The sequence below is a fragment of the Serratia sp. NCCP-200 genome (assembly GCF_059697885.1).
On sequence record NZ_BAAKUJ010000001.1, the window covers coordinates 1,100,222 to 1,141,728 of the forward strand.

Here is a 41,507-nt window from a genome sequence, read left to right on the forward strand (position 1 = left end):
AGCAGCAAGGTGACGCTACCGGCGGGGGAAAGCGAAGTCGTCTTTACCAATATTGCCAGCGGGCTGAACGAACAGAGCCTGATGCTTGATGCCGATAACGGCGTGGTCGTGCAATCTTTCAGCATCAAACGCGATTTTCTTACCGAACATGTATCGCCTGAAGTGGAGCAATTAACCAAGCAGATTGATGATGAGGTGCGCGAGCAAAGCAAACTGAACGTGCAGCGGGAAGTGATCCAGGCGCAGCTGGCGGTGCTGGAAAGTAACCGGGCGCTGGGTTCGGAGAAAGAGGGCGCTTCCGTTGAGCAGGTTAATCAAATGCTTGAACTGGTCAGCCGCCGCATGAGTGAAGTGCTGTTGGCGGATATCGAGCTCAAAGAGAAGATCGCCGCGATTGACAAGAATATCGAAAAGCTGAAGAGCCAGTTGGACGAGGCCCAGCAGAAGACTGGCCAAACGGTGAATCAGGTGGTGGTGAAGTTTTACACTGCGAAACCCGTGACCAGCAACGTCAAGCTGTCTTATGTGATCCCGGATGCCGGCTGGGTGCCGACTTACGATGTGCGGGTCGACAGCATTACCCAGCCGGTCAAGCTGAGCTACAAGGCCAATGTGTTTCAGAACAGCGGCATCAACTGGGATAAGGTCAACCTGACGCTTTCCAGCGGCAACCCAAGCGAAGGGGCGCAGGCGCCGAAGTTGCAACCTTGGTATCTCGATTTTTATCAGGACTACTCAAGTTCGAAGATGGCAATGTCGATACCCAGACCGGCACCGGCTCCCGTTGCTGAGATGGCCGCTGGCGCGGATGCTCAAGAGCTTGATGGCGCAATGGCCAGCAGAGCTAAACGTTCTCTCTCAGACTATGTGGTCACCGATGCTGGCGGAGTGAATACCCGCTTTAGCATTTCCTTGCCTTATAACATTGCCTCCGATGGCAAAGGGCATTCGGTCACCATCAAGGATGTGGACGTTCAGGGCGACTATCGCTACGTGGTGGTGCCGAAAATCGAGCCGGATGCCTTCTTGCAGGTACAGTTAAAAGACTGGGAACCGCTTAATTTGTTGCCGGGCAAGTCCAGTATTTTCTTCGAGGGTTCATTTGTCGGCCAGGGGTATATCAATATCGCCGAGGCCAAAGAGACGCTGGATCTGTCATTGGGCCGGGACAAAAAGATTATCGTTAACCGTGAAAATGGCAAGCAGCTGACCTCGAAGGCGGAGTTTTTTGGCAATTCGGTAAGCCAACAGTACTCCTTTGTCACCAGCGTGAAAAATACCCGTAAAGAGCCGATTAAGCTGGTGGTGATGGAACAGATGCCGCTGAGTCGTGACTCGGCGATTACTATCGACGGGCTGAAGTACGACGGTGCCAGCTACGATAAAGACACCGGTAACGTGCAGTGGGCACTGGATTTACCAGCGAATCAGTCCGAGAAATTCACCCTGTCTTATACGGTGAAGTATCCAAAGGATAAGCGCGTTAGCAATTTATAACTTTACCCCTCACCCTAGCCCTCTCCCACAGGGAGAGGGGACCGAACGTGCCACATCTTTGCTACTGCATTGGACCTCAACACTAGCCTGGTTAAAGACCGTCTTTTGCACCTGAAAACGCCTCCGTACTGGCTCCCGCATTGGTACTCAACATCAGCCTGGTTAAAGACTGACTTTTGTACCTGAAAGCGGCTCCGGACCAGCCCCCTCTCCCTGTGGGAGAGGGTTGGGGTGAGGGGCCAATTCAGCCTCTTTGGTAAATAGTTGCCACAGCGCCTCAACGGATTTGGCCATCTTGGTCACGGGTCGGTAGAGGCGTATTTCAATGGGCAGGCAAAGATCGTCGGGGTGATCGGTGGCGACCACGATCTTGCCGCTATCAACGTCGGCCTCTGCCAGCGACTGCGGCAGCCAGGCGACACCTTCTCCAGCCACCACCATGGCGAGCAACGTGGCGGCCAGATCCGAAGTAAAAGCGACTTCCATCCCCCGTTTGGCCCGGCTGATTGCTGCACTGTTAGCAATAATTCGGCCCAGCCCTGAGTCATTGCTAAACGACAGATAAGGGAATTTTTGCTCCCCGACTTTCCACATCGGCGTTACGGAACCCGGCACAGCCAAGCTGTAGGGCAGCAATCGATCCTCCCCCAGGCGCAGGCTAACAAACATTTCCGCATCGAGAGTCATCTGCATAAGCGGATGATAATGGCAGAGCAAAAATTGCGCCTCCCCACGTGCCAACAGGTTCTCACAGGCTTTTAACGTATCGGACAGCAGACGAAAAGAGCCTAATCTGGCCATCTTTTCATTACGCCTGAGCAACGCCGGAAAGAAAGAGAATGAGAGGGCGTGAGTGGCTGAAAATACTACGTCCGGCTGATATTGCCCGGTGGCATCCAGGGTGTCGCTCCTCAGCGCGTAGAGCGTTCTGATTAACTCGGGGGCCTGTTTGCAAAAAACTTCACCGGCCTTGGTGAGGTGAACTCCCCGCCGATTACGTTCGAAAAGTGGGGTGCCGACCCACTCTTCCAGCGACTGGATACGGCGGCTAAACGCCGGTTGGGTGACATAGCGTGCCACGGCGGCCTTGGAGAAATTGAGGGTATCGGCCAGCGCCACGCAATCCTCAAGCCAGGTCAGTTCCAAGTGATGCCGATTCTGCATGACAGCTATCCTTTTTTCGCATTGGCCGGTGATGTTCTAGCCACTTACTATGGCAAGAAACCGCCAGGGTGCCAATGCCTGACAACCTAGGATGCAAAAAACGCATCAATAATGTCCCTGCGAATCACGACCGTTGGAGAGAAAAATGCGTATCACAGACGTGGTGGAAATCACCAAACCGATTGCCTCGCCGATCAGAAATGCCTATATCGATTTCAGCAAGATGACCACCAGCCTGGTTGCGGTAGTGACCGATGTGGTGGTTGATGGCCGCCGGGTGGTGGGCTACGGTTTCAACTCCAATGGACGCTATGGGCAAGGGGGGCTGATCCGCGAGCGTTTCCGCGATCGCATCTTGCAGGCTGAGCCTGACAGTTTACTCAATCAGCATGGCGACAACCTCGATCCGCACCGGGTCTGGCAGGCGATGATGGTCAATGAAAAGCCTGGCGGCCATGGCGAACGTTCGGTGGCTGTGGGGACGCTGGATATGGCGATCTGGGATGCCACCGCCAAAATTGCCGGTCAGCCGTTATTCCGTATGCTGGCGGACATGAAAGGCACGGTGGCCAATCCACGGGTGTTTGTCTATGCCGCTGGTGGTTATTACTATCCAGGCAAAGATCTTACCGCGCTGCGTCAGGAGATGCGTAGCTATCTGGATCGTGGTTACACCGTGGTGAAAATGAAGATCGGTGGTGCGCCGCTGGAGGAAGATCGCCGTCGTATCGAGGCCGTATTGCAAGAGATTGGGCACGAGGCACGGCTTGCGGTGGATGCCAACGGTCGCTTTGATTTAGAAACCGGGATTGCCTACGCCAAGATGCTGCGGGAATATCCTCTGTTCTGGTATGAAGAGGTGGGCGATCCGTTGGATTACGCCTTACAGGCCGCGCTGTCCGAGTTCTATCCGGGGCCAATGGCGACCGGGGAGAACCTGTTTTCACACCAGGATGCCCGTAATCTGTTGCGCTACGGCGGTATGCGGCCTGACCGTGATTATCTGCAGTTTGATTGCGCGCTCTCCTATGGGCTGGTGGAATATCTCCGCACCCTGGAAGTGCTTGAGCAGTTTGGCTGGTCTCCCTCCCGCTGTATTCCGCATGGCGGCCACCAGATGTCATTGAATATCGCTGCGGGCCTGGGGCTAGGGGGCAATGAAAGCTACCCGGATCTGTTCCAACCATATGGCGGATTTCCAGACTCGGTGAAGGTGGAAGACGGCCATATAGTGATGCCTGAACTGCCGGGGATTGGCTTCGAAGGTAAATCGGAACTCATCAAGGTGATGCGTGCGTTGGCGGAGTGATTGCGGCGCTGATGGGGCAGCGCCGCGTGGGGATTAAGCAGGTTTAAGACCGGGTTCAATCAGGCTATAGACCTGTTGATTGAGTGCGGGGGCATTTGCCAGTTGCTGGACATGTGCAGCAACGTCCGCACGCATCACAAAGCCATGAACTTCCTGCCCCTGAAACCGTTGCGCCTTGCCGGTAGCATTGCCGTTTAGCAGCCCGCCGGGGCGCAAGATGGCGTGATCTAGCGTGCTGGTCTGTAACCAGCTTTCCGCCAGCGATTTTTCACGTACCGCCTGGCCAAACCCCGCTTTGGCGCGTGGTGACAGAAACGGCCAACCGTCGCCACAGCCCAACGAGGTGACGAGGATCATGCGCGATATCCGACACTTTTCCGCCGTATCTATCACTGTCCGGTGGGCCAGATAATCCTGTGCGCCTCCCATTGAAGAGATGATTGTTGCGTTGGCACCAGCAGCTTCGCAAGCGCGAGTGACCGCAATGGCATCACAAGCGTCACCGAGATAAACCTGTACGCCTTTCTCCCGCAGGCGAGCGGCGGCATCAGGATTACGCACCACCGCAACCACCGGACGCTGTTCCGCAAGCGCAAGTTCCAGGGTCAGCGCGCCGACCCCTTTGCCGCCAGCGCCAAAAATCAGCCATGGTTTCATTGTTCACTCCTGTTAGAGGGGGGCTACCGCAATACGCGGCAGATCCAGTTGTTGGAGCAGCTCATCAAGAGACTGCAGAATATTGCTTGCCCAGAAGCGCCCTTCGTTGGTCAGGCGCAGGCAGGTTGAGGCGTCGCGGGTTAAACCCGCCTGATGCCACTGTGCGAGTAGCGGCTTCAACTGCTCTGCATGAGGCGTCAGTTCATCCAGCGGGATGCGCGCGTTTTCCACGCCAGCCTGTAGCGGCTGACGCCACTGGCTTCGGTTACCTGAGGTACGCATCATCATCATCAGCGGTTTGCGACCCTCAGCGATAGCGTCGTGCCAGCTAGTGAGGTTGCGCTCAATCATCCAGGAATAGCCGTTGACCGAGCCTCCCGCGCCGGAGCCAAAGGCCAGGCAGTCTGCGCCTTGCTTAATCAGCAGGTTGTACAAATTGCGCTCTCGCGTGGTGCGCGCCCAGTGGCTATTGCTGATACAGCGCCAGCCTGCCTGGTCCATGAAGTCGCAGCCCTGCAAATAGAGATCTCGCCGCTCGGCAGGTGAGGGAACCGAGGTACGGCCAGTTTCCACTGCCTTACCCAGAGGCGTATTGGGCAGCAGATTGAGGGCGTAGAGATCGACACCGTCCAGCCCGATATCGCGGGCAATCGCCAGATCTTCGCCCCAAACTTTCGCATCCTGACCAGGTAAGCCGAATAGCAAATCGCAGACCACGGCAGCGCGATCGCGACGAACGAGTCCTTCCATAAACGCAATGGCGCTTGCGCCGTCGGAGGTACGAGCCATTTTTTTACGGATTTTGCTATTAAACGACTGAATACCAATCGAAAAGCGATTGGCTCCGGCATCCAGACAGGCGTCTATCCGCTCATCGTCAAAGTTTAGCACCCGGCCCTCGATGGTGATTTCACAGTCTGGGGCCAACGGCAGGCGTTCGCGTAGTGTGGTGATAATACGTGCCAGATCCCGTGCGGCAAGCGCCGAAGGCGTTCCACCGCCAAAATAGACGGCATGGATTGGCGCAGACTGATGCAGAGGGCTGTCTGCCTCCATTTCGATCTCGCGTAGCAGCGCATTGGTGTAGCGGGCGCAGCTGTCCTCCTCGAAACGGTTTTGATAAAAGCCGCAGAAGGTGCAGTGGGTGGCACAAAACGGAATGTGTAGATACACCAGACGCTTGCGGCAGGGCGCGGTCTGGCCGATGACGTTTTGCCAGGTTGGTACCAGCAGCGGTTTTTCCACAGGGATCGCGCCGCGCAGCGGCATCATGGCTCGACGATCTTTAAACGGCTGATTCCCTGCCAGCGCAAAGTGCGGGGTTAAATCCAGCTCAGTGTCATGTTTCAACTCAAGTTCCTTCAATGGGGCAGAACTGATGGCGGCAGGGCCGCATGGAAGTTCAGGCACCAAGACCGCCATAGTTTAACTGAAAATGATTACCATTTGCATTTATATACTGGCATTTGTCAGCAGAGTCTATCCAGCCAGCGGCCAATTAAATGCAACGTTGACTTGAGTCAAACTTTTCGGCTCCCCGAATTAAATTTTGGTGGCCGACGCGAACAACCATTGCTAACGCTGGAGTTTATATGTACTATCGCCGCGTTTTCCCATTCATTCACTTTGCAAAGGAGGTACATCATGAATTATCAAGCACTGTTTACCCTTTGCGGGTCGTATCCTCAGGCATAATTTCCTGTTCTCCAGGTATTGCTAGGGCTACCGCCCGCCAAATCCAAAAAATTAGATAAAATATTAATCAGGATTGGTTATGAGCAATACTATTGGCTCCGTTACGCCGCGAGTTTCATTGATCGCGTCGGAACACACCTGGATTGAAGGAAATGCAATCCAACAATTAGAAATTACCGCCAAGCTGCCGGATATGGTGCGCGTGGTCGGGATGCCAGATTTGCATCCTGGCCGTGGTTACCCGGTCGGTGCCGCTTTCTTTTCACAACATCGCTTCTACCCGGCGTTAATCGGTAATGATATCGGTTGTGGTATGTCGCTATGGCAAACAGATTTGCTGGCGATGAAACAGTCGCTGGATAAATTGGAAAAAAAGCTGGGCAATATTGACGGCCCGTTAGAGCAAGAAGGGGTGGGGGATATTCCTCCCGCGCTTGGCGATTATTCTCGGGCATTGGGCACCATTGGCGGCGGTAATCATTTTGCTGAACTGTTACGCATCGACGAAATATATCAACCGCAGGCCGGTCTCGATAAAAAACGTCTGATGCTGTTGGTGCACAGCGGTTCGCGTGGTTTGGGCCAGCTAATACTGGAACAGCATGTGCGCACCTATGGGCATCATGGCCTGCTGGAAAATACCGATGCGGCCAACGATTATCTGCAACAGCATCAACAGGCACTGGATTTTGCAGGCTTAAACCGGCAACTGATTGCCCAGCGGATATTGCAGCGGTTACGCGCTGCTGGCGATTGCCTGCTGGATATCCATCATAACTTGCTGGAGGCGGCCACTATCGAGGGCGTGTCTGGTTGGCTGCATCGTAAAGGGGCTACGCCGTCGGATGAAGGGCTGGTGGTGATCCCCGGCTCGCGCGGCGATTACAGCTATATCGTCCAACCGCTACCTGCCGCCAGCAGTTTATATTCGCTGGCGCACGGCGCGGGGCGTAAATGGATGCGTTCCGAGTGTAAAGACCGCTTATCAGCGCGTTTCAGCACCGAGCAGTTGGCCAGAACCCGCTTCGGCAGCCGGGTGATTTGCCGCGACCGCCAGCTGATTTATCAGGAAGCGCCAGAAGCCTACAAGCCGATTGATAGCGTAGTGGGAGCCTTGCAGCAGGCCGGATTGGTCACGTTGGTGGCGCGTATGCAGCCGGTGTTGACCTACAAAACCAGCGGGGGGCAGTGATGATCTTATTACAGATTTCTGCCGCCCAGGGGCCGGATGAATGTTGCCTGGCGGTGAGCCTGGCACTACGCCAGTTTCACAAAGAGGCTCAGGCCATGCAGGTGGAACTGCATGAGGTTGAGCGGGAAGAGGGCCGCCTGCCGGGCACGTTGCGTTCGGTGTTATTGACGCTTAACGGCGAAGCGGCGGAGCCATTGGCCGCCAAGTGGTGCGGGACATTGCAGTGGATTTGCGAAAGCCCGTGGCGCTCTGGACGCTCCAGAAAGAACTGGTTTATTGGTGCAGCGCGGTTCTCTCCGGCAGCGGTGCCAAAAGAGAGCGAGATCCGCTTTGAGACGTTGAAGTCCTCCGGGCCAGGTGGGCAGCACGTGAATAAAACGGAATCGGCTATTCGCGCCACCCATATCGCTAGCGGCATTAGCGTCAAAGTGCAGACCGAGCGCAGCCAACATGCCAATAAACGTTTGGCGTATTTGCTGATCGCTCACCGTTTGCAACAGCTTGAGCAACAGCAACTGGACGAACAGCGTGCTGAACGACGGATGTTTCACCATCAAATAGTGCGTGGTTCACCGGTTCGGGTGTTTAAAGGCGAAAGCTTTACGCCGCTCGCTTAATAAATATCGGCCTGATGGGGCAGGCCGATAACCCAATAAGAAGAAAAGAAATGGAAACACATAAATATGGTCGGACGTACCATTATCCGTTCTCACCGGGAACCACCAGTGACGATCGGATCAATAGGCACTATTGGCAAGACATACGGTTAATCCCCTCACTGATCCATACGGAAAAGCTCGATGGTGAGAATAACTGCCTGAATCGGTATGGCGTATTTGCGCGCTCCCATGCGGCACCGACGGTTTCTGCCTGGACGCGCCAGATCCGCCAGCGTTGGCAACTGATTAAAAATGACCTGGACGATATCGAACTGTTTGGGGAGAACCTGTATGCCACGCATTCGATCGAATATCGTGGCCTGCAACAGGACTTTTATCTATTCGCCGTGCGCTGTAAAGACATGTGGCTGAGTTGGCAAGAAGTGCAGTTTTACGCGGCATTATTTGATTTTGCCTGTGTGCCAGAAGTGGTGAAGGAAGTGCCGCGCCAGACGGAACAAGAATACCGCTCGGCAATACTGGAGCTGGTGGGGGGAGTGGGGAGTTTTGCACCGCACGACGTGCATACCGGCTTGCCATGCACCATGGAAGGGATTGTCACCCGCAATGCGGCTGAATTCCCAGTGGCTCAGTTTTCCCATAACGTGTTTAAGTATGTGCGTAAAAACCATGTAAAAACCGATCGCCATTGGAGAGTGAATTGGCAACGAGCGCGTATGGCGTATGAGTATCAGCAGGAGGATAAACCATGTGGTGCTTAAGTGAAGACAAGCAGTGGGGCAGCCTGGCGGATCAATTCCGCTGGGTGGCCGACATGCATCAGGTGCCACAAGATCCTCGCCATCATGCGGAAGGCGATGTGGCAATCCATACCCAGCTCGTACTGGCGGCACTGACCGAGTCTGCGCAGTTTTTGGCATTGCCAGAGCAACAGCAGGAGCTGGTTTGGGCTGCCGCATTGCTGCACGATGTAGAAAAGCGCAGCACCACGCGGGTTGCAGACGATGGTTCGGTGACCTCACCCAACCACGCTAAACGCGGTGAGCTGACCACGCGCTCGATCCTCTATCGGGATATCGTTACGCCGTTTCAACTGCGTGAACAGGTTGCGGCCTTGGTGCGCTTTCATGGTTTGCCGTTATGGATCATGGGGCGACCATCGCCGGAGCGGGCGCTGTTATTAGCGGCCCTACGGTTAGATACCCGGTTGCTGGCAATGTTGGCACGGGCTGATGTGTTGGGGCGTGAGTGTGAAGACCAAAACGGCCTGCTGGATAATATCGAGCTGTTCGAACTGTTCTGTCAGGAACAGCAATGCTGGGGGCAAGCGCGTCCTTTTACGAACGATAACCAGCGTTACCATTATTTGACGCATCCGCAGGCTAGCGTGGATTTTGTTCCCTACGAACAATTTCAGAGCGAAGTGACGTTACTTTGTGCGCTGCCGGGAATGGGTAAAGATCGCTATATCGCACAGCATTGCGCTGGGCTTGAGGTCATCAGCCTAGACAACATTCGCCGCCAGCATCGGCTTTCACCAACCGACAAAAACGCGACTGGCTGGGTCGTGCAGCAGGCCAAGTTGCAGGCTAAGGCGTTGCTACGGCGGGGCGAACCTTTTGTCTGGAATGCCACCAATATTACCCGGCAGTTGCGTAGCCAACTGGTTGAGTTGTTTATCGCCTATGGCGCAAGGGTGAAGATTGTTTACCTGGAAGTACCGTATGCCCAGTGGCTGCGGCAGAATGCCGAGCGGGAATACAGCGTACCTGCTGAGGCGATGGCGCGGATGCTGAGCAAATTGGAGATCCCGCAAGCGGACGAGGCGCATGAGGTGGAGTTGCGGGTGCAGGACGCAAGCTAGCCTGGAGCTGTTGTCAGATGCGGAGCTACTATGTAGCACATACAGTCCCCTATCCATGTGGATAGGGGACGTCACCGTAAATTAATTCGCGATCACCGTGACCAACAGCGGTGATTCAAACATCGCCTTCGGCGAAATAACCGACCCCTCCCACGGGATTTGCGTTCCGTAGCGCTCCTTGAGTTTCTGCTGTACGGCAGGAGAGCCAAAGTTAAATTCACGTACTTTTTGCAGCTTGCCGATTTGTATCCCTAGTGCGCGATCGTAAATCTTCCACACCAATTCCGAACAATATAGCTTCTCATCCGACCAGGAAAACTGCATGTCGTAGGGCTTCCCGGCAAAGCTTTTAACCTGCTGGCGTATTTTTAACTGTGCGGACGGCGTCATCATTTGCTTGGCGTTCTTCAGGCGTTTAACGACAAAATGCTTTTTCTCTCCCCGTTCGATCCAGGCGGCCAGCGGGGTATATTTCACCGTCGATACCGCTTCGAATACGTAAGGCTTGCCATCACGCAGCACAATAATGCCCATATGGCTGTAACGAGAGCCGGTGGCCTGCTGTATCGCCAGGCTTTGTGCCGAGCGGGAAGTGTGAAAAATGATGTCACCATCCTGCACCGCAGGTAGCTCGCGAGCTTGGCTGACCAGCACGGTCATCAGGCCGATGGTGAGAAACAGAATAGCCAACAGACGTTTGGTAAAAATCACGTTCAATCCCTAGAAGTTAGAATCTGGCGAGTTTATCGGGGCTGTGTGAAGTGAGGATGAAGTGGTAGAGCAAAGCAGGGAGATCGCATTGGCAGTCCTCGTGATTCAATAAAAATAATGATATTTATCAATGCAATAATAACAATTCTATTATTGTGGTTAAAGGGTGCTTAAAGCAGGCCGATAGCTGTTCTATTGATGTTGTCAGCTAAATAGGACGAAACCGGATGTTAGGGATCTACCGTATATCGATGAGAATGAAGCTTTTCATTGCTCTGTTTCCACTGCTACTGGCTTTATGCTGGTTTGCCGGTTCGGGTATGAAAACCCGTATCAATACCGAACGTCAGATGGATGTCATCGTTCAGTTAACGGCAATTGCGCGTGGTGCAGGGGATGTCGTGCATGAGCTGCAAAAAGAGCGTGGCATGAGCGCAGGTTACCTGGGTTCTGGCGGTGGGCAGTTTCGCGCTGAACTAGCGGCTCAACGTAAACTGACCGATGCGGCTATGACGAAATTTAGCCAACTGTTATCTAAAACCGATCGCAGCGCATTGGAAGGGATTGATACATCCGCGATTCAGTTATTTAACGACCAAACCCAATTGCTGGGCGAGGTGCGCACTAACGTCAGCAATTTACACACCGCAGCACCACAAGCCATTGGTTTCTATACTAAGACCATCGCCCAGGTGCTAGATTTTGTCGGTGGTATTGGGCATTTGACGACATCGGGCAAAATCGGCCAGGAATTGTCAGCGTATTACAGCCTGCTTAACCTGAAAGAACAGTCGGGAATAGAGCGAGCATTACTCTCCAGCGTTTTCTCTAGCGATCGTTTTGGTGATGGGCAATTCCGCCAGTTGAGCGATGTGGTGGGAAAACAAGAGGCCTGGCTTTCTGCGACTCGTCGTTTCAGCACCGCGGAGCAGGCGGCGGCGCTCGATGGCGCATTACGTTCTACATCGGCAACTGATGCCCTTAAGTTTCGTGAGATTGCGCTCGATAAAGTCGCAACCGGTGGATTCAAGGTTAATCCTACTGATTGGTTCAAGGCTCAGACTTTGCGCATTGAAGTGCTGCGTCAAATAGAGAATCAAACCGCTGACACGTTACAAAAATATGCTGCAGAGTTGTCACGCACGGCACGTAGCGAATGGATGACTTTCCTGTGCATCAGCCTTCTTTCCCTGGCAGTTGCCTTGGCGATAGCCATCGTCGTTGCGTGGAGTATCCATCTGCAACTGCAAGGAACGTTGAAAACGATTGGTGAAATGGAGGGTGATTTGACCCAACGCCTTAGCGTGCCGGGTAGTGATGAGCTGTCAGCGCTGAATCATGCCTATAATCAATCCATTGAAAATATTCAGCATATTGTTAAAGAGATTAAATCCGGCTCGGAGATCCTTCACCATGCTAGCAGTGATATCGCCGCTGGCAATCAGGATTTGGCGCAACGTACTGATGAACAAGCCGCATCTATCGTTGAAACTGCGGCAAGTATGGAACAAATGTCCACGGCGATCTCCCAGACTGCAGATAACGCCCGCGAAGCTGAACAACTCACGCGGGCGATGGAGCGCGATGTCATGCAGGCGAATCGCGTGGCGAATGAAGCCAGCCAGAGCATGTCAGAGATCCGTAATTCTAGCGAGCAGATTGCACGTATCGTGGCCTCTATTGACGATATTTCTTTTCAGACCAATTTGTTGGCGCTTAATGCTGCGGTAGAAGCCGCTCGAGCTGGCGAGTCAGGAAGGGGATTTGCGGTGGTAGCGAGTGAGGTGCGTAACCTCTCTCAACGTTGTGCTAAAGAGGCAAGCCAGATCCGGGAGCTGATTAATCAAAATATGGAAAAAATTGCGCAAGGCGTCGCGCGGGTTTCGGCTTCGGGGATCGCGCTAAAAGCGGCAGCAGATAACTCTGGGCTGATGAAACAATATGTTAGCGATATCGCTCAGGCCGCTAACGAACAATCATTGGGGGTGGGGCAGGTTCATCTGGCTTTGAATCAACTTGAACAAGTCACCCAGCAAAATGCGGCTTTGGTTTCCCAAGCGGCCAGTGCCAGCCAGGTACTGGACAACCAAGCGGCAGCGATGACCCAATTAGTGAATCGGTTTATCGTATAATGTTGTTGCAAGGACGGTGGGAGTAATCCCGCCTCCTACTTGATCGTTTGCTCCGTAGCGTATTTTTATTATTCTTGAGACGTCTCCACTTTCCTGCATGCCGTTTACCGTATATTCCCAGATGTCTTTTTGCGTAAGCGGTATGTCGTTTTGTGCTGCCTGGGTGCATACTATTGCCCTCCCAAAGGCGGTGGGCAAGGCTTTGGCGCTATCTGATAATAAAAAAAGGAACGGTGATGGAAAGGCGTAAATTTCTCAAGGGTGCGGCGGCATTATCTTCTTTTGGGCTGATAAGCCCGGTCTGGTCTGAGTCGCGTAAAACGGACATCCCGGCGTCAACCTGCGTGGACAACAGAAGACGTTTTGTGATGACACAAACGTATCAACTGAAAGCGCCAGCAGGCTCAGAAGGTAAGGCCAATCTGTGGATCCCGGTCCCCGTGGACACCGCCTTCCAGCAACTGAAGCACATTTCTTTTTCTGGCAACTATCAGCAGGCCTACCTCACGGCAAATAATAGCTACGCAGCCAAAACGTTGTTTGCTTCCTGGCCGGATTCCAAAGGCCCGATGGAACTGAAAGTGGAAATGCTGATTGAAACCTTGGACTGGGAACCGCTGAAGAGCAACCAACTGGCCGAATGGCACCTCCCGCAAACCGATCTGGTGTTTCCTGCAGAGATACAACCCTATCTTAACGCGACCCCACATATCCCGGTGGATGGGCTAGTGAAAGAAACGGCGTTGAAGATTATTGGCAGTGAGAAATCCCCTCTGCAGCAGGCGAGGCTAATTCATGAATGGGTAAGAACCCATATGCATCGCGACGATGCGGTGATTGGCTGCGGGACCGGTGATGTGGGGCAAATCCTTAAAGCTGGCAAGCTGGGCGGGAAATGTACCGATATCAACTCCGTGTTCGTCGCGTTGTGCCGTGCCAGCGGGATCCCCGCGCGCGAGATGTTTGGTATTCGTCTGGGTGCATCCCGCAAGCTGGGGAGCTATTCGAAGAAGGCATTTGGCAGCGCTGATGAGCAAGGCGTGGCAAAAGTCAGCGGCGGGCAGCATTGCCGGGCGATGTTCTGGCTGGCAGGTTTCGGCTGGTTGCCGGCCGATCCGGCCGACGTCACTAAGATGCGTCTGGCCGAGAAAAAAGAAAATGGTGATGCCGCCGTTGAAGCCGTCAACGATTACCTGTTCGGCAACTGGGAAATGAACTGGGTTGGTTTTAACTACGCTCGTGACTTCGCGCTTTCGCCAGAGGCGGAGCAGGGTGACCTCAATAACTTTGGTTACCCCTATGCTGAAGTGGATGGCGACCCGTTAAACTTCTACGATCCGGCCGAATTTAGCTATGACTATGTCTCTGTCGAACAGCGTTAAGGGGAGCGTAGTGACGCTGCTGGCGGCTCTGCTTGCCGCCGCAGCATCGACGCTCTGCTGTCTCGGGCCATTGTTGTATCTGGTGTTTGGTATCTCTGCCGCCGGGCTCACTGGGATCCCGGCGCTATCCTGGCTGCAGTGGCCCATGATTATTGTGGCTATCGGATTGATGCTGCGAGGATTTTGGCGGCTTTATCTGTCGCCACGCCCGGTGTGCGTGAACGTCGTCAGCCGTCGGGTACTGATTTGGCTTTACTGGTTGTCGGTACCGTTGATGTTGGCGTTGATGACCTACCCCTACGTATTACCTTGGATTTGGGAAATGACGGAATGAAAAAGCGCATTTTTCTGCTGTTGGCTCTGGTGCTGATTGCGCCGCGGCTATGGGCTGAAAACCAGAAAGTCACTATTGATATCAAAGCCATGACCTGTTCGCTTTGCGTTATCTCCATCAATAAAGCGTTGCGCTCTACTGATGGTGTGATTAAGGCCAAGGCCTCACTGAAAACGCACCAGGCAGAGGTGATTGTGCCCGAGGGGTTTGATAATCAGGTATTGCTGACGGCAATTTCCCGCACCGGGTATAGCGGCGAAATCCAGGGCGTGGTGCCAGCTCCGTAGTTCACTCTGTGCTGATTTTTGTACTGCATTGCTGCGAGGAAACCTGAGGCGTCAAGAAATAAAAAAATCCACGCGGTTGCGTGGATTTCAGATGTTTACTGGGCTTCATTCGCTGTTCAGATACTGTTGTGAAGCCCAAGAAACCATTTAGACGTTGAACAAGAAGTTCATCACATCGCCATCTTTAACGACGTAGTCTTTCCCTTCTGAACGCATCTTACCGGCCTCTTTGGCACCTTGCTCACCCTTGTAGGTGATAAAGTCTTCAAAGGCGATGGTCTGCGCACGGATAAAGCCTTTTTCAAAGTCGGTGTGGATTTTACCGGCCGCTTGCGGGGCAGTAGCACCTACCGGGATGGTCCAGGCACGCACTTCCTTCACGCCAGCGGTGAAGTAGGTTTGCAGATTGAGCAATTCATAACCTGCACGGATCACGCGGTTCAGACCTGGTTCTTCCAGACCCAACTCAGCCATAAATTCAGCGCGGTCTTCATCTTCCAGCTCTGCAATGTCGGATTCAACAGCGGCGCAAACCGCAACCACCACGGAACCTTCTTCGGCAGCAATCTTACGCACAACATCCAGATACGGGTTGTTCTCAAAACCGTCTTCGTTGACGTTGGCAATGTACATGGTTGGCTTCAGGGTCAGGAAGCTCAGGTAGCGGATCGCGGCTTTATCTTCAGCAGTCAGATCCAGAGCACGCAGCATACCGGCGTTCTCCAACTGTGGCAGGCATTTTTCCAGCGCAGCCAATTCAGCTTTTGCGTCTTTATCGCCGCCTTTGGCTTTCTTCTGTACACGGTGAATGGCGCGTTCGCAGGTATCAAGGTCGGACAGTGCCAACTCTGTGTTGATGACGTCGATATCGTCAGCTGGATCCACTTTGTTATTCACGTGAATGATGTTGTCATTCTCAAAGCAACGTACCACGTGGCCGATAGCTTCGGTTTCGCGGATGTTGGTCAGGAACTGGTTACCCAGGCCTTCACCTTTGGAAGCCCCTTTTACCAGCCCTGCGATATCCACGAATTCCATGGTGGTGGGCAGAATGCGTTGTGGTTTGACGATCTCGGCCAGTTGATCCAGACGTGCATCGGGCATCGGTACCACGCCGGTATTGGGTTCAATGGTGCAGAACGGGAAGTTGGCCGCTTCAATACCCGCTTTGGTCAACGCATTGAACAGGGTGGATTTGCCAACGTTAGGCAGACCGACGATACCGCATTTGAATCCCATGTTTATATCACCTTAAATATCTTGACTATCAACAGGTTAACATTAGCCTGCTGCATAAAGGACGAAATTATTCCGCCATTATACACGTAATGGGCAGTTATCTCGATCTGCCCGTTGCAGGCTGTACTACCCGAGGCCTTCCTTACGCTGCTTACGCCTGTGTCGGCTCAATTTAACGCCGGTAGAGGTGTTTAGCAGGCAAGGTACAGATCCAAGGTGAACACATCTGGCAATAGGCCATAGAACGCTAATAGCGGAGATTATTCCGGGTATTTGTTATCAGATATTTAGCAATATAGGTGAGAAAATGTTTCTTTTTAAATGCATGTTTAATTATAAAGGCACTTTTTGTCTAAGGTTATTCTGGGCTTTTCTGTTCCTCATCCAATGTACGACCTGGCAACATATCATAATAAAAGCTGGCGGATTACAGCGGGTAAAGAGTTACAGAGCGTTAAACCTCAAGACGTAACTTGTCTTATGGGGGCTATCTATATAGGCTGGAAAATTCATTAATTTTAAGCTGAATTCTGTTTTAAATATGATTGTTATTTGATCTGTCCATCGTTCTATAGCCGGTTTTTTTCAATAGGTAATTTATTTATCGTTATGTTTTTGTTGATGTTTCTTATTTGCTAGGATTTTTCTTTGTATTAAGCCTAAATAGTTAATTTATTTAATACATGGTTGTGATTGATTTTGATTGTGTGAGACTTATCTTATTTATTTAAAAGAATTATCCTATAAATAAGCTAGGATATTACCAGTAATACCTAAGTAATATCTTAATTATATTGAGGTATGTCGAGATAGGTAACGATAAATTTAGCTACAAGTATTGTTGAGTGTATTTTTTTAAGATATTATCCGCGTAATATTCGCTGTGCTATTTGAATTCAAGGAGGGATTTATTCCATGAATGGAATTGATGTGCTTTCTGCACCTGTTTTATTATTACTCTCGGTTATTTCTTTTATTATTCATTTCCGCAACGAGCGGAAGAAGAGCCTGATTGAGCGGCCTTTTTTCGCTGGGAGTGCGGATTTGAAAAAGAAAACCATGCCGGATGCTGTTGATGTTGCTATGCAAAATAGCGTGCAGCCGTGCTGTACCCGTAAGCTGTGCCGCTATTGCCCGATAAGTAGCAGGCCAAGCAAGTGATAGTCACATTACTTGGCCTTACCGCTTAGCTAGTCGCTTTAAATGCATGCAAACGATTCATGGCTTTAGTCATACCTTCCTTCAGCAAGATCTCTGTGCAACGTAGCGACTCATCGATGGCATCATCAATCAGCGTTTGCTCTGCTGCTGGCGGCTTACCCAGCACAAAGCCTACCACCTTGTTTTTATCACCTGGGTGGCCGATGCCAATACGCAAGCGATAAAAGTTTGGGTTATTGCCCAGCTTGCTCTGGATATCCTTCAGGCCATTGTGGCCACCGTTGCTGCCACCTAATTTGAGTTTTGCCACCCCTGGTGGCAGATCCAACTCATCGTGGGCTACCAGGATCTCTTCCGGCAGAATGCGGTAGAAGGTAGCCAAGGCGCCAACGGCTTTGCCACTCAGGTTCATAAAGGTGGTAGGAACCAGCAGCCGAACGTCATTACCGGCCAAATTCAGGCGTGCGGTGTAACCGAAGAACTTACTCTCTTCCTTCAACGGCTGGTTGTGGCGTTGCGCCAGTAGGTCAACATACCATGCGCCGGCATTGTGCCGTGTCTGGGCATACTCTGCGCCCGGGTTGGCCAGGCCAACAATCAGTTTGATACTGCTCACAAGAGATTCACTATGCTAGAAAAATGGAAAGGGCGTGCCCGTTGCCTTCCAGGTTGCAATCGCCTGGGTTTTCACAGCGGCACAGCTCGAAATTTATAGGCCGTTAGTGTACCTGCCTGCGTGCAGAATGACAAAAATCTGGCGTCCCCCCCCCCCCGTGAATAGCTGAAAAGTGAATAATACATTAGTAAAATAATTCAGTTATCTCGCTAACTTTTAACATAAAGTAAAGAATTGTCAGCCTTTAGTTGCCATTTGTGATCGGTCACGCAATACCCATGCTGAAATAATGACTATACTTAACTAATCAAAGCTGGAGAAAGAGTTAGGTTTTTCCCGCTATTGGCACATGGCACTCTGGAGGTGGCATATGAAACGGAAAAATGCTGAGGTCATCGGCAACGTTTTAATGGGAATGGGTATGGTGGTAATGGTTGGCGGGGTGGGATACTCCATCCTGGCTGAAGTATCACAGTTCAATTTGCCGCAGTTCTTTGCCCACGGCGCCATCATGAGTATCTTTATCGGCGCCTTGTTGTGGCTGGCCGGTGCACGTATTGGTGGGCGCGAGCGGGTAGCAGATCGTTATTGGTGGGTAAAACACTTTGACAAACGCTGCCAAAACAACCCACGCCGCCCGTCACATTGATTAACCACAACCAAGGATCTGGCGCACAAAGGCAAGGGAGACTGGCCGTGTAAGGTTTAAGGTTATGTCCCGCATCCCGTAAAAAACCCGTTGTTGCTCACGCTTCAACGGGTTTTTCGTTTTCTGAGATGTTCACCCGAACAACCTGGCGCAGTGGAGGTAAACTGCGCCAGAGAAGGGATTAATGTTCGAACATCGCGGAAATTGACTCTTCATTGCTGATACGGCGGATAGCTTCAGCCAACATACCGGACAAGGTCAGAGTACGGACGTTTTTCAACGCCTTGATTTCTGCTGACAGCGGAATAGTGTCACAGACGATCACTTCATCAATCACCGAGTTCCTGATGTTATCCACGGCGTTACCGGAGAAGATCGGGTGCGTGGCGTAGGCAAATACGCGCTTGGCACCGCGTTCTTTCAACGCTTCGGCTGCTTTACACAAGGTACCACCGGTATCGATCATGTCATCGACCAGCACGCAGTCACGGCCTGCCACGTCCCCGATAATATGCATCACCTGAGAAACGTTTGCGCGAGGGCGACGTTTATCAATGATGGCCATGTCGGTATCGTTAAGCAGTTTGGCGATCGCGCGGGCGCGCACGACACCACCGATATCTGGGGAAACCACGATCGGGTTTTCCAGGTTCTGTTGCAACATGTCTTCCAGCAGGATCGGGCTTCCGAATACGTTATCTACCGGGACATCGAAGAAACCTTGGATCTGCTCGGCATGCAGATCGACTGTCAATACGCGGTCAACCCCTACGCTGGAGAGGAAGTCGGCAACAACTTTGGCAGTGATTGGCACACGCGCAGAACGCACGCGGCGATCCTGGCGGGCATAGCCGAAGTAAGGAATTACAGCAGTAATACGACCTGCGGAGGCGCGACGCAGGGCATCAACCATAACAACCAGTTCCATCAGGTTGTCGTTGGTGGGGGCACAGGTGGACTGGATGATGAAAATATCACCGCCGCGTACATTTTCGTTGATTTGCACGCTCACTTCGCCGTCGCTAAAACGACCTACAGCGGCGTCACCAAGGCTGGTGTACAAACGGTTGGCAATACGTTGTGCTAGTTCCGGGGTGGCGTTACCAGCAAAAAGCTTCATATCAGGCACGAGAAGAACCTCAGCATGCGTCCAGAGAAGATATTGTCATACGGCCTTCGCCAAGGGGCAGTTGGCGACGCCGACGCAATATACATACGGGTGTGTAAAACTAACTTGAACTGCAGAGCAGCGCAGAGATGACAGGGCCAGGTAGACGACCCTGCGCAACGACACGTTGAGCTACGGCTCAAACTGCCCGGAACGGATGCGATGTAGTGGTGAGACGTTAACGCCACGCGCTACAAATCCACGCAACCAGGCCGGGGCTTGATTTAACACCTGAAGAGCGGCGGGCTCGGAGTCGAATTCTGCAAACACACAAGCACCTGTGCCAGTCAGGCGTGACGGCGCGTATTGTAACAGCCATGAAAGAAGCTGTTCAACCTCGCGAAAACGTTTTCTTGCGATCGGTTCGCAATCATTTGCGTAAGGTGCCTGTAATAGGGCGTTCAGCGGGCGAACCGGGGTGTCTCTTTTTAATTCGGTATCGGCAAAAATCACCGGTGTGGGGATGCTGACACCGGGATGAGCGACCAAATACCACTTTTCTACCGGATTTGCCGGCTGTAGTTGCTCACCAATCCCTTCGGCAAATGCCGCATGGCCGCGCACAAAAACCGGGACATCGGCACCTAGGGTTAGCCCCATATCGGCCAACTGGTCGTCGCTCAGGCCACATTGCCAAAGTTCATTCAGCGCGACCAGTACCGTCGCCGCGTTGGAAGAGCCACCGCCAAGGCCGCCACCCATCGGCAAGCGCTTGTCGATGCTGATGTCAGCCCCACGGGGAAGGGTGGCAATGGAATGGGTAGTGCAATGTTGCTGTAACAGACGAGCGGCCCGGACAATCAGGTTCTGCTCATCTGGCACCCCTTCTACGGGCGTTAGCAGCTGGATCTGGTTGTCCTGGCGGGGAACGATGGTGAGCGTATCGCCGTAATCCAGGAACTGGAACAGCGTTTGCAACTGATGGTAGCCGTCTGCTCGACGGCCGGTGATATAGAGAAACAGGTTCAGCTTTGCCGGGGAGGGCCATTGGTGGATCATCACTTGAGCGTCCAGTTATCCATTTTCAGCTTGATGCGTTGATCGCCCTGTTGCAGTTCAAGGCGGCTCGGTAACGGGATTTTCAGATCGGTGTTGTAGTCCTGATAGGTGACAACCCAGGTCAGATCGCCCTGTTTGTAGGTCAGCTTGTTCAGGCGGTACTGGGAGTCCAGGGTGAAGTCGGTAGCTTGCCCTGGCAGGCCAAGCATCCACTGGCGCAGGTTATCCAGTGGGATCTGCATGCCGGTCAGCTTGCGGATCATCTCTTCCGGGTTGTCGCTGACATAGCGTTTGCCCTGGTTATCCGTCAGTTGTACTACGCTTTTTTGCACGTTCAGTTCAAGCTCGGTGCTGCCAAGCGGGTTGGTCAGCAGCAGGCGGTAGCGGTCGGGCGTGTATTGTTGCCAGAAGAAGCGGGCATAGACTTTCTTCTGATCGGTCAGGTAAGCGAAAGCGCCCCGGGTCTGATACTGCTCAAGCTGTTGCACCGCTTGCTCATGAGCGAGCCACTGCGGAGACGTCGGGCTGGTGGCTGGGCCTGGCTTGGTGAGGGTACAGGCCGTCAGCACCAGGCTGGCTAATGGGATCAGGCGAAGCAAACTAACTTTGCGGATAGGCATAACGTTTTGTTGTCCTTTTGTCCTTGCGGGGCAGTGCGGGTTAGCATTTCTGCCACCACGCTAACGGGCGAGTGGCGTAACGTCAATAATACAATGGCGCAAAAAGCCTTGCAGCAAGGGTGGCGTCTGGCGTGGGGAGGATTGTAAACGATGGCGGAACTTTTTGGGTTGGAAATCTGTGGGCGCAGCATGTCATGCCCTTTCAGAGCGAGTCTATCCTCTAAGCGCGCCGTATAATGGCGCGCTTTGGTGGTTCAGAAATCGTAACGCAAACGAACTACCGTCATATCGCCCAGATTATCGGTGCTGGACGTCAGCACGTGTTCGACGTCGGCGCGGAAACCGTAGTCAAACTGGAAGGAGATACCCAAGCCATTATCAATACGCTGGTAATCGCGGCCAGTGGTGTACTGCAGGCGGTCGCCCATAAAGTAAGGCATGATGGATTTCACCGAGTATTCGCCTACCGGGAAGCTATAACCGGCGAAATATTCAATCCCCCAGGCATCCCCTGCGAAGTAGTTGTTAACATCCTTCTTCTTGGTAGTCAGGTAGTTGTCATACCAGCCGCCGCCGAAGCTGAGTGTCCAGTTATCCGGTTTCCAGCTCAATGCGGTACCGATGATGTTCTGATTGTAGTCTTTGTTGTCGTTATTATTGGGGTTACGCATCTCGGCACTGGTGTAGTTCCAGGCGGTGCCCCAGGTGAGGTCTTTGGTCAGGTGATAATCCACACCGAGTGAACCGCCGCCCTTGCGCTTGTAGCGCAGGCCGTTACCAGGCAGGTATTCGTCGTCGTTGAACAGGTAAGCGGCATAAAGGTCAGCGTCGCCAAAGGTATTTTTATATTTCAGCATGCTGCGTGAACGATAGGAACCGTCATAATCGCCGTTAATGCCGTTGCCCGGCGCCTGGGCAAGCATGTCGTAATCCCAGATGTCGGTTTTGGCCCCGACCACGTCGTAATAAACGCTGTTTTGCTTACCGTAAGTCAATTGGCCCCAGGTTTTGCTTTTCAAACCGGTATACAGCATGCGCCTTGAGGTGTTGTTGGCACCCTCTGCGTAGTGATTGTCCCAACTGAACAACGCCGGGATGTTGACGCCTAACTCGTAATAGTTGATCCAACTGATGTCGTCGAACAGATAGTAATCGGTGGCGAAGCGAAAACGTGTGCCGCCGTCAAAACCGTTGCGTTTATAAGAGCCTTTATCGCCATCGCCAGTCATCATATTGAACTGTGGACGAATACTACCGCCAACGGTGAAAGTAAGGCGGCTAAGGGGATCGCCCGCTTGCGGATCCTGCTTTAATAAGGTGATTTCACCTTGTGCGGCAAATGCGCTGCAACCCGCTATCAGCCCTGCGGTAACCGCCTGGCTTAATCTACGTAATTTCATTGAACGTCCCTTCTTACGTGCTGCTCAAGATACGAAAACCCATCCATCGGCCAACACAGCCTGGGGCTTTCTGGTTTGCTCACTTTCCGGTAACAGAAAGTGAAATTCTGAAACGATTTCCATGAAAATAGTTTGTCAGCTAACCATTTTGCGGGATTATGGGAACATGCCGAAAAAATTGCAATTAAAACAACGGAAACCGTAACTTATTGCGATTATCAGTAATGTGTAATGTTAAGCCGTGGGAATACGAAGGATGTCGCCAGGCAGGCTGAAAGGGGCGTTTGCAAGGGTTAGCGCTGCATTTCAGCGTTTTTCCTCTTCGGTTTCTGATGGGTTTGAAACATACCGAGTTTTGTCGTGCTGACTGATTTGTCCCGGCAATACCAGCGATTGGCCGGAAGATGCGGTTGTCACTTTAATTGATGTCGCGCATCAAGTAGAATGCCGGACAACGAGAACCCGTACCAAGAGAAGTATTACTCGAAGCAATGACCCTTCTGGCGTTAGGTATTAATCATAAAACCGCTCCGGTTTCTCTGCGAGAACGGGTGACCTTCTCCCCAGAGTCGATCGACAAGGCGCTGAATAGCTTGCTGCAACAGCCATTGGTGCAGGGCGGCGTTGTGCTGTCTACCTGTAACCGCACCGAGCTGTACCTCAGCGTAGAGCAGCAGGATCATCTGCATGAACAGCTGGTAGCTTGGTTATGTGATTATCACCATCTACGTGCGGAAGACGTGCGCAAGAGCCTGTATTGGCATCACGGCGACGAGGCCGTCAGCCACCTGATGCGCGTTGCCAGCGGGTTAGACTCTTTGGTACTGGGTGAACCCCAGATCCTCGGGCAGGTAAAGAAAGCCTTTGCCGAATCCCAGCGTGGCCAGTCACTTTCCGGTGAGCTGGAGCGCCTGTTCCAGAAATCCTTCTCCGTTGCCAAGCGTGTACGCACTGAAACCGAAATCGGTGCCAGCGCGGTATCCGTTGCCTTCGCCGCCTGTGCGCTGGCGCGTCAAATCTTCGAATCTCTTGCCGAACTGAATGTGCTGTTGGTCGGCGCGGGGGAAACGATCGAGCTGGTTGCCCGCCATCTGCGTGAGCATAAAGTGCAGCATATGATCATCGCTAACCGCACCCGTGAACGCGCCCAGGTATTGGCGCAAGAGGTGGGGGCAGAGGTGATCTCATTGCCGGAGATTGACGCACGCCTGGCAGATGCCGATATCATTATCAGCTCCACCGCCAGCCCGTTGCCCATCATCGGCAAGGGCATGGTCGAGCGGGCCCTGAAGGCTCGCCGCAACCAGCCGATGTTGCTGGTGGATATTGCCGTTCCGCGCGATATCGAGCCGGAAGTAGGTAAACTGGCGAACGCCTATCTCTACACCGTGGACGACCTGCAGGCCATTATTCAGAGCAATATGGCGCAACGGCAGGCGGCGGCCGTACAGGCCGAGACCATCGTGCAGCAGGAAAGCAGCAATTTCATGACCTGGCTGCGCTCACAGGGCGCGACAGATACCATCAGAGACTACCGTTCCCAGGCCGATCAAATCCGTGCGGAAATGGAGTCAAAAGCGCTGGCAGCGATTGCTCAAGGCGCTAACGTGGAGCAGGTGATCCATGAGCTGGCCCACAGATTAACCAATCGTCTTATTCATGCCCCTACCAAATCCCTCCAGCAGGCCGCCGGTGACGGCGACATGGAGCGGTTGCATATTTTACGCGACAGCCTCGGGCTGGATCAGCATTAGTTCTCTTTTATTAACAGGGTTTAAAACCACGCATGAAGCCTTCTATTGTTGCCAAACTGGAAGCGTTACAAGAGCGCCATGAAGAAGTTCAGGCGCTGCTCGGCGATGCCAGTGTCATTGCCGATCAGGATCGGTTCCGTGGCCTGTCGCGCGAATATGCGCAGTTGACCGACGTCAGCCGTTGTTTTCTGGAATGGCGTCAGGTGCAGGACGATCTCGCCACGGCAGAAATGATGCTGGACGATCCAGAAATGCGTGAAATGGCGCAGGAAGAGCTGAAACAGGCCAAAGCGGCGACGGAAGAGCTGGAACAACAGCTGCAGGTATTACTGCTGCCGAAGGATCCGGACGATGAGCGCGACTGCTTCCTCGAAGTGCGCGCCGGAACCGGTGGCGACGAAGCGGCTATCTTTGCTGGCGATCTGTTCCGTATGTATAGCCGTTACGCTGAAACTCGCCGCTGGCGGGTCGAGATCATGAGCGAAAACGTGGGGGAGCACGGCGGTTACAAAGAGGTGATTGCCAAAGTGTCTGGTGACGGCGTTTACGGTCAACTGAAGTTTGAATCTGGCGGTCACCGCGTTCAGCGCGTGCCGGAAACCGAATCTCAGGGTCGTATCCATACCTCTGCTTGCACGGTGGCGGTGATGCCAGCGGTGCCAGAGGCGGAGCTGCCAGAAATCAATGCGGGCGATCTGAAAATCGATACCTTCCGTTCTTCCGGGGCCGGTGGTCAGCACGTTAACACCACCGATTCGGCGATCCGTATTACCCACTTGCCGACCGGCATTGTGGTTGAATGCCAGGACGAACGTTCACAGCACAAGAACAAAGCCAAGGCGATGTCGGTGCTTGGGGCACGTATCCGCGCGGCAGAGATGGCGAAACGCCAGTTGGCAGAGGCTTCCACCCGCCGCAACCTGCTGGGCACCGGCGACCGTTCCGATCGTAACCGTACCTATAACTTCCCGCAGGGGCGTGTGACCGACCACCGTATCAACCTGACGCTGTATCGTCTGGATGAGGTGATGGAAGGCAAGCTGGATATGCTAATCCAGCCGATCGTGCAGGAATACCAGGCCGATCAGTTGGCCGCACTCTCTGCCGAGCCTGAGTAATGGATTATCAAACCTGGCTGAAAACCGCGACCTTACGCCTGATGCACAGTGATAGCGCCAAACGTGATGCGGAGATCCTGTTGGGTTTCGTGACCGGTCGGGCCAGAACATACCTGTTGGCATTTGGCGAAACTCCGCTGACGGCGGAGCAGGCTGAGCAGTTAACGGTGCTGCTGGCTCGCCGTGAACGCGGGGAACCGGTGGCGTATCTGGTTGGCGAGCGTGAGTTCTGGTCGCTTCCGCTCTCGGTTTCGCCCGCTACGCTAATCCCGCGTCCGGATACCGAATGTTTGGTGGAGTTGGCCCTGGAGCGTCTGCCCGCAACGCCGTGTGCCATTCTGGATCTTGGCACTGGCACCGGCGCGATGGCTCTCGCGTTAGCCAGCGAACGGCCAGACTGCCAGCTTACCGGCATCGATCTGCAACCTGAAGCCGTGGCGCTGGCGCAGCATAACGCGCAAAAACTGGCGATTAACAATGCGCGCTTTTTGCAAGGGAGCTGGTTTACGCCGGTCGCCGGGCAAAAGTTTGCGCTGATCGCCAGCAATCCTCCCTATATTGATGAAGCCGATCCTCACCTTGCGCAGGGCGATGTCCGTTTTGAACCTGGCAGTGCCTTGGTGGCTGCCGACCAGGGTCTGGCCGATCTGGCGGCGATCGTGCAGCAGGCCGCAGATTATTTAGAGCCACAGGGGTGGCTGTTGCTTGAGCACGGTTGGCAACAGGGTGAAAATGTACGTACGCTGTTGAATGCTGAGGGATTTATCGCGGTGGCAACGCATCGCGACTATGGCGGCAACGATCGCGTGACTCTGGGCCAAAAACCACTATAAGAAACCAAGGAAACCACTATGGCCGCTTACATGGCGCTAAAACATCTGCATTTATTAACGGTAGCCATCAGCATTACGTTGTTTGTATTGCGTTTCTTCTGGAAGTGGCGTGCATCGCCGATGAGCAACAAGCGCTGGGTAAAGATCACGCCGCATATCAATGATTCGGTGCTGTTTGCCACCGGTATTGCCTTGGTGGTGATGTTCAAACTTTATCCACTGCTTGGCATGGACTCGTGGCTGACCGAGAAGTTGTTTGGCGTTATTATCTATATCCTGTTGGGTTATGTCGCATTGGGCAAGAAGACGCAAAGCTGGAATATCCGCACCTTGGCATTCGTTCTGGCACTGGGTTGTCTGTATCTGATCGTTAAACTTGCCACGACCAAAATACCGTTCTTGATGGGATACCTATGAGCAGCATTGCCGATTTTGAATTTAACACTTCCTCACTGAGTGAGGGGGTGATCCTGGTATCAAAGATCATCCGGCGGGACTTTCCGGTAGTGGAAGTTGAGCGCAAGTTACAGCAGTTGAGTGAGGAAGCGCGCGCAATCATCCCGGACGATCTCGACCAGGATCAGCAGTTGGAAGCGCTTATCGAACTATTCTTTAAAACCTGGGGATTCGGCGGTGCCAGCGGTGTTTATCGGCTTTCTGACGCCATCTGGCTGGATAAGGTGTTGGAAGCCCGCCAAGGTACGCCAGTCTCTCTGGGAACCATTTTCCTGCATATTGCCCACCAGTTGGATCTGCCGCTGATGCCGGTGATTTTCCCCACTCAGTTGATCATGCGTGCTGACTGGCTGGATGAGGAGATGTGGCTGGTCAACCCCCTGAACGGGGAAACGCTTAACGAACATCAGTTGCAGGTTTGGCTCAAGGGCAATCTGGGCCTGGGTGCTGAACTGGAAGATGACGATCTGGACGAATCGGAAAACATTCTGGTGGTGCGTAAGATGCTCGATACGCTGAAAGCCGCGCTGATGGATGAAAAGCAGATGGAAATTGCGTTGCGAGCCAGCGAGGCGGTGCTGAGTTTTGACCCGGACGACCCTTACGAGATCCGCGACCGTGGTTTGATTTATGCCCAACTGGAATGCAACCATATCGCCATTTCCGATCTCAACTATTTTGTCGAGCAGTGTCCTGAAGACCCGGTGAGTGAAGTGATAAAAATTCAAATCCACTCCATCGAGCTCAAGCAGGTCACGCTGCATTAATTCACTGATTCCGATCTATTAATCAATAAGGTGCAAGCATGGAACAGAAAGTAGTCAGCATTGGCGACATCAAGGTAGCGAACGATCTGCCGTTTGTACTGTTCGGCGGTATGAACGTACTGGAATCACGCGATTTGGCGATGCGCATCTGCGAACACTACGTCACCGTGACGCAAAAACTGGGCATCCCTTACGTTTTCAAAGCCTCTTTTGATAAAGCCAACCGTTCATCTATCCATTCTTACCGTGGCCCAGGCCTGGAAGAAGGGATGAAGATTTTCCAGGAAATCAAAAGCACCTTCGGCGTGAAAATTATCACCGATGTGCACGAAGCCGCACAGGCGCAGCCAGTTTCTGAAGTGGTTGATGTGATCCAGTTGCCCGCCTTCCTGGCACGCCAGACCGACCTGGTTGAAGCCATGGCGAAAACCGGCGCGGTGATCAACGTCAAGAAACCGCAGTTCGTCAGCCCGGGCCAGATGGGTAATATCGTCGATAAATTCAAAGAAGGCGGCAACGATCAGGTTATTCTGTGCGATCGCGGCAGCAACTTTGGTTATGACAACCTGGTGGTCGACATGTTGGGTATCAACGTGATGAAGAACGTGACCGGTGGCCATCCGGTGATCTTCGACGTGACCCACGCCCTGCAAACCCGCGATCCGTTTGGTGCGGCCTCAGGCGGCCGCCGTGCGCAGGTTGCCGAGCTGGCTCGTGCCGGTATGGCGGTAGGTTTGGCTGGCCTGTTTATCGAGGCGCACCCAGATCCAAGCAATGCCAAATGCGATGGTCCTTCGGCGTTGCCGTTGGATAAGCTGGAACCGTTCCTGGTACAGATGAAAGCCATCGACGATCTGGTGAAAAGCTTTGCTGAGCTGGATACCAGCAACTAACGACTGCTGACAAATCCCTCAGTGGGGGCGCGCATGCTGCGCCCGCCAATCTGAAGGCCCGACATTAAGCTGTCGGGCCTTTTGCTTTATTGGGCGTTCAGCGCGGTGAGCGCTTCTGGCAGGGTGGGGTAGAAATGCAGCTTGCCATCGATTGGCTTCATGCGAGCACGAGCCAGGGTTTTTAGCGGCTGGAATGGAATATCGGTGATCACCAGCTGTTTTTCGGCGGCCAGGGCGTCGATATAACGTTGCAACGCGTTGAGCCCCCCGGCATCCAGCACCGGCACGGCATCCCATTGCAGTACGATGGTGTGATAGTTTTCACCGCGTACCAGCAGATCGTTGAACACGCGTTCGGCAGCGGCGAAGAACAGCGGACCGTTGACGCGCAGTACCAGCCGGCCATCTTCGGCGCTCAACTCGCTTAGGCGGGTCATGCGTGCGATTCGGCGCATAAACAGCAGTGAGGCCAGTACGATGCCAACGGTAATGGCAATCACCATATCAAACAGTACCGTTAGCGACATACACAGCAGCATCACCAAAATGTCGTCTTTCGGTGCCCGGCGCAGCAGATAAACCACTTTATGCGCCTCGCTCATGTTCCAGGCGACCAATAGCAACAGCGAAGCCATCGCCGCCAGCGGTAAGTAGGACAGCCACGGTGCCAGCATCAGCAAGGACAACAGCACCATTAACGAGTGGATGATTGCCGAAACCGGTGAGGTTGCCCCTGCTCGCACGTTGGCTGCCGAGCGGGCAATGGCGGCCGTCGCGGTGATCCCCCCGAAGAACGGGGCGATGATGTTACCCGCGCCCTGGCCAATCAGTTCGGCGTTGGAGTGGTGCTTTTTGCCCGTCATGCCATCCAACACTACCGCGCACAGCAGCGATTCGATCGCCCCAAGCATCGCCATGGAAAAGGCTGCCGGTAATAGAGCGGAAAGCAGCTGCCAGCTTAGTTCCGTCGGTTTACCATCGCCAGCAGGCAGATGCCAGGGCAATAACCACTGCGGCAGGATCGGCGGGATACCTTGGCCTTGGCTGCCGTCGGCCAATTCGAAACTGAAACGAGAGCCAATGGTCGCAACCTGATGATCGAACTGAGCCAGGATAGCCATCACCGCGGTGCCAGCCAACAAGGCGGGCAGGTGGCCGGGAATACGCAGCCCCAGCTTTGGCCAGAGCAGCAGGACTACCAGAGTGACCACGCCAATCAGCGTATCGCCATAGTCCAAGGTGGGTAAAGCATGCAACAGCGCATTCACCTTACCTATGTAGTTTTCCGGTACTTCCGCCAGCTGTAAGCCAAAGAAATCCTTCACCTGCATGGTGGCGATGGTAATGGCAATCCCGGAGGTAAACCCAAGCGTGACCGAAAGCGGAATGTACTCGATCAGGCGGCCAAGCCGCGCTAACCCCATAATCAGCAGGAATACGCCGGACAGCATGGTGGCAATCAATAAGCCAGAGAGCCCAAACTGCTGTGAAACGGGGAACAGGATCACCACAAACGCCGCGGTGGGGCCGGAAACGCTGTAGCGCGAACCGCCGCTGACGGCGATCACGATGCCAGCAATGGCGGCGGTATACAGCCCATATTGTGGGGGAACACCGCTGGCAATGGCTAGCGCCATCGCCAGCGGTATGGCAATAATGCCGACGGTAACCCCGGCAATGGCATCTTTCAGCAGACGTTGAAGGGAATAGGGCTCGCGCCAGCAGGCATCTATCAGGGCGCTGAAAGGGCGAATACCGTTGATTTCGTGCGTTTTCATCAAAGTTGCAAACCAAGTCTATAAAAGAGAACGGAATGGCGGGCCATGGAGGTCCGTCTCGGAATAGCTGGTAGATACCATACCCCTTTCTGCCCGCCGATACCTAGATTTGTATCAAAGCATCTGGATTGTGATTAATTTATATTTGTTCAGCGGACTATGTGCGCCAAGCGCCAGCCTGTGCAGATCGTCCGCTGCGGATGGGGGGAAAAGCGCAGCTTTTATCGCTTAGTGTACTGCGGGTAAGGATAAGCCGAGAAACAGAGCAAGAGTGCTGACCAGCAGATGATGGTCTTCGAGCTGCGGAGAGCCAGAAAGCGAGATGGAACCGACGCAACCCACATTGAGCAGGTTGATGGGGTATGCGCCGCCGTGGGCAGCATAGTCACGTACGCTGAGGCCATATCTTTCCTCCAGCGTAACTTGCCGCTGTTGCAGGCGTAAGCCCACGGCATAAGAGCTTTTATGGAAATGGTTGACCACGTTGCGCTTGCGCCTCACCCAGTCGGCAATGTCTGGCGTTGTCCCTGGCATGGCGTAATAAAACAGCGTTTGTCCGCTTAGCTGAATTTCGATAGCGATGGGTAATTGGCGCTGTTCTGCGGCATTTTTTAGCGCTACACCCAGCTCCCACGCGGTGGCATGGTCGAAATGGTGGAAGGTAAGGTCCGTTTCTTGTGTCGCCAGCGCTTGCAATTCATCATCGATATTCATCAGATTTTCCCCGTGGTGTATTGGATAACAGACTATCCTGAACTGAGGATAGGACATAGATTGCCTGGCACTAACATATACCCGCCTAGCCATTATCATTTTGAGTATCGTAGGGGCGCTGCATGCTGCGACCGTCTGGATAATCATTAGTAAGACTAAAACCACATTGCCGCATCCTGGAGTATGCCGAATAGTTATGACATATATTGCGTCGATCTCGTCTTTTTACAGTGACGCGTGCATCACCTATGCCACGCTGTCGGTAGCCTACTTTGCGCTTAGCAAAAACGCTCCTTTTTCCTACCAGTCCGCCGTGTGGAAACGGGTGTTATTTGGTGTACTGGCGGGGTTGGCGGTGCTGTATCTGAATCAGTCTCGGCTGTTGCTCGCAGGTAACATTTATTACAGCTTTGCCATGATCCCGATGATTCTGGTGCTATTTTTCGGTGGCGCAGTCAGTGGGGTAGTGTGCTATCTGGTGAACTTTGGCTTTAACGGCGGCTTTACGCTGGATAATCTGTTTATCGGTTCGATCATCTTGCCGTTGCTGCTATCGGGGGTCTGGCGGAAAAAATCGAACCGGGTGTTTTACCTTACCATCGGTATCATTGCGCTCTACCGCATTGCCGTGGTCGGCTTGTTCGTCAACTTCCGTGAACTGTGGCTGGATATTCTGTTGTATCAGGCAGCATCGGCGCTTTGCCTGGCGATTTGCTACCACGCCCTGAGCTTTAAAGAGCGCCATATTAACGCCTTTTTCTCGATGCGCAACAAGGCGACGACCGACAGCCTGACCCACATCAATAACCGCGCCAGCGTGGACTACAAAATGATGCTGCAGCATGCCCAACGGGAGTCTTGCGGCCTGATGCTGCTGGATATAGATAATTTCAAACAGGTGAATGACACCCATGGTCATTTGGCCGGTGACGGCGTATTGGCCAGCGTGGGGGCCATTTTGCAAGATTGCGTTCGCGATGAAGACTTTGTCGGGCGCTACGGCGGCGAGGAGTTTATGGTCATCACATCCAGCTATGAACCGCAGCATATTGCGGCCGTGGCGGAACGCATTCGCAGCCGGGTGGAAGAATTTGATTTTATTACCGAGAGTGGGGAGGCGATCCGGTTGACCATCTCCATTGGCACCTCGCTCTATCTGGCCGGTATGTCGGTGGAGAAAGCGATAGAGATGACGGATGAAGCGCTGTATGACGCTAAGCACGAGGGTAAAAACCGCGTGGTAAGCAGCCGTTTGATGTCGCTATCACAACTGGGAGAGAGGGTTAGTCCTATGGCGGCTAAGAAGTCTTAGCCTGCCCTGGGAACAAACAATGCTTTCGTTGACGCCGTTACTTTTTCCCCTCCAGCGTTGTTGCGTCGGTTTTGCCTACGACAGCAACATTGTTTTCGGCATAATCTAACTCTTTAGATAAAAAGTAATTAAGAAATGTACGTATCACGGCAATGATTGCCAGTTTAATCAACTCTTCCATGCTAGGGTTGATTGTCGTTGCCAAGATATCAGCCGCTAATTGAAACTCTAACGCCAAAGCAAGCCAGGTTCCAAAGCGCGCCCTGATCAAATAGAGTATGGACTGACTTTTAACTTTGGTTATTGTGGTATAAAGAGCCTTTACCAGCCCGATAAAAACGCAAATAACGGATAGAAACTCTAAAAAAACCTGTAGCATTAGAGAGAAATAGATAATTATTTCTTTGATACTTTCCAATTGGATAGCTCCGTTTCCCATGTTTATCAGCCTCTTACCAACAAACTGTGCTTAGTTAATGGCTTGGAATAGGGCGTTTTAGCTCAGGCCCGTAAAGCATTTTACTTTTCGCTACGCTTGTTGTTTAAGTGGAGTGAAAAACACCTGTTGAAATAAGCTTTGACGTGATCTTCCATCGCGTGAACTTTCTCGTCAATGCGCTGGCAAAGGAACTCATCGCTATTCATTGCCTGGACTCGTTGTAACGCTATTAAGTCAATTTCTTTTTTTTGTTCTTCAGTCAATTCGTTGTTGGTGTGCTGATTAGTCATGATGATACCTGTATCCTGAGTAAAGTAACTAAATTATAGCGCTATCAGTATTGTAGCAAATACTTTCTAACTTTTGTTTAAACGGGGTGTGACGATAAATCGTTGTTACGCTGACAGCTATCTTGAAACCGCGCTCCTCACCCGAAGCGGTGTCCTGTAACTATTTTTTTAGAATTTAGAGATGGTTAGCCGACGTTTGTGATGAATGGCCCGGCAGTCAGTTGCCCTATAATTTACGACTGATAAGCCATGAGGGGGTGACGGGGAAAGACTTTGCTTTCCCAAGCGTTAGTGCCAAATACATTACGCTCTCACAAACGGCAAGCAGTGTAGAGAAAAGAAGCGAGATGTGCTGGACGCCGCATGTGAATTTGTTCAGAACCAACCAGACCAAAGGTGGACTGCATATGGATACGCTGAATTTTATTATTACTCCTCAGACGTAGGAATTTAGGTTATATCCTATCCTTTTACAACCCCACACCTTGGAAGCGCGAAAATATAAAGCACGGGCTTCCGAGGTGGAAAAACCTGAACACTTGCCATCAAAAAACTCACCTTAAGAACCGCGAGAGCAGCAAACTCTAAACGTTGGCCACGGCGGGATAGCATAATACTAGGCTGTGTCCCTTAACTGTCCGTGGTGCCGTTGCAGATCCAAAAGCTCTCTCCCAAAAGTAGGGGGATATAACGAGCTACAACTTGATTACGGCACTTTTCCTATGCATCAACCCTGACACAGATCACCTCTGAACCTGAATACGGCACCGTATCAGCTCCCTGGAACCCTCCTCTCTGTATGGGGTTCATGCAATAAGAAAGCCTGAATGTGAGTCCAGGCTTTCTTATGTAATATGGCGGTGAGAGAGGGCTTGATTCGCAAGCTCACCAGTTCCAGTTGCTATGCCCTCCGTCAACAAGACATAATTCACCAGACTAATAATGTCTTGCCAAGTATCTTCAATGAGGTTTATGACCTATTTCCGGTTTGAAAAAACCAATGCCAATGGTTTTACGAAAACGCCATGACTGCCACCTCGGCCATAACACCTCGGATATCATGGCGATCGCTATCCAGCGGAACCAGGTGGCAAAGGTATTGCTATAACCTTGGGGTTCTTTATAACCCTTAACCCAACCATCATAACTGCGTTCACCGAGAAGTGTGTCAGGAAAACCGCCATCCGGGTTCTGGAAGTCCAGCAATTTTACCAACATGCCACGTAGCCAGAACTCGATCTCATCACGCCGATGCGGGCATCGGGCACTGCCGTGAGCCAGAATATCGATAATATCGACATCAATACAACCACTACGAATGGCCACGGGCTGTTCCAGGCAACGGCTAATCGACTGGTTGAAATAAGGAATGTTTTCATCCAGTGCGTAGAAAACATGAAGATTATGCGTTGCCCCGCAAAGCGCAAACAGGAGTGCCTCCTGGCTGAACTGTTGGCCAGCACCCCAAAAGCCGGAATAAGGCTCGCTCTGCTGATTATGCCAGAAGATCATATCCTGCAGGCGCTGACCGGCTGCGCCGCCAGGGTTTCTCTGCATTTCAAGCAACAGGAAACTGCCCAGGTTAACGATATTATTCCCCTCCAGCCACGGATCGCGCATATCACGCTGGCCTAACCATGCCCAGAAAAATTGTGGATTAAGGAACTGAGTTAAAAAAGGCAGTTCTATGCGATCTAATTGCTCTAAAACGTCTAATGCCCCCATACAATAGTTCGTCGCATGAAAGCGCATATATTCACGAGTTGCTTCAATATCGGGGCGCTTCCAAGTGTCTTCCCAACGTAATCCGGGTAACAGGAAATAACCGTCTTCCTGCTGGTGACTTAAAATCCAGTCTGCCAACTGCTCTTTCTCCTCAATATGGTCGCCCAACAAGGCTCGAGCCTGGGTCCCGTCATAAGTGCCGGAAAGCAACATCTGTGGCCACTGTTTCGGCTGATGGTATTCGCTGACGCGTAATACCCCAGGCATGTCATCAGACAACTGCATACTATTAAGCCAACGCAGGCTCTGGTTTTTAGCCGCTAGAATGCGCTCTTGCAACAGGCTATCGGTAAATTTCATATTATTTCCTTTTATTTGTTAAATTTTCGCCGCAGACATATTGGGTATCAAGATATGCATAATGAGAAAGCCAAGCAGATAGGCAAAGCCGCCCATCAGGAAAATAGACCAATAACTTCCTGTGGCCTGTAATATATGCCCCGTCGCTTGTGCAAAAATAATAGAGCCGATTGAACCAACTAAGCAGCCGATACCGACCACAGCACCTACGGCCTGTTTAGGGAACATATCCGATACGCTGGTATAGAGATTAACCGACCATCCCTGGTGAGCGGCAACCGCAATACCAATCAGCGCCACTGCCAGCCAAAGATTAGAGACGTTAGAAACCAACAGGATAGGTAAAACACATAGGGCGCATAGCAGCAGCGTTAACTTGCGTGCCTTATTGACCGCCACACCGTGATTCACCAGCCAGGCGGGAAGATAACCGCCCCCCAGCCCACCCAACGTTGCCAGAATATTGATTAACACCAACGGCATTGCCATGTGTGCCATGTCAATACCGCGAGCGTCATGCAGCCACTTTGGCAGCCAGAAGAGGAAAAACCAGAAGATCGGATCGGTGAGGAATTTGCACAGCGCAAAAGCCCAGGTCTGGCGATGTTTTAACAATCCTAACCAACTGACTTTTTGCGGCGTTTGCGCAGCCACTTCAGGGGTATCATCCTGATTTATCCAGGCTAACTCCGCTGGATTAACTTTGTTTGACTTACCCGGTTTACCGTATAAGAATAGCCAGAAAGCAATCCAGATAAAACCAACGGCACCCGTCACAACAAAGGCTTCACGCCATCCCCATTGCAGAGCGATCCAAGGGATAATAATCGGTGCGAAAATGTTGCCGACGTTAGAGCCTGAGTTAAAAATACCGGTAGCGAAAGCACGTTCACGTTTTGGGAACCATTCTGCAGCCACCTTCACCGCAGAAGGAAAGTTGGCGCTTTCCCCCAAACCTAGAAAGATGCGGGCGTAAATAAATCCCACTACCGTACTGGCAGCTCCATGGGCCATTGCTGCCAGACTCCAGATCGCCAGGGCAATCGGTAATACTAGGCGAGCCCCATACAGATCGACGATCCGGCCACAAATGAATAAGCCTACGGCATAGGCGGCCTGAAATGCGGTGACGATATTGCCGTATTCTATTTCGCTCCAGCCGATATCTTTTTGTAACATCGGGGCCAGCAGCCCCAAAATAGAACGATCAAGATTATTAATGGTGACTGAAAAGAACAGTAATGCGCACACGGTCCATCGGTAGCGGCTCATAGCCACCCCCGATTTTATCGCTTTTTCACTGAGTTCGCTTTGTAATTCACTCATCGTATTCCCCTCCGGTGTCCGATAGAAACAGCCTAAAATCACACCATTCCAGTGTATGGAGGTGGTTCAAAAACGTTGACTGGCACGAAATAGAATTGAGAGATCAAAAGGTATTCGATGGTTTTTTGTGAGCCACCACGCGGTTATTAGACGTTATTGTGACGCAGATCGCTTGAATAGAGATGATTGTGTGATGTGAGTCACTATTTTACTGCGTTGAACTTAGAGGTTTATCATAATTCTATTTTTTATAATGTTTTATTCGCTCGTTGACTCCCTGGACTCCGCAACCCTAAAGCCATAGCGATTATTCTGCAGCAATACTTTACTGCTGAAGGAAAGCACCATGCTGGAAAAATCCGATTTGGCTGAAAATGCCGTTGAATGCTTGCATAACGAACAATACGATCGCCCCTATAACCTGCAGAATCTAAATCATCACAACCTGCTGTTCTCTGGTGGCCGAGAACGGGAGTGTCTTGGAGGTGAGTGGCACTTTACCTTGGATTTGCACGATACCGGGTTGAGACAAAAATGGTTTTTGCTACAACAAAGCGATGTGGAAGCACGCCGAGATCCTTATGACTATGACCCATACGCCGGGGAAACCATTCCCGTCCCCAGTTGCTGGCAGATGATAAAAGACAAGTGGTTTTATTTTGAAGGTAGTGCCTGGTATACCCGTGAGATTGATTATGTGGTACGCGACGAGGATGAACGTGTTTTCTTGCGTATTGGTGCCGCCAACTACGACTGTAAGGTATTTCTCAATCATCGTTTTATTGGTAATCATTATGGCGGTTCAACACCTTTCTGCGCAGAATTAACCCCGGAACTGCAGCCGGATAATAATATTCTGATGTTATGTGTGAATAATAACCGCACAACTGACAGACTGCCGCTACGCAACAATGACTGGTTTAATTATGGCGGAGTTTATCGCGAAATCGATCTAATCCGCACTCCAGCATGTTATATCCGCGATTTTTTCGTCTATCTGGTACCTGATGGCAGTTACAACCGTATTACCGTCAAGATCGCTGTTGAAGGGCTGGCTACAGAAGTCAATTTCACCTTGGCAGAATTGGGTATCAACCAGACCCTGCCAGTAGTTGAGGGGGTTGCCGAAGCCACGTTCTCCGTGCACCCAACACTTTGGTCACCCGAACACCCCAAGCTCTATCAGGTTATGGCGTCACTGGGACGAGATTGGGTGAGCGATCGGGTTGGTTTTCGGCAGATAGAGGTGGTTGGCACCGATATTCGCCTGAACGGCCGCTCGCTTTACCTGCGTGGGGTTAACTGCCATGAAGACGACTTACAGATGGGGAAAATGACCAGTGAAGCAGATATTCGCCGCCGTTTTCGCGATGCCAAGGCGTTAAACTGTAACTACCTCCGCCTGGCTCATTATCCGCACCATGAAATGGCTGCACGTATTGCCGATGAGGTGGGGCTGTTGTTATGGGAAGAGATCCCGAACTATTGGGCTGTCGATTTTAGCAACCCAGCTACGCAGCGCGATGCGCATAACCAACTGATGGAGCTGATCATACGTGACCGCAATCGCGCCAGCGTGATTATCTGGTCGGTTGGTAATGAAAACGCTGATACGGATGAGCGGCTGCATTTTATGACAACACTGGTTAAGGCGGCGCGGCAAGCTGACCCCAGCCGTTTGATTTCAGCCGCCTGCCTGGTTAATCACGCCAAAATGAAGATTGAAGATCGCCTGGCGGACCATCTTGATATCATCGGATTGAATGAATACTACGGTTGGTATGAAGAGAACTTTGAGGATCTGATCGCCTTGGGGGAAAACTCATCGCCAAGTAAACCGGTGGTGATCACCGAAACCGGGGCAGAGGGGGTTCAGGGCGATCACGCGCCACAATCTGGTCCTTTCTCTGAACATTACATGGCGGAAGTCTACCGCAAACAAACTGCCTATCTGCCAAAGCTTGACTACGTGCGTGGTTTCACACCATGGCTACTGTATGACTACCGCTCGGAAAGACGGAAGAACCCTTACCAGCAGGGGCTTAATTGCAAAGGGTTGATCGCGGCCGATAAGCATACCCGCAAAGCTGCTTTTTACATCCTGCGGGATTTCTATCAACAGCTGAAGCAGACCGAATCGTTATCTGATTAGTCCTGAGACAGGCTATCCGCCAGGCTTCTTAGCCTGGCGGGATCGAACAGCATTGCCAGATAGTGGGGCTGCTGTTGCTCCTCTTTTTCCAGCCACTCATCAATGCGTAGCGCCAACTGCCGTAGCTGCGTGATCTGTTGCGCAAGATCGAATGAGGATATGTCACTACGGCTGCCATAACGTTCAAGCATCAACTTTAATGAAACCCCTTTCGCCACGACGTCAAACATGTTGGTATAGTAGGCGACTCGTTCCCAGACACGCTTGAAGAGGTCACTCTTCTCCTTTGAAATATCAATGCATTGTAACAACTGATGTAACTGGCTGCGGGAGCTTTGCGCCAGAAAACCTGCCCGCTGTTTCTCCAGCAGTAATTGCTGGTACTGTTCGCGACCAGCGTCAGGGCTGTCGGTGGGGAAAAGTGACGATGCACCAAGGTAGCCGTCCGAATGGCGGGCATGCAGTTGCAGCAGTTTAACGGCCTGTGCATAGGTTTCCGGTACTTGGCTGTAGTGATGCAGAACGTGGCCCAATATATAAGGGGTTTTCTTCATCCATTCATGGCTGCAGATATATAACTGATGGAACGCATTCAGTTCAGCCGCGTTCACTTTATGGTTCAGCATGTCGGTTAGCCAGCAGTGAAACGCCTGTTTTTCTGACAGGCACATTTCGCGGCCAAACATCGCCAACCCATGCAGGTTGACAGAATTGACCGAGTTAATCAGTGAGCTGTTAGAAATCCATTCCCAACTGAGCCTGCCGGTGATGGCTTCCAGGCGATCGCCTGCCGCATTCTCACTCCAACTGAGCCGCCCTTGAATTTCCTCTAACAGATAACAAGGCAGTAATGTCCAGCCATACTCCAAGCCCCACATGTCAAACTCGATCCACTTGATGCGGCCTGCCAACTGCGTGAGCAATGGGTTGTTGGCAAATCCAGGGCGATAACCGTTGGGTACCGCTTTTAATGATACCCGCACATCCTGCGGCAACACCTGCAAAGCATTAATCAATTGCCAGGGCGCGGCATCATCATCCATATAATCGCGCAGCACCATTTTCTTCCCCAGGCTGCGAAGTGTTTGATACAGGTAGGGCAACGTCGATGACCAGTTGGCACGATAAGCCTGATGTCGGGGTAGGTTAACTATCATCCCGTCGATACCGGGTAAATGCTGTAATGTTTCAACCAGTGCTTGCTGATAGAAATTTTTCCAGAACAGTTCATCCGCACTGCTGTTTTCTATCAAGGCATATTCGGGATACTTTTCCTGTAATTTCCCGCCCTGAGGAAAGGCTTCACCCTGCAACCAAACGCCGATACCGGAGAGATTGCAATAACGGGACAAACGCTGCAGATACAATAGGCGCTCTTGCCGTTCACGCAGCAGGTTCTCTCGGCCATGCAGGCAATAAAGAGAGGGCAATACCAGTAGGGCTAATAGTTCCTGCTGATGAACAACCAAGCCGTTAAAACGATCTCGCTTCATGATGGCAATCACTTCCTGCAAATGTGGCCAATGCCAAATTTGCGAGGAATTAACCTCCAGTAAGCGAAGTGGGATCAGAGTTTGCACGTTTATCAACGACCCAACGTCTAAAATAGTTCGATTTACAGATAGACAACAAGTTAACCGGTATAGGCGTTCTGCGCAAATTTCCCCGAAAAGTGCCACCTGATTTCTGTGGTATCCCGCACGCGTATCTTCCCGTTAGGAATGGTGTGGGATGACCTGCTGATACTCAATGGTAACGATGCCTTCTGCCAGAGTGTGTTTAGAACACAACATTGTTATGACGCAGGCGAACTTGACAATACCGCATCGGTGACATTCTCCAGTATTAACTTTTTAACTTCACACAATGTTCAAAAAGCGATTTATGTCAATTTTATGACATTAAATTACAAATAAAATCAAAAAGTGACACAAAGCTGGATGATAATTGGCAAATTGTGACACAGCCTATTCTGCTACTTGTCTCAATTACGTAAGCATGTTGTCTATAAAGGATTAAAAATGGAAATATCGGTTGTTCGTCACATATCGGATTTTGAAATAAAAGAACTTCAAGATTTGCTGAAAGTGTTTAATAGTCAGTTTACTGATACTAATGCATGGGGAACTCAAGTCGGTGTGTACTGCCATGATGAGGTCGGGGAGATGATAGGGGGAACAATCGCTACAAAGAAGGGGCAGTGGTTGTGTATCGATTACTTATGGACAAAAGAGGGCAATAGGCGCAAGGGGTTAGGGAAGACACTGATGAATTCGCTTGAAGAGGAAGGGAGAATCCTGGGATGTTCGTATGCCATGGTTGATACATTCAGTTTTCAGGCATTATCCTTTTACGAAAAATCAGGCTATACGCTTCAGTTTTCGTTAAGTGACTTTCCTCACTCGGGGGCGGCTAGGCATTTTTTGACAAAAAAATTAACTGTTAATGACTTCAGCCTAAAAGAAGTTGGAACAATGCTTCCTTCAGTAGGCACTATATCAATCCTCTAACACCTCTTTAACCCTGAGTGACTACGGTATGGTTTCCATCCTCAGTTGTAAGTTGAGGTTTATGATGATGCGCTGTCCTTTGTGCGATCACGCGGGTTGTGTATTCAATATGGTGAAGGGTATTACAATGCGTAGAGGGCTTGATTCGCAAACTCACCCTGCGGGTGGCCCGTCGGCCGTCCAAAATGTCTCTGCGCTGCGAGCCATTTTGTTGAACCCTGTCGAGGCTTCTCACCCCTCCCAGACTGGGGAATATGAAAAAAAAGTCTGAACGTTAGTTCAGACTCAGATTGCTGACTAACCCCACTTTTTCAGGTGGGGTTAGTCTTTTTTAGCGACCGCAGGTCGCGATCGCGATATTTTTCCATAACCCCATCATTTGAC

General features: G+C 52.0%; 37 protein-coding genes and 1 pseudogene (1 of these 38 cut by a window edge). 21 read left to right on the forward strand and 17 right to left on the reverse strand.

Annotated features, from left to right (window positions below; genetic code table 11):
- On the forward strand, positions 1-1,497 hold the 3' portion of the coding sequence (locus AC6HVW_RS05125) for a DUF4139 domain-containing protein (protein ID WP_071683314.1). 135 nt of this gene lie to the left of the window's left edge; only the last 1,497 of its 1,632 coding nucleotides appear in the window; its start codon lies off the left edge, out of view; its stop codon occupies positions 1,495-1,497.
- A 162-nt stretch (positions 1,498-1,659) separates the two neighbouring features.
- Here the strand turns inward: AC6HVW_RS05125 and AC6HVW_RS05130 are convergent, their stop codons facing one another.
- Entirely contained in the window at positions 1,660-2,661 is a 1,002-nt protein-coding gene (locus tag AC6HVW_RS05130; RefSeq protein ID WP_186486283.1) for a LysR family transcriptional regulator, read from the reverse strand.
- Between the two features lie 145 nt (positions 2,662-2,806).
- On the opposite strand from AC6HVW_RS05130, the gene AC6HVW_RS05135 reads away from it, so the two are divergent.
- The gene (locus AC6HVW_RS05135) at positions 2,807-3,970 is read left to right on the forward strand and encodes a mandelate racemase/muconate lactonizing enzyme family protein (RefSeq protein WP_071683316.1); all 1,164 of its coding nucleotides are present in this window, start codon (positions 2,807-2,809) and stop codon (positions 3,968-3,970) included.
- Between the two features lie 33 nt (positions 3,971-4,003).
- Here the strand turns inward: AC6HVW_RS05135 and chuY are convergent, their stop codons facing one another.
- A complete protein-coding gene (chuY, locus tag AC6HVW_RS05140; RefSeq protein ID WP_071683317.1) occupies positions 4,004-4,627 on the reverse strand; it encodes an anaerobilin reductase in 624 nt (207 codons plus the stop codon).
- A 12-nt stretch (positions 4,628-4,639) separates the two neighbouring features.
- Entirely contained in the window at positions 4,640-5,977 is a 1,338-nt protein-coding gene (hutW, locus tag AC6HVW_RS05145; RefSeq protein WP_071683318.1) for a heme anaerobic degradation radical SAM methyltransferase ChuW/HutW, read from the reverse strand.
- 424 nt (positions 5,978-6,401) lie between these two features.
- Here hutW and AC6HVW_RS05150 point away from each other — a divergent pair, with 424 nt between their 5' ends.
- From AC6HVW_RS05150 to AC6HVW_RS05165, 4 genes are read left to right on the forward strand one after another with little or no spacing between them, the layout of a single operon-like run.
- Positions 6,402-7,514: an RNA ligase RtcB family protein gene (locus tag AC6HVW_RS05150; protein ID WP_497569285.1), complete on the forward strand. Its 1,113-nt coding sequence runs from the start codon at positions 6,402-6,404 to the stop codon at positions 7,512-7,514.
- Positions 7,514-8,131, forward strand: coding sequence for a peptide chain release factor H (gene prfH / locus AC6HVW_RS05155; protein WP_473194801.1), 618 nt, complete (start codon positions 7,514-7,516; stop codon positions 8,129-8,131). The genes AC6HVW_RS05150 and prfH overlap by 1 nt, the downstream gene beginning before the upstream one ends.
- 50 nt (positions 8,132-8,181) lie before the next feature.
- A complete protein-coding gene (locus AC6HVW_RS05160; RefSeq protein ID WP_071683321.1) occupies positions 8,182-8,895 on the forward strand; it encodes an RNA ligase family protein in 714 nt (237 codons plus the stop codon).
- The gene (locus AC6HVW_RS05165; RefSeq protein WP_071683322.1) at positions 8,883-9,998 is read left to right on the forward strand and encodes an AAA family ATPase; all 1,116 of its coding nucleotides are present in this window, start codon (positions 8,883-8,885) and stop codon (positions 9,996-9,998) included. The genes AC6HVW_RS05160 and AC6HVW_RS05165 overlap by 13 nt, the downstream gene beginning before the upstream one ends.
- Positions 9,999-10,079: 81 nt before the next feature.
- Here AC6HVW_RS05165 and AC6HVW_RS05170 read toward each other — a convergent pair whose 3' ends face one another.
- Positions 10,080-10,709, reverse strand: a complete 630-nt coding sequence (locus AC6HVW_RS05170; protein ID WP_217497030.1) for a YiiX family permuted papain-like enzyme — start codon at positions 10,707-10,709, stop codon at positions 10,080-10,082.
- Positions 10,710-10,936: 227 nt separating this feature from the next.
- On the opposite strand from AC6HVW_RS05170, the gene AC6HVW_RS05175 reads away from it, so the two are divergent.
- The 4 genes from AC6HVW_RS05175 to AC6HVW_RS05190 all read left to right on the forward strand — a co-directional run bounded on the left by AC6HVW_RS05175 (position 10,937) and on the right by AC6HVW_RS05190 (position 14,844).
- Complete coding sequence (locus AC6HVW_RS05175; protein ID WP_497569286.1) at positions 10,937-12,841, forward strand: methyl-accepting chemotaxis protein; 1,905 nt, start codon at positions 10,937-10,939, stop codon at positions 12,839-12,841.
- A gap of 236 nt (positions 12,842-13,077) precedes the next feature.
- Positions 13,078-14,223, forward strand: coding sequence for a transglutaminase-like domain-containing protein (locus AC6HVW_RS05180; RefSeq protein ID WP_071683324.1), 1,146 nt, complete (start codon positions 13,078-13,080; stop codon positions 14,221-14,223).
- Entirely contained in the window at positions 14,195-14,557 is a 363-nt protein-coding gene (locus AC6HVW_RS05185; RefSeq protein WP_137751160.1) for a mercuric transporter MerT family protein, read from the forward strand. The genes AC6HVW_RS05180 and AC6HVW_RS05185 overlap by 29 nt, the downstream gene beginning before the upstream one ends.
- Positions 14,554-14,844 (forward strand): heavy-metal-associated domain-containing protein, encoded by a 291-nt coding sequence (locus AC6HVW_RS05190; protein WP_024485439.1) that lies wholly within the window; start codon positions 14,554-14,556, stop codon positions 14,842-14,844. Before AC6HVW_RS05185 ends, AC6HVW_RS05190 begins: the two co-directional genes overlap by 4 nt.
- A gap of 147 nt (positions 14,845-14,991) precedes the next feature.
- Here AC6HVW_RS05190 and ychF read toward each other — a convergent pair whose 3' ends face one another.
- Entirely contained in the window at positions 14,992-16,083 is a 1,092-nt protein-coding gene (gene ychF / locus AC6HVW_RS05195; RefSeq protein ID WP_021181096.1) for a redox-regulated ATPase YchF, read from the reverse strand.
- A 915-nt stretch (positions 16,084-16,998) separates the two neighbouring features.
- Between ychF and AC6HVW_RS05200 the strand changes: the two genes are divergently transcribed.
- Positions 16,999-17,244 carry a hypothetical protein gene (locus AC6HVW_RS05200; RefSeq protein ID WP_071683325.1) on the forward strand — a complete coding sequence of 82 codons (246 nt, stop codon included), beginning with the start codon at positions 16,999-17,001 and terminating at the stop codon, positions 17,242-17,244.
- A 25-nt stretch (positions 17,245-17,269) separates the two neighbouring features.
- Here AC6HVW_RS05200 and pth read toward each other — a convergent pair whose 3' ends face one another.
- Positions 17,270-17,860, reverse strand: coding sequence for an aminoacyl-tRNA hydrolase (gene pth / locus AC6HVW_RS05205; protein ID WP_065685599.1), 591 nt, complete (start codon positions 17,858-17,860; stop codon positions 17,270-17,272).
- A gap of 370 nt (positions 17,861-18,230) precedes the next feature.
- Here pth and ychH point away from each other — a divergent pair, with 370 nt between their 5' ends.
- The gene (gene ychH, locus AC6HVW_RS05210) at positions 18,231-18,509 is read left to right on the forward strand and encodes a stress-induced protein YchH (protein WP_065685600.1); all 279 of its coding nucleotides are present in this window, start codon (positions 18,231-18,233) and stop codon (positions 18,507-18,509) included.
- A 181-nt stretch (positions 18,510-18,690) separates the two neighbouring features.
- Here the strand turns inward: ychH and prs are convergent, their stop codons facing one another.
- The 4 genes from prs to AC6HVW_RS05230 all read right to left on the reverse strand — a co-directional run bounded on the left by prs (position 18,691) and on the right by AC6HVW_RS05230 (position 22,696).
- Entirely contained in the window at positions 18,691-19,638 is a 948-nt protein-coding gene (gene prs / locus AC6HVW_RS05215) for a ribose-phosphate diphosphokinase (RefSeq protein ID WP_002211240.1), read from the reverse strand.
- 171 nt (positions 19,639-19,809) lie between these two features.
- Positions 19,810-20,676 carry a 4-(cytidine 5'-diphospho)-2-C-methyl-D-erythritol kinase gene (gene ispE, locus AC6HVW_RS05220; protein WP_071683326.1) on the reverse strand — a complete coding sequence of 289 codons (867 nt, stop codon included), beginning with the start codon at positions 20,674-20,676 and terminating at the stop codon, positions 19,810-19,812.
- Positions 20,676-21,296 (reverse strand): lipoprotein insertase outer membrane protein LolB, encoded by a 621-nt coding sequence (lolB, locus tag AC6HVW_RS05225; protein WP_071683327.1) that lies wholly within the window; start codon positions 21,294-21,296, stop codon positions 20,676-20,678. The genes ispE and lolB overlap by 1 nt, the downstream gene beginning before the upstream one ends.
- Before the next feature lie 254 nt (positions 21,297-21,550).
- Positions 21,551-22,696 carry a porin gene (locus AC6HVW_RS05230; protein WP_368438200.1) on the reverse strand — a complete coding sequence of 382 codons (1,146 nt, stop codon included), beginning with the start codon at positions 22,694-22,696 and terminating at the stop codon, positions 21,551-21,553.
- Positions 22,697-23,187: 491 nt separating this feature from the next.
- On the opposite strand from AC6HVW_RS05230, the gene hemA reads away from it, so the two are divergent.
- From hemA to kdsA, 6 genes are read left to right on the forward strand one after another with little or no spacing between them, the layout of a single operon-like run.
- The gene (gene hemA / locus AC6HVW_RS05235; RefSeq protein ID WP_021806698.1) at positions 23,188-24,450 is read left to right on the forward strand and encodes a glutamyl-tRNA reductase; all 1,263 of its coding nucleotides are present in this window, start codon (positions 23,188-23,190) and stop codon (positions 24,448-24,450) included.
- Between the two features lie 32 nt (positions 24,451-24,482).
- Positions 24,483-25,568 (forward strand): peptide chain release factor 1, encoded by a 1,086-nt coding sequence (gene prfA / locus AC6HVW_RS05240; protein WP_021181103.1) that lies wholly within the window; start codon positions 24,483-24,485, stop codon positions 25,566-25,568.
- The gene (gene prmC / locus AC6HVW_RS05245; RefSeq protein ID WP_071683329.1) at positions 25,568-26,401 is read left to right on the forward strand and encodes a peptide chain release factor N(5)-glutamine methyltransferase; all 834 of its coding nucleotides are present in this window, start codon (positions 25,568-25,570) and stop codon (positions 26,399-26,401) included. The genes prfA and prmC overlap by 1 nt, the downstream gene beginning before the upstream one ends.
- An 18-nt stretch (positions 26,402-26,419) precedes the next feature.
- A complete protein-coding gene (locus tag AC6HVW_RS05250) occupies positions 26,420-26,818 on the forward strand; it encodes a SirB2 family protein (RefSeq protein ID WP_497569287.1) in 399 nt (132 codons plus the stop codon).
- Positions 26,815-27,624 carry an invasion regulator SirB1 gene (gene sirB1 / locus AC6HVW_RS05255; RefSeq protein WP_166732726.1) on the forward strand — a complete coding sequence of 270 codons (810 nt, stop codon included), beginning with the start codon at positions 26,815-26,817 and terminating at the stop codon, positions 27,622-27,624. The genes AC6HVW_RS05250 and sirB1 overlap by 4 nt, the downstream gene beginning before the upstream one ends.
- A 38-nt stretch (positions 27,625-27,662) precedes the next feature.
- Positions 27,663-28,517: a 3-deoxy-8-phosphooctulonate synthase gene (kdsA, locus tag AC6HVW_RS05260; RefSeq protein WP_021181107.1), complete on the forward strand. Its 855-nt coding sequence runs from the start codon at positions 27,663-27,665 to the stop codon at positions 28,515-28,517.
- A gap of 86 nt (positions 28,518-28,603) precedes the next feature.
- Here the strand turns inward: kdsA and dauA are convergent, their stop codons facing one another.
- Entirely contained in the window at positions 28,604-30,295 is a 1,692-nt protein-coding gene (dauA, locus tag AC6HVW_RS05265) for a C4-dicarboxylic acid transporter DauA (protein ID WP_071683330.1), read from the reverse strand.
- Positions 30,296-30,523: 228 nt separating this feature from the next.
- Positions 30,524-31,009 (reverse strand): heme-degrading domain-containing protein, encoded by a 486-nt coding sequence (locus tag AC6HVW_RS05270; RefSeq protein WP_497569288.1) that lies wholly within the window; start codon positions 31,007-31,009, stop codon positions 30,524-30,526.
- Positions 31,010-31,205: 196 nt separating this feature from the next.
- On the opposite strand from AC6HVW_RS05270, the gene AC6HVW_RS05275 reads away from it, so the two are divergent.
- Positions 31,206-32,321: a GGDEF domain-containing protein gene (locus tag AC6HVW_RS05275; protein WP_071683332.1), complete on the forward strand. Its 1,116-nt coding sequence runs from the start codon at positions 31,206-31,208 to the stop codon at positions 32,319-32,321.
- 37 nt (positions 32,322-32,358) lie between these two features.
- On the opposite strand, the gene AC6HVW_RS05280 is transcribed toward AC6HVW_RS05275, so the two are convergent.
- The 4 genes from AC6HVW_RS05280 to AC6HVW_RS05295 form a co-directional block, all read right to left on the reverse strand.
- Positions 32,359-32,739, reverse strand: coding sequence for a DUF1622 domain-containing protein (locus AC6HVW_RS05280; RefSeq protein WP_059201012.1), 381 nt, complete (start codon positions 32,737-32,739; stop codon positions 32,359-32,361).
- A 101-nt stretch (positions 32,740-32,840) separates the two neighbouring features.
- The gene (locus AC6HVW_RS05285) at positions 32,841-33,050 is read right to left on the reverse strand and encodes a hypothetical protein (protein WP_071683333.1); all 210 of its coding nucleotides are present in this window, start codon (positions 33,048-33,050) and stop codon (positions 32,841-32,843) included.
- Positions 33,051-34,010: 960 nt separating this feature from the next.
- Positions 34,011-35,135, reverse strand: a complete 1,125-nt coding sequence (locus tag AC6HVW_RS05290; protein WP_071683334.1) for a prenyltransferase/squalene oxidase repeat-containing protein — start codon at positions 35,133-35,135, stop codon at positions 34,011-34,013.
- Between the two features lie 18 nt (positions 35,136-35,153).
- Complete coding sequence (locus AC6HVW_RS05295) at positions 35,154-36,461, reverse strand: MFS transporter (protein ID WP_071683335.1); 1,308 nt, start codon at positions 36,459-36,461, stop codon at positions 35,154-35,156.
- A gap of 346 nt (positions 36,462-36,807) precedes the next feature.
- Between AC6HVW_RS05295 and AC6HVW_RS05300 the strand changes: the two genes are divergently transcribed.
- Positions 36,808-38,613, forward strand: coding sequence for a glycoside hydrolase family 2 protein (locus AC6HVW_RS05300; RefSeq protein ID WP_186486280.1), 1,806 nt, complete (start codon positions 36,808-36,810; stop codon positions 38,611-38,613).
- On the opposite strand, the gene AC6HVW_RS05305 is transcribed toward AC6HVW_RS05300, so the two are convergent.
- Entirely contained in the window at positions 38,610-40,106 is a 1,497-nt protein-coding gene (locus AC6HVW_RS05305; protein WP_137751159.1) for a hypothetical protein, read from the reverse strand. The genes AC6HVW_RS05300 and AC6HVW_RS05305 overlap by 4 nt on opposite strands.
- A gap of 528 nt (positions 40,107-40,634) precedes the next feature.
- On the opposite strand from AC6HVW_RS05305, the pseudogene AC6HVW_RS05310 reads away from it, so the two are divergent.
- Positions 40,635-41,045: pseudogene (locus AC6HVW_RS05310) on the forward strand (GNAT family N-acetyltransferase); the annotation flags it as partial.
- Between the last annotated feature and the right edge of the window lie 462 nt (positions 41,046-41,507).

Bases quoted from the DNA above. Each gene is read 5' to 3' on its own strand.
- ychF (WP_021181096.1), bottom strand. From the start codon at position 16,083: ATGGGATTCAAATGCGGTATCGTCGGTCTGCCTAACGTTGGCAAATCC.
- AC6HVW_RS05150 (WP_497569285.1), top strand. From the start codon at position 6,402: ATGAGCAATACTATTGGCTCCGTTACGCCGCGAGTTTCATTGATCGCG.
- AC6HVW_RS05290 (WP_071683334.1), bottom strand. From the start codon at position 35,135: ATGAAATTTACCGATAGCCTGTTGCAAGAGCGCATTCTAGCGGCTAAA.
- AC6HVW_RS05270 (WP_497569288.1), bottom strand. From the start codon at position 31,009: ATGAATATCGATGATGAATTGCAAGCGCTGGCGACACAAGAAACGGAC.
- AC6HVW_RS05285 (WP_071683333.1), bottom strand. From the start codon at position 33,050: ATGACTAATCAGCACACCAACAACGAATTGACTGAAGAACAAAAAAAA.
- AC6HVW_RS05190 (WP_024485439.1), top strand. From the start codon at position 14,554: ATGAAAAAGCGCATTTTTCTGCTGTTGGCTCTGGTGCTGATTGCGCCG.
- AC6HVW_RS05180 (WP_071683324.1), top strand. From the start codon at position 13,078: ATGGAAAGGCGTAAATTTCTCAAGGGTGCGGCGGCATTATCTTCTTTT.
- AC6HVW_RS05200 (WP_071683325.1), top strand. From the start codon at position 16,999: ATGAATGGAATTGATGTGCTTTCTGCACCTGTTTTATTATTACTCTCG.
- hemA (WP_021806698.1), top strand. From the start codon at position 23,188: ATGACCCTTCTGGCGTTAGGTATTAATCATAAAACCGCTCCGGTTTCT.
- AC6HVW_RS05305 (WP_137751159.1), bottom strand. From the start codon at position 40,106: ATGAAGCGAGATCGTTTTAACGGCTTGGTTGTTCATCAGCAGGAACTA.
- AC6HVW_RS05130 (WP_186486283.1), bottom strand. From the start codon at position 2,661: ATGCAGAATCGGCATCACTTGGAACTGACCTGGCTTGAGGATTGCGTG.
- lolB (WP_071683327.1), bottom strand. From the start codon at position 21,296: ATGCCTATCCGCAAAGTTAGTTTGCTTCGCCTGATCCCATTAGCCAGC.
- ychH (WP_065685600.1), top strand. From the start codon at position 18,231: ATGAAACGGAAAAATGCTGAGGTCATCGGCAACGTTTTAATGGGAATG.
- dauA (WP_071683330.1), bottom strand. From the start codon at position 30,295: ATGAAAACGCACGAAATCAACGGTATTCGCCCTTTCAGCGCCCTGATA.
- AC6HVW_RS05300 (WP_186486280.1), top strand. From the start codon at position 36,808: ATGCTGGAAAAATCCGATTTGGCTGAAAATGCCGTTGAATGCTTGCAT.
- ispE (WP_071683326.1), bottom strand. From the start codon at position 20,676: ATGATCCACCAATGGCCCTCCCCGGCAAAGCTGAACCTGTTTCTCTAT.
- kdsA (WP_021181107.1), top strand. From the start codon at position 27,663: ATGGAACAGAAAGTAGTCAGCATTGGCGACATCAAGGTAGCGAACGAT.
- AC6HVW_RS05160 (WP_071683321.1), top strand. From the start codon at position 8,182: ATGGAAACACATAAATATGGTCGGACGTACCATTATCCGTTCTCACCG.
- AC6HVW_RS05230 (WP_368438200.1), bottom strand. From the start codon at position 22,696: ATGAAATTACGTAGATTAAGCCAGGCGGTTACCGCAGGGCTGATAGCG.
- sirB1 (WP_166732726.1), top strand. From the start codon at position 26,815: ATGAGCAGCATTGCCGATTTTGAATTTAACACTTCCTCACTGAGTGAG.
- chuY (WP_071683317.1), bottom strand. From the start codon at position 4,627: ATGAAACCATGGCTGATTTTTGGCGCTGGCGGCAAAGGGGTCGGCGCG.
- AC6HVW_RS05165 (WP_071683322.1), top strand. From the start codon at position 8,883: ATGTGGTGCTTAAGTGAAGACAAGCAGTGGGGCAGCCTGGCGGATCAA.
- AC6HVW_RS05275 (WP_071683332.1), top strand. From the start codon at position 31,206: ATGACATATATTGCGTCGATCTCGTCTTTTTACAGTGACGCGTGCATC.
- prfA (WP_021181103.1), top strand. From the start codon at position 24,483: ATGAAGCCTTCTATTGTTGCCAAACTGGAAGCGTTACAAGAGCGCCAT.
- prmC (WP_071683329.1), top strand. From the start codon at position 25,568: ATGGATTATCAAACCTGGCTGAAAACCGCGACCTTACGCCTGATGCAC.
- AC6HVW_RS05185 (WP_137751160.1), top strand. From the start codon at position 14,195: ATGACTATGTCTCTGTCGAACAGCGTTAAGGGGAGCGTAGTGACGCTG.
- prfH (WP_473194801.1), top strand. From the start codon at position 7,514: ATGATCTTATTACAGATTTCTGCCGCCCAGGGGCCGGATGAATGTTGC.
- AC6HVW_RS05135 (WP_071683316.1), top strand. From the start codon at position 2,807: ATGCGTATCACAGACGTGGTGGAAATCACCAAACCGATTGCCTCGCCG.
- AC6HVW_RS05295 (WP_071683335.1), bottom strand. From the start codon at position 36,461: ATGAGTGAATTACAAAGCGAACTCAGTGAAAAAGCGATAAAATCGGGG.
- AC6HVW_RS05250 (WP_497569287.1), top strand. From the start codon at position 26,420: ATGGCCGCTTACATGGCGCTAAAACATCTGCATTTATTAACGGTAGCC.
- AC6HVW_RS05175 (WP_497569286.1), top strand. From the start codon at position 10,937: ATGTTAGGGATCTACCGTATATCGATGAGAATGAAGCTTTTCATTGCT.